Origin of the sequence: Morganella sp. HMSC11D09 (assembly GCF_001807955.1) — a bacterium.
In the GTDB taxonomy this organism is placed as follows: domain Bacteria; phylum Pseudomonadota; class Gammaproteobacteria; order Enterobacterales; family Enterobacteriaceae; genus Morganella; species Morganella morganii.
On record NZ_KV791708.1, the window covers coordinates 1 to 53121 of the forward strand.

Here is a 53121-nt window from a genome sequence, read left to right on the forward strand (position 1 = left end):
CTGATGATGAAAGAGGCGGAGAATGAAAAATAGTCACCGCTGCGAAATATGCAATAAACGGCTTAATGAAAGTGAGCGATTTTATTACGGCTATACCTGTGAAAAATGTGAACGCCACTTCATTACTGAGCATGAAGGAAATAAATTCAAAACCACACTTTCGCTTATCAGGCTCTATTTCAGAAAGGTAATTTACTCAGTGTAGGTGACCAATGAAAAAGTATGACTTAATTCTCGCAGACCCACCCTGGCAATACAGCAACAAATCCTCCAATGGCGCAGCAGATAACCACTACAACACCACCGATTTTTATTCCCTCACCCGCTTACCCATCGAAAAGATAGCCTCTGATAACTCCGTACTCTGCATGTGGTACACGGGTAACTTTGTCCGTGAGGCTTACGAATTGGCTGAAGCATGGGGATTCAAGGTGCGTACCGGCTTCGGGTTCGTGTGGGTGAAGCTGAACAAAAACGCAGGGGATCGGATAGATAAACATCCGCCAGAAGACATGTTCGACTTCATGGACACTCTGAACGCAGAGACGCGCATCAACGGCGGCAACTATACCCGCGCTAATGCAGAGGTATGCCTGATTGCTACCAGAGGTCGGGGACTGGAACGCCGCTCGGCCAGCGTCCGGCAGATAGTGTATTCCTGCCTCGGTGAGCACAGCGAGAAACCGAAGGAAGTACATCACCGGCTGGAAGAGTTATATGGCGATGTCCCGCGCATCGAACTGTTTGCCAGGGAGAAATACGGCGAATGGGATGTGTACGGGGATCAGGTTAACAGTGACATACAACTGAGGTGATTTTATGGCCGATATTATCGATGAAGCCAATGACTTAAACGAACTGCGACTGACTGCCGCGCTTGCCAACCGGCCACCAAAGCCGCAGAGCCTGACCGGCTTCTGTATCTGGTGCCGTGATGAACCAGTTACGCCCGGCAGCGCGTACTGCTCAAAAGAGTGCGGCGACGATGACGCACAGAACAAGCGCAAAAACGGATAGGAGGCACTGATGATGATCCTTGCACTCTATCTGTGGATTGCCGGTTATCTCTTCGCAGAACTGAGCAGAAGCGCAGATACCCGCACCGACATAGCCGCCGTGATGCTTTATTCCACACTCTGGCTGCCGGTCGGCGCGTGTTATCTTTCATCCCTGATCGCCAGCAAAGTGTTAGGCGACGAGTAATTACCCCGCTTTTCCCTCTTCAATCCACCCGTCAACCATATCGGCCCACTGCTGCAACATGTCGCGGCGCTGCTCAGCGTATTCCGCTTTGTTGTACACGGCACGGACGCCTTTTTGTTCGTGGGCCAGACACTTCTCTATCCAGTCGGAATTAAACCCCGCCTCATGCAACAGCGTGCTGGCTGTCCGGCGCAGGTCATGTACCGTCAGCGGTGCAAAATTAATCCCCTTCTCATTTATCCGTTTAACCACACCATCAATCACATTATTCAGTGCCGCGTTCGACAGTGGCTTGTGAATGTCATAGCGCCCCGGGATCAGGTATTCACTACCCATGGCGCAAACCTGAAATCCGGTCATCATATCCAGCGCCTGCCGGGAGAGATAAATCACATGCTCCCGGCGGCGCTTCATCCGTTCTTTCGGGATCACCCACTGAGCACGTTTAAAATCGACTTCTTCCCAGGTGGCTTTGATAAATTCTGTTTTCCGCACCAGAGTTAACAGTACAAATTTAACGGCCAGTTTCAACGTCGGATAACAGCTGTAGTTCTCCAGTTCCCGGAAGAATATGCCGATCTCTTTTGGTGACATAGCACGCTCACGCGGCTCAAAGGTGGCAATAGTGGATGCTTTAATACCTGCTGCCGGGTTACTGATCTCATAGCCTCGGTCAATCGCATAATCAAATACCGCGCCAACAATCTCACGTACCTGTAATGCGGTTGCCCGTCCGCCACGGTCACGGATCTTTTCACACAATGACCGTAACCGCTGGGTACTTATCTCTTCCAGCGTCAGACGACCCAACACCGGCGTTATCTCACGTTCGATTACTGATGCTTTCATTGCCCGTGTCGAATCCGCCAGGCGGGCTTCACGCAGATATCTGACGGTATATTCACCGAATACCGTCGCCCCCTTTCGCTTATCGATACCGTCACGTTTACTTGCAGCCGGTGATATACCTGCATTCAGCTGCTTTTTTGCATCATTCAGTAATTCGCGGGCCTGTGCCAACGTGATACCGTCAGGCCCGTATTTGCCAAACGTCACCGTTTCACGGCGGCCATTAAAACGATAATCATACCTGAATGAAATTGTTCCATTTTTTGTGACAGCGACATACAAACCATCACGGTCAGACACTTTATAAAGCCTGTCCTGCAGCTTCATACTTTTTAATTTTGTATCAGTCAGCACGTCGGTATTCTCTCTTTTAATACCGTCATAATTTTTATTTTTTTGACGGTATCACAGCCGGTTTAGAGTGGTTTTATTTTTTGATACCGTCACATATACCGTCAAAAATACTGGCTCTTGTCAACAATTAAAAACAGTTAAAAACAAAAAAGCCACCAGTAACATACTGATGGCTTTCGGTTTTCTGATAATTACCGATAGTTAAAAATTATTGGTATATCATTCCCACTCAATCGTCGCCGGTGGCTTACCGCTGACGTCGTATACGACACGGGAAATGCCGTCGACTTCATTGATGATGCGGTTGGAGACGCGGCCTAACAGGTCGTATGGCAGATGTGCCCAGTGTGCGGTCATAAAGTCGATGGTTTCGACTGCGCGCAGTGAGACAACCCAGTCGTATTTACGGCCGTCGCCCATGACACCGACAGAACGTACCGGCAGGAAGACAGTGAATGCCTGGCTGACTTTATGGTACAGATCCGCTTTGTGCAGCTCTTCGATAAAGATAGCATCAGCACGGCGCAGGATGTCGCAGTACTCTTTTTTCACTTCACCCAGTACGCGGACACCCAGACCAGGGCCCGGGAACGGATGGCGGTACAGCATATCGTACGGCAGACCCAGCTGCAGACCGATACGGCGGACTTCGTCTTTAAACAGTTCGCGCAGCGGCTCAACCAGTCCCAGCTCCATATCTTCCGGCAGGCCGCCGACGTTATGGTGGGATTTGATCACGTGGGCTTTACCGGTTTCAGAGGCGGCAGATTCAATCACATCCGGATAGATAGTGCCCTGTGCCAGCCATTTGACTTGTTTCTGTTTTGACGCTTCTTCATCAAAAATTTCAATGAATGTATGGCCGATAGCTTTACGTTTGGCTTCCGGATCCGCAATGCCTTTCAGGGCATTCAGGAAACGGTCTTCCGCTTTGGCGTGGATGATATTGAGGTCAAATTTGCCCGCAAACATCTCCATAACCTGCTCTGCTTCGTTCAGGCGCAGTAAGCCGTTATCCACAAATACACAGGTCAGGCGCTTGCCGATAGCACGGTTTAACAGCATGGCAGTCACGGATGAGTCCACGCCGCCGGAGAGTGCCAGGATGACATGGTCATCACCAATCTGCTCACGCAGGCGGATAACGGTGTCTTCAATAATGGCTTCCGGAGTCCACAGAGCTTCACACTGACAGATATCCAGCACGAAACGTTTGAGGATTTCCTGGCCCTGGTGAGTATGGGTCACTTCCGGGTGGAACTGCACGCCGTAGAAACGTTTTTCGTCGTTTGCCATGATCGCAAACGGACAGGTTTCGGTGCTGGCGACAGTCACGAAATCAGACGGGATAGCGGTAACTTTGTCACCGTGGCTCATCCACACATCCAGCAGTGGTTTGCCGTTGTCATCCAGCATATCCTGAATACCACGGAACAGTTCGCAGGTTTCGCGGATTTCAACCTGCGCATAACCGAACTCGCGCTCGTCAGAGGTTTCCACTGCGCCGCCGAGCTGCATAGACATGGTCTGCATGCCGTAGCAGATGCCGAGAACCGGTACACCGGCGCTGAAGACATACTCAGGTGCGCGCGGGCTGTTGTGTTCAGTGGTGCTTTCCGGGCCGCCGGAGAGAATAATACCGTTCGGATTGAAATTACGGATCTGTTCTTCAGTGACATCCCATGCCCACAGTTCACAATAAACGCCGATTTCACGGATACGGCGCGCGATCAGCTGAGTGTACTGCGATCCAAAGTCGAGGATAAGAATGCGGTGCTGATGAATATTCGTTGTCATTAATGTATGTTCCAAGAGCAAACAATTATAGGCTGGCGGTCCGCAGACCGCCGCATGAATCAGAGACCTGAACGGTAGTTTGGTGCTTCTTTGGTGATAGTCACATCATGAACGTGACTTTCCTGAATCCCGGCACCACTGATACGGACAAACTCTGCTTTAGTATTCAGTTCGTGAATAGTTGCACAACCGGTCAGTCCCATGCAAGAGCGCAGGCCGCCCATTTGCTGGTGAACGATGGTTTTCAGCACACCTTTGTAAGCCACACGGCCTTCGATACCTTCCGGCACCAGTTTGTCAGCGGCGTTATCGGTCTGGAAGTAACGGTCAGAAGAACCTTTGGACATCGCACCGAGCGAACCCATACCACGGTAAGATTTGTAAGCACGACCCTGATAGAGTTCCACTTCGCCCGGAGATTCCTCGGTACCGGCGAACATCGAACCGACCATCACACATGCCGCACCGGCTGCCAGCGCTTTCGCGATATCACCGGAGAAACGGATACCACCGTCAGCGATAACCGGAATACCGGTGCCTTCCAGGGCCTCAACAGCATCAGAAATAGCGGTTAACTGTGGTACGCCCACACCAGTTACGATACGGGTGGTACAGATAGAACCGGGGCCGATACCCACTTTCACTGCGCTGACACCGGCTGCCGCCAGGGCTTTCGCACCTTCGGCTGTGGCGACGTTACCACCGATGATTTCGAGATCAGGGTATTTTTCACGGGTTTCACGGATGCGCTGTAACACGCCTTCGGAATGACCGTGAGAGGAGTCGATTAACAGAACGTCCACACCGGCAGCCACCAGCGCATCAACACGCTCTTCGTTACCGGCACCGGCACCAACAGCTGCGCCGACACGCAGACGGCCGTGCTCATCTTTACAGGCGTTTGGTTTGCGCTCTGCTTTCTGGAAATCTTTTACAGTGATCATGCCGAGCAGATGGAAGGAATCATCCACCACCAGCGCTTTTTCCACGCGGCGCTCGTGCATTTTTTTCAGAACCACTTCGCGGGCTTCGCCTTCACGGACGGTCACCAGACGCTCTTTCGGGGTCATAACGGCAGTCACCGGCTGATCCAGGTCAGTCACGAAACGCACGTCACGGCCGGTGATGATACCGACTAATTCGTTATCGGTCGTGACCACCGGATAACCGGCAAAACCGTTCTGTTCAGTCAGGGTCTGGACTTCGCGCAGTGTGGTGCACGGAGTAACAGTCTGCGGATCAGAAACAACGCCGCTTTCGTGTTTTTTCACACGGCGGACTTCATCAGCCTGACGCTCAATGGACATATTTTTGTGAATAAAACCGATGCCACCTTCCTGGGCAAGGGCAATCGCCAGACGGGCTTCCGTTACGGTATCCATCGCCGCCGAGATCATCGGGACGTTCAGACGGATTTTCGCGGTGAGTTGTGTCGATAAATCGGCAGTGTTGGGCAGAACTGTGGAGTGTGCAGGAACTAAGAGAACATCATCAAAGGTTAAAGCTTCTTTTTTAATACGTAACATGTGCAATATCTCACCAGGCAGCAGGATTGAAAGAAGATAAAATATTGCCGCGGCATTATACAGGTGGTAATCGGTTGCGCCTAGCCTTTTTTTCAAAAATTCGTTGCTAATCTGTCAGAAGGCGGTAGTATCGGACAATTAAGTCCTTGTTTTATTATTTGATCTGGCTCACATGTTGCTACCTGAAAATACCGCAATTTTTACTGTTACCCGGTTAAATACGACTGTCCGGCAGTTACTCGAGCTGGAAATGGGCCGGATTTGGATCAGCGCGGAGATCTCCAACTTTTCGCGCCCGTCTTCCGGTCACTGGTATTTTACCCTGAAAGATGAAAAATCCCAGGTGCGGGCAGCCATGTTCCGCGGCAACAACAGCCGTGTGACATTTGCGCCGCAGAACGGGCAGCAGGTGCTGGTACGCGCTGCGATCACGCTGTATGAGCCGCGCGGGGATTACCAACTGATTGTTGAGTCCATGCAACCTGCCGGTGAAGGTCTGCTTCAGCAGCAGTTTGAACTGCTGAAAGAGAAACTGAAAGCCGAAGGACTGTTTGATACCCATCTGAAAAAACCGCTGCCGGTGCCTGCCACCTGTGTGGGCGTGGTGACATCCGCCACCGGGGCCGCCCTTCACGATATTCTGAATATTCTGCGCCGCCGTGACCCGTCACTGCCGGTGATTATCTACCCCGCTCAGGTTCAGGGTGCTGATGCACCGGCACAGATTGTCCGTGCAATTGAAACCGCTAACCGCCGTAATGAATGTGATGTGCTGATTGTCGGGCGCGGCGGCGGTTCACTGGAAGATTTGTGGAGTTTCAATGATGAGCGGGTGGCGCGGGCCATTTTTGCCAGCCGGCTTCCGGTGATCAGTGCCGTCGGTCATGAAACGGATATCACTATCGCCGATTTTGTCGCGGATTTGCGGGCACCAACCCCGTCGGCGGCGGCAGAACTGGTCAGCCGTGACCTGACAGAGCGCCTGCGGCAGATCCAGTCAGTACAACAACGGCTGGAAATGGCGATGGATTATTTTATTGCCAGAAAACAGCGGTTGTTCAGCCAGTTACATCACCGCTTGCAGCAACAGCATCCGCAACTGCGCCTCGCACGGCAGCAACAACTGATTCAGCGCCTGGAACAACGGCTGATTCAGGCCGGACAGCTTATGCTGACTCAAAAGTCCCGTCAGCTGACACAAACAGAACAGCGTCTGATGCGCCGGGATCCGCGCCCGCAACTGCAACAGCAGCAGCGCCATGTTCAGCAGTTGCAGTACCGTCTCTCCTCTGCCATGCGTGAACAGCTCAGTCAGCAACGCGAACGGTTTGCCCGTCTCTGCTCTACACTCGAGGGTGTCAGCCCGCTGGCAACACTCAGCCGGGGCTTCAGTATCAGCCAGACAGACAGCGGTGAAGTGCTGAACAAAACCCGTCAGGTAAAAGTCGGGCAGAAAATCACCACGCTGTTACAGGATGGCAGTGTGGAGAGTGAAATTATCGCCGTGCACAAAAAAGCGGCTGCCCGTAAACGGAAAGCCGCTGAGTAACATCCGATTTTACCGGTGACATTGTCACACATTAAGTGACAGTGTCACTACTCCTGTTGTTCATCCACCATCAGCAGGAACACATAACCGAGCGCCACATCCCACAAATAGTTGAACCGTCCTGACTTACCGCCGTGCCCCGCTTCCATATCGGTATAGAGCAGCAGCAAATTATCATCCGTCTTCAGTTTCCGCAGTTTTGCCACCCATTTTGCCGGTTCCCAGTACTGAACCTGAGAATCATGCAGGCCGCTGGTCACCAGCATATTCGGGTAGGCTTTCGCCTCAATGTTGTCATACGGGCTGTAGGCGCGGATATCCCGGTAAGCGGATTCATTTTCCGGGTTGCCCCACTCGTCATATTCGCCGGTGGTCAGCGGAATGGACGGATCAGACATGGTAGTCAGTGCATCCACAAACGGCACCTGTGTCACGATACCGCGATACAGCTCCGGCGCCTGATTAATCACCGCTCCCATCAGCAATCCGCCTGCACTGCCGCCGGTGGCGTAGATCCGGTTTTCCGCACCATAACGCCGGGTAATCAGTTCGCGTGTCACATCCACAAAATCATTAAAACTGTTGATTTTATGCTGCATCTTTCCGGCATTGTACCAGCGTTTACCCAACTCACCGCCGCCGCGGATATGCGCCTGAGCATAAACAAAACCGCGATCCAGCAGGCTCAGCCGGTTGGCGTCGAAATCCGGATCCATACTGGCACCATACGCCCCGTAGCCTTCAATCAGCAGAGGATTGAATCCCTGCTGATAGTGATCTTTATGCCAGACCAGCGAAACCGGTATCTGCACGCCGTCACGGGCAGTGACCCAAATTCGTTCACTGTGATAATTATCCCGCTGAAAACCGTTTACCTGCGCCTGTTTCAGCAGCGTCCGTTCCCCGCTGACCATATCCAGCTCATACACCGATGCCGGTGTGGTCATCGAGGTATAACCGTAGCGCAGCAGCTGACTGTCCGGCTCCGGGTTCAGCCCGAGCCACGCGCAGTAAGCACCATCATCAAACCCGACTTGTGTTTCTTTCCCGCTCTGCCGGTGAATAATGCGGATCTGCGGCAGCGCGGCGTGCCGTTCCTGTAATACCAGCCAGTCACGGAACAGCGTGAAATCTTCCAGATCGGTATCCGGCTGCGGTGCAATCAGAGTTTGCCACGGATTTTCCGGCGCCTCCGTCTGGTAAAGGCCAAACAGTTCGTTTTCATGGTCAGAGCGGATATAAAACTGACCATCCAGATGATCGACGTGATACTCACGCCCGTCCTGACGCGGCGAGAAACAGACCGGCGGCTGTAATGGATCATTGGCATTGATAAGCTGAACTTCGGAGGTTACCGGGCTGTGACAACCGATAAAAATCCACTCACGGGAGGATGACAGGGATAACCCGGTATAAAAACGGTCATCGTCCTCGCGGTATACCAGTTCATCCTGTGTGGTATCTGTGCCGAAACGGTGGCGATATACCTCGAACGGCAGCAATGTCTGCGGATCCTGACGAACATAAAACAGAACCGAACCATCGGCTGACCAGACCAGATCGTCGGACACTTCTGTCAGCACAGATTCCTGCCAGTGATTATCGGTCAGATCACGGTAAGCCACCTGATATTCACGGCGCCCGACTTTATCCTCGGCAATTGCAATACGGCGGTTATCCGCACTGACCGCCAGAGACACCAGCTCATAATAGGCCAGCCCCTGTGCCCGTTCATTGCCGTCCGCCAGCACTTCCCACTGGCCGCTGTTTATTTTACGCCGCTCATACAGCGGATACTCTTTGCCCGCCTCAAACCGGGTGCGGTAAACATAACCGTTGTAACTGTATGGCGCGGATTCATCCGCCTGCGGCATGCGGGCGACCATCTCCTCATACAGCGCTTCGCGCAGCGGCTCAGCAGCCTGTAATTTCTGCTGTGTATAACGGTTTTCATCCGTCAGATACTGAATCACCTGCGGATCACTGCGGGTATCATCCCGCAGCCAGTAATAGTTATCCGTCCGGGTTTCACCGTGTGCGGTGAACTGTACCGGGTGTTCCGGGGCTTGCGGGATAGTCATTCCGGCTCCTGATAAGATCTTTTTTGTTGTGATGTCATAAAAATTTACTAAATTCTGCTCTCTGTTCCGCGATTCCGCACTATGATAGTAACGTTTTCATTTGTTTTATTGCTTATTCATCACCGGATTTTCACCGGTTCAGGAGGTTACAATGAAACAGTACCGCGTTGCTGTTGTTGTCGGTTCACTGCGTGAGCAGAGTTACAACCGTCAGCTGGCGCATGCTCTGGTCTCTCTTTTCCCTGCACACATTCAGTGTGAATTTGTCAGTATCGGTTCACTGCCGCTCTATAATCAGGACTGTGACGCGCAACCGCCTGCTGAGGTGCTGGCATTCAAACAGCAGATTTCACAGGCTGACGGCGTGATTTTTGTTACGCCGGAGTATAACCGTTCTATTCCCGGTGTGCTGAAAAACGCACTGGATCAGGGCTCCCGTCCGTGGGGACAAAACAGCTGGGACAGCAAACCGGCCGCCGTGATCGGCACCTCCGCCGGGGCGATGGGTACCGCGATGGCACAGCAGCATCTGCGCAATGTGCTGGCATTCCTGAATATGCCGACACTCAATCAGCCGGAGATGTACCTGCAATGGTATGACGGCATGATCGGCGAAAACGGTAAATTCAGTGAAAAAACCGGTGCGTTTGTGCAGAAATGGGCAGATGCCTATGTCCGTTTCCTGGAAGCGCACGGCTGATAAGCCCGCCGGGCAGACTCAGCGGAATGTCAGTTGCTGCCCGGTATTAAAATCGTCCGCATTCAGGGCATTGCGCCCTCTGGCACCGGTACAGTGACAGCCGTACACCCGGGTTTGCGGATCCACTGCCTCCTGTGCGCGGCGCAGTGCTGCCGGTGTTGCCCGGCGCAGATGCAGCCCGCCGACCACCGCCTGCACCGGTGCATTATCTGTCAGGGCACGCGCATGTTGTATCACTGACTCAATGCCTGAATGGCTGCATCCGGTGATAATCACAATCCCCTCCTCCCCGCGCCAGATCAGAAAACTGTCGTCACGCACATAATCTGCCTCACCGTTACTGAGCAGTACCCCGTAACGGCGCACCACGGCCCGCTGCGTGATTTCTCCGGCGAACAGAAAGCGGGATGAGATAGAATACGGTTTTTCCGTCAGCACGAACTGATAGTCACGGCGCAGTGTTTCTTCACAAAATAACGGAGATAACCGCTTGAATTTCAGCGGGTAACTGCCCAGCCACAATGCGGCGCGGCGCGGCTCGAAAATATGCGGGTGTGCAATCACCTTCAGCGCCGACGGCAGATTATGCCGTTCCGTACGGGTTAATCCGCCGAAATGGTCATAATGACCGTGAGACAACACCACCGCATCAATATTTTCCAGTGAAATCCCCAGTGCCTGTGCATTGCGGATATAGGTATTATCCGCGCCCGTATCAAACAGCAGCGAGGTTTCCCCGTCGTCCAGCAACAGGCTGAGACCAGGGTGAGAATCCAGTTTCGGGTCAGTATTCGTATTTTCCAGTAGTGCGGTGATGCGTAACATGGATGATAATCCCTGAAAGATAAATGTATTCTGCCGTTATATATAACACAGTGTTTTCCGCTATAACGTATCTGTATTGTACCGCAGAGTGCAGATTATGATTTAATTCAGGTAATGTTAATAAATCAGCATGACCCGGCTGTAAAATTGTTAAATAATAGCCGGCCGACACAGACTTTCAGGAGTTCCGCATGGGAATTATTACCGCTTTTGCAAAAAGCATCGATAACAGTCAGCTTTTACGCCTTTTGCATCAGCAAATAGAAAAACAGGATGCGCCGGTAGCCTGCCGTGACGATCTGGACGATCAGCTCACCGATATCGCCGCCTATATGCACGATGAACATTATCCCGCCCTGGCAAAACGCCGCAAAAAGGTGAATATGCTGACCGGGTTACTCGCCCTGCCGGTATTACTCTTCTCCCTGCTGCTGTTTTCACAGAAGATTATTGATGCCCTGTCACTGAATATCGACATCAGCTATTTATCCCTGACCCTGCTGGATTACAGCCTGACCTATATCTGGGCAGTGTTTATTTATGCCGCCGTGTTGTTCGGCACCATTTTTTATTTTTATTTCCTGCAAAAACAGACAGAAAAATATGCCGGTCATCTGATTGATGATTTTATAAACCGGATATCACATTAAGCGGGATTGATTAAGGGTACATTAAGCCCCGTTGCCACAATAATTTGCCTGCGTTGTCACAGTAATCGTCAATGCTATACTGCAATCCGCTTTTACAGAGAGCCCGCTTTTACAGAAAGAGAGGAAACGTGCAAATTCTATTAGTCGAAGACGATTTACAATTAGGTAAAGCACTGTGCCGGGGACTGGAACTGGCCGGTTTTCGTGTGTGCTGGCTGCGTTTACTGGCCGATGCCCGTAAGCGGCTGACAGAACAGCATTTTGACCTGATGCTGCTGGATCTGGGGTTACCGGACGGCGACGGGTTTGACTCTCTGGTGGAGTGGCGCAACAGCGGGGAGCAAATCCCGATTATTATTATGACCGCCCGCAATCAGCGTGATCATCTGGTCAATTCCCTCGATTCAGGGGCGGATGATTTTATTTCCAAACCGGTTGAACTGCCGGAATTAATTTCCCGCGTTAAAGCGGTTTCCCGCCGTATTGCCGGTTTTTCCTCACAGTTATGGAAAGTGGATAATATCACCCTTAACCCGATGAACCATCAGGTGACACTGAATGACGAGTTATTACTGCTCTCCGGCAAAGAGTATCAGCTGTTATATGAATTAATGCGTAATACCGGTAATGTGGTGCGCAAACATGAGCTGGAACAGCGTTTATTCGGGCTGGACGATAAGATCGAAAGTAATTCCCTGGAAGTGCATATCCATAATCTGCGCCGCAAAATCGGTAAAGAGAAAGTGATTACTGTCCGCGGAATCGGCTATCTGCTGAAAAAGGACAGCGAATAAGTGAGAATCCGCTCATTCTTTGTTTATACTGTTCTCCTTCAGACCTTCTCAATGCTCCTGCTGTGGGGCGTCTGGATCGCCTGGCTGAAATACGCCTATCTGCCCGGTTTAAGTGAAGATTTTAATGCCCAGCAGATGGTGATTGCCCGTGGTGTCTCTGACACGCTGCGGGAAACCCCCACGGATTCCGCCACCTTCCCGCAGATTGCCCGTGCCCTGGAGAGTATGTACGCCAATGCGATGAAAAGCGGCCTGGAAGAGGAAAATTATGATCCGCTGGTCGCTATTCTGCACAGTACAACGGGTGAAGTGCTGTACAGTAATAAACCGGATGTTCATATTCCGCTGAAACCTGACGGAATCGAGCGTTTCACCGAGGACGGCGAAACCTGGTATCTTGCTTATAATACCGACCCGGATATGCAGCGCACTGCGGTTATCGGGGAATCCGGCACCGACCGCCATATGCTGATCGGCGACCCGGCAACCGGCACCGCCGTTCCGCTGCTGTTTATTCTCGGCACCATGCTCTCATCCACGATTATCACCACCTATCTCAGTCTGCGCCCGCTGCGTGAAACCACCCGCAGTATCGCCACCCGTAACCCCGGCAACCTGACACCCATCAGCATGAAATATCAGTACAATGAAATGCGTCCGGTACTGCATGCCATTAACCAGCTGATGCAGCGGGTGGATGCCGCCAATCTGCGGGAAAAACAGTTTATGGCAGATGCCGCTCATGAACTGCGTACGCCGATTGCCGCCGTACTGGCACAAATTCATCTGCTCAAACAGATTGATGACCCGGCGGAGCGCAACGAAATAACCGCTGATATGGAAATCAGTCTGGATCGCGCGGTATCACTGTCACGGCAGCTGATTGATCTGGCCCGGCTGGAAACGGAAGATTATCCGCTGAAAATGGAAGAGATCGACCTGACCCAGGCGCTGAGTCACACCATTGCCATGCTGGTGCCCTACGCCCTGCGCAAAAATATTGAGTTTTCCTTCGACGGCCCGGAAAGCTGCATTGTTGTCACCGATAAACAGGCGCTGTTCTCCATCATCAACAATATTCTGAATAATGCGGTGAAATACTGCCCGCCGGACAGCCAGGCCGAAGTCTCGCTGGACACCGGCAATCCGGATGAAGTGCAGATTATTATCCGCGACAACGGCAACGGCATCAGTGAGCAGTACCGCCACCGCCTGTTCTCGCGCTTTTTCCGTGTGCCGGGCTGCAGTGAAAACGGCAGCGGTCTCGGCCTGCCATTGCACAGAATCTGGCGGAAAAAATCGGCGGTTATCTCTCCGTCACCGACGGATTGCAGCAGCGCGGTATCGGGTTTGTGATCCACATTCCGGCAAAAAACCGTGAAATTTCCGCTGCTTCCCATGACAGTTCTGAAACATAAGGCTATGCTGAAAAAAGTCAGAACAGGAGGGACAGATGAAACAGGCACTGATTATTATCGACCTTATTAATGACATTACCGGCAAACACGGGCTTTCCAACGCCTGCCATGACCAGACTGCCGCCCGTAATCTGATTGCAGCCACACGGGAAACCGCCCGTCAGGCGCGGCAGCGGGATATTCCCGTGGTATGGGTGCGGGTCGGGTTTGCGGATGACTGGCATGATATCCCCGCCGGATCACCGATGTTTCAGCGGGCAAAAGAGATTGGTGCCCTGAAACTGAGCGGCAGCGGTTGTGACTGGGCAGACGGTACGGATGTGCAGAAAGAGGATGTCTGTTTTGTGAAGAAAGGCGTTAGTGCCTTTGCAGGAAATGATTTGCTGATCTGGCTGCGTAAAGCCGGGATTGAACACCTTGTTCTGGCCGGTGTCAGCACGGTGATGGCAATTCAGAGCACCGCGCGTTATGCCCACGACAGCGGGTTTTATGTCTCGGTAGCGGAGGATTTGTGTGCCGCACCGACAGCGGAGCTGCACCAGATAAGTCTGGAGATGCTCCGCCCGATGGCTGCTATCACCACATCCGCCGCCTGGCTGGCACAATAATCTTTTATCATCCGCGCAGTGATGCTGCGCGGGTCTCTCTGTTTACCACAGCGACAGCAGATAACGCAGCAGTGCGGTCACAATCGCAGCGGCCAGCACAATCACCAGAAACGGCTTTTTATCCCACGTCAGTATTCCCGCAACCGCCACTCCGGCCATTTTCGGCCAGTCTGATAATTCCTGTCCGCTGAAAATCGTCATCGTTACCGCCACAGCAAACAGAATGACAATCGCCCCCGTGGAAAGCAGATTTTTAACGTGTGACGACACCGAGAAACGCCCGCTGAGCAGCGCCCCGGACGCCCGCATGGCATACGTACCGACCGCCAGCAGCGCGATCCCCGTCAGAATGGATAATGTATCCGGCATTACGCTCTCCTCAGGCTGACCACCAGCCCCAGCAGTGATAACAGCACCGGGATCCCCGGCGGTAAAAATGGCGTTGCCGCCAGGGCAATCACCGCTCCCAGCAGAGCAGCGCGGCGTGTTTTCGCCTCACGCAGTGCAGGCAGACACAATGCCAGGATAATCGCCGGGAACATGGCATCCAGCCCCAGCGCTTTGGTATCCACAATAAAGGTACCGAGAAACTCACCGATAATCGTCCCCAGCGGCCAGCACAGAAAAATTCCCAGCCCGCACAGCCAGAATGCGGCTTTCTGTTTGTCCTTCTGTTTTTCCGCCAGACCGAACACCACACTCTCATCATTAAGAATATGGAAGCCCAACAGTTTTTTCGGGCCTTTACCGGCAAGGTCGTGCACCGCAAGGCTGAACGGCACATGACGGGCATTCACCAGCAACCCGGCCAGCGCCGCAGACACCGGACTGCCGCCGGCCGCCACAACGCCGATAAACAGAAACTCTGACGCCCCTGCCAGCACAACCAGGGACAGTGTCAGCGGTACCCAGAGCGGAAAACCGTTGGCATGCGCCAGCGCCCCGTAGGAAACGCCGACAATTAAATCCGCCACACAAACCAGCAAAATATTGCGGATCATGGCATTATCGAGTGGAATAGCGAGTTTCATTGCGATAGACTTATAAATTGAACGATACGTTCATTATGTCGAACGCTTTGAATTACGCAAGTGTTAATTCCGGGTTATTTCCGTTAACCAGCAGAGAGTGTATTTTATGGATTCACCTATCACCCCGCCCCTGCAGATCATGGCTGTCAGGCTGACCGAAGAGCGTCAGCGCCAGGGACGTTCCATCGCTGATGTCGCGCGCAGTGCCGGTATTGCAAAATCCACACTGTCACAGCTGGAATCGGCACAGGGAAACCCGGGAATCGAAACACTGTGGTCGCTCTGTGTGGCACTGAATATCCCGTTTGCCAGTCTGTTTGAAACCCCGAAAAGCCGGGTAACCGTTTTGCGGCGCGGGGAAGGTATTCAGGTCAGTGCCGAGAATGCGTATTACCACGCTTTTCTGCTCTCTTCCGCTTCTGCGGTTAACCGCCGTGACCTGTACACCATCACCGCGCAGCCCGGCAAAGACCGCGTGTCTGAGCCGCATATGGCACAGGTTACCGAACATATCCTGCTGATGACCGGCAGTGCTGTTGTCGGTACCCTTGATGAGCCCGCCACACTTTTGCCCGGCGACTATATTTCCTACCCCGGCGATGTCCCGCATATTTTTAAGGCGCTGGAGCCCGATACCACGGCAGTCATGATTATTGAGCACTGATTTTACGCATTTGGTATTCACAAATACTTACTTATCGCAAATAATGTAAAGTGAAGTTTATCATTTCGGGTATATTCCGCATCCGGTATCAGGCTGCCCTGCATGCTCTGATGCCGCTGTAACGGGCTTACTAAGGAAAAACCATGCTTGATTTTAATCGTCAGAATTTAACTCATATGACAGCCGACGCCCTGAAGAAACAACGGGGCTACCTGTGGATCATCGCCATTCTCCTGCTGGCCGGTGGTGTGGCCTGTCTGATGAACCCGCTGATATCCGGTGTGACTCTCAGCTATATTATCGGGGGGCTTCTCCTGATAAACGGGATCTCCATGTTATTTGTGACACTCAGCAGCCGGCTCTACAGCGGCGGCAGTAAGCTGTTTTCCGTTCTGGTTGCGGTCGCCTATCTCCTTCTGGGTTATGTGTTCCTGACCGAACCGCTCACCGGGATGCTCAGCCTCGCTATTCTGCTCGCCATTCTGTTTATTGCCGGCGGGATCCTGCGTCTGGGTTCTGGTCTGCGTCAGATGTCTCAGGCGCGCGGCTGGCTGAACATTATCATCGGCCTGCTCGATCTGTTTATCGCTTACCTGCTGGTCGGTAACGGCCCGATTGTGTCTGTCACCCTGATTGCGACTCTGGTCGGTATTGAACTGCTGTTCAGCTCTTTTGGTCTGATCGCCGTCGCTTCTGCCCTGAAAAAGAATAATTAACCGCATCCGGTGGCGCGGGCAAATAATTTGCCGCGCCACATCCCCTTTTTTCTGTTTTTTCCGCTTTTCCCGCATCTTTACATACCCTTTCAGTACCCGTGCCTGAAAAATGGTACAGTATTCAATGTGATCCCATTTTTAACATTTTGCTGCTCACTAAGGAGTCTGTAAAAACCACGTCACAGGAGACATTTTTTATGGAGCAACAACTGCGGTTATGGCTGCAACAACAATTTGAACTCAGTAATGACTACGCCTCATGGGCGGCCATTACCGGGGTTATTGTCCTGATTCTGGCTATCGCTGTTATTCTGCATCTTACCCTGCACAAAGGCCTGCTGCCGTATATTGAACGCCGTACCGGCGGCGCTCAGCGCCCGTGGGGAGCATTAATTACCCGCACCCGGCTGTTTAACCGGTTTGCCTTTCTGATTCAGGGGATAGTATTTAATATCCAGGCACTGATCTGGCTGGGACGCGGGTCTGCCGCACAGGAGATCCTCACGACCGGCGCACAGGCCTGGTGCCTGTTGTTCGGCATGCTGCTGCTGTTTTCCGTGATGGACATTCTTCAGAACCTCTCCCGCCATACCCCGTCTCTGAGCCGCCTTCCGCTGCGCGGCGTGATGCAGAGCCTGAAACTGATTATCGCGGTGCTCTTCAGTATCCTGATTATTTCGCTGCTGATAGGAAAATCCCCGCTGATTTTACTGAGCGGACTCGGTGCCATGACCGCCGTGCTGATGCTGGTCTTTAAAGACCCGATCATGGGACTGGTAGCCGGTATTCAGTTATCGGTCAATGATATGCTTAATGTCGGGGACTGGCTGGAGATGCCGAAATACGGCGCGGACGGTGCCGTGACGGATATCGGGCTGACCACGGTCAAAGTGCAGAACTGGGATAATACCATCACCACCATCCCGACTTACGCCCTGATTTCCGATTCCTTCAAAAACTGGCAGGGAATGACGGCATCCGGCGGACGGCGCATCAAACGCAGCATGAACCTGGATACCACCAGCATCCGTTTTCTGACTGATGAAGAGATCAGCCGGCTGCGGCAATCAAACCTGATAGCCGGGTATATCGATGCCAAATTACAGGAAATCGCAGAATACAATGCGCAGGAACCCGGAGATACCCTGCTCAACCAGCGGCGGCTGACCAATATCGGGACATTCCGTGCGTATGCGGAGGCGTACATCAAAGCCAGTCCGCATATTCACAAGAAGATGACGACCATGGTGCGCCAGCTGGCACCAACACCGGACGGGCTGCCGGTGGAAATCTACGCCTTCACCAATGTGACGGCGTGGATAAGCTATGAGCAAATCCAGTCCGATATTTTTGATCACCTGTTTGCGATCCTGCCGCAATTCTGGCTGCGGGTGCATCAGACACCAACGGGCTTTGATATGCGCGGTATTGCCGCGCATTTCGCCCGTGAGTGTGAATCAGAACGCCGAGCCGGGCTGTAACAGAAACTCCGCCTCTTCCGGGGTGGAGTTCCGCCCCAGAATCTCATTGCGGTGCGGGTAGCGGCCGAAGCGGTCAATGATCGCTTTGTGCCGCCGCTCAAAATCCTCAGTGCTCTCATCAAGCCCTTTAAACAACTGTTCCGCCTGCTGATGGATCAGTGCGGATTCTGAATGCATATACGGCATCAGCACAAACTTGCGCTGAACCGGGGGCAGTTGCTGATAATCCGGTGTTTTCACTGCTTCCTGTGCCAGCACCAGCGCCATCGGGTCCTGTGCAAATGACCGCGCGTCACCGCGCCAGAGGTTACGGGAAAACTGATCCAGCACGAGGATCTCCGCCAGACGTCCGCCGATGTGTGCCCGCCAGCTGGAACATTCTCCGGCAGCTGCCTGCTCCCATACCTTAAGAAAACGGCGGCGGATCAGGTCATCAAACTGTGTGTCTTTCTTAAACCATTGTTCCGGTGTGGCTTCATTAAACCAAAAATCCAGAATCTGTTGTGCTTCCATCGTCAGGCTCCTTATCAGTCCGGCCATGAGGATCTCTCCCTTTGCCCGGCGGTCATATCACGGTATGCTGGGAAATCATTATTAGTTTAACGCATATATTGTCAATTATTTATCACAGGCCGATATTCATGGGAAAACTGTCCGCACACACCGCCACATTTTACGGCGTTCTGGCCATTCTGTTCTGGAGTACTATTGTCGGATTAATCAAACGGGTCAGTGAGGATTTCGGGCCTGCTTTCGGTGCGGCACTGATATACACCCTGGGCTCAGTGATGTTACTGCTGGTGACCGGATTTCCGGCCATCCGCCGCTGGCCGCGCCGCTATCTTATCTGGGGCACGCTGTTGTTCGTCAGTTATGAGATCTGCTTTATTCTGGCGCTCGGTTTTTCTCAGAACCGTCAGCAGGCGATTGAACTGGGTATGGTGAATTACCTGTGGCCTTCCCTGACTGTCGGACTGGCTGTACTCATGGGCGGGCAGCGTCTGCGCCTGCCGCTGATAGCCGGTCTGGTGCTGGCGGTGCTCGGTATCAGCCGGGTGATTGGCGGAGAGAACGGGTTATCCCTCAGCTCTGTCGCCGCCAACGTCGCACTTAATCCGCTGAGTTACGGCCTGGCGTTTGCCGGTGCGGTGATCTGGGCCTTCTACAGTAATTTATCACGCAGGCTGGCGGATGGTAATAACGGCATTACCCTGTTTTTTATCATCACCGCCCTGATGCTGTGGGTGGTGACAGCCTTTGACGGCATCACACTGCCCGCTGAATTTTCCGTGTCGACCGTTGGTTTTCTGGTTGCCGCCGCTGCACTGTCCTGTGCCGCAAATGCACTCTGGACCATTGCGGTACTGCGCGGTAATGTTGCCCTGATAGGTACACTCTCTTATTTTACCCCGGTACTTTCCACCGCGTTTTCCGCATTATTACTCAGCACTGCTCTCTCCTTTGCATTCTGGCAGGGGGTGCTGATGGTTACCGGTGGTTCCTTATTATGCTGGCTCGCCACCCGCCGGAAATAACATGAAAATGAACCGGCGGATTTCCGGCGGAATATGCTAAATTAGCGCCATGCTATTATTGGTTGCTTTTCAGGAAATACGATGTCCAAAAAACTTAAACATAAACTGGTTAATTTATTCTTACAGATTTATACGCGCCGCCGTGATTTTTCGCACTCCGTCGCTGCCTTTAAACAGCTGAAGACTATCGACTTCCGGAATATTGTTATTTATTCGACAACGGCACTCGGGGATTTTCTGATGAATACCCCGGCAATTCATGAAGTCAGAAAGCGTTTTCCTGATGCCAGAATTACCGTTGTTTCCGGTAATAAAATTGCACCTTATATCCGCACCGGTATCGGTAAAGACTGGGACGATGTGGTGTGCTGGAACAGCAAAGTCAATACCGTACTGAAACTGGTCAGGGATTTAAAAGCGCACGGAACACCGGATCTGGTTCTGATTATGCACTCACATAACCCGTATGATTATCTGAGCGCAGTCATGACCGGGGCACCGTTTGTTTTCCGCTGTAATCATCCGACAAACCCGTATATGGAGCGCTGGCTGACAAACTCGACCCGCTTTGCACACCGCCATTCAGTACAGGTCCGCCTTGATCTGATCACTCCGCTCGGCTGCCGGTTTACCGAAAAAAGTGTTGAGATGCGGGTACCGTGTGAGGTCACAAAAGTACCGTCACCGGTAAGACGGATTGGTTTTCAGATGGGCGCTTCCAGTGAGGAACGACGCTGGCCGGTTGAGAATTTTGTCACACTCGCACGCACTCTGCTTACCCGGTACCGTGACCTGAATATTGTTCTGGTCGGCGCGCCGAATGAAATTCGCCTGTCCGATGAATTTCTCAGTTTACTTGAGCCGGAATTTCACAACCGGATTGAGCCTCTGATCGGTAAAACCACCGTCGAAGAATTAACACAAATCGTAAATAACCTTGATCTTCTGGTCACAAATGACACCGGAACCATGCATCTGGCATTTGCGTTAAAAGTCCCCAGTGTCAGCATGCATGTCAGCACCTGTCCGCAATTCACCGGCCCTTATCAGGACTATGAATTACATGAAATTATTTCCGGGTTTGCCTCAAAATTACTGCTGGAAGAGGGAGAGCATGAAATGGCCTCAATTTCTGCGGATACAGTAATTGAAGCAACCGTTAAATCATTATCTGCGCGGGGAATATTGCCGGTATCAGAGGAATAACGCTGCGGAATAATCCTGAGTAAAAGCACGGTCTCACACCCGGCCGTAAAATACAGTAGACTGACAGAAAAAGGAGGATCTATGTCAGAGAATATGCAGAAGCCGAAAATGACACAGGAAGAAGAGGACGAAATTGAGTCCCTGACAAAAAGCCTTGTCATGCGGGATAAGATGAAACTGCCGGGAACGTCTTAAATTCCACCGCGATGCAGCCAGAAACCGTTAACCGTAAAACTAAGCCTGCCGGCAGCAGATAAACCGGCAGGCTGAAAAGGGTTATTTTGCCATTTCAATAATTTCTTTTGCTGTTTTACCCTGTAATTTTTCTTTCAGCAATGCCATCATTTTTTCTTCATCGCCACCGCTGGCAAAAGCCACCTGGAAGCTGATTTTAGTAATAGCGCCTTTCAGCTCACGGGATTGCTCCGGGCTCAGATCTTTTTCCATTTTTGCAATGGATTCCTGTGCTGCCTGCTGAGAAGACATATCCAGTGTTGCATCACCACAAGCGGTAAGAGCAAAAGAGAGCGCTATAACTGCCAGTAATTTTTTCATTTTCCACCTCGTTAATAATATCTGCGGTATTTTACATTGCCGGACAGATAAAACCATGTTTATTACAGGCAGAATTAACCGTTTATTTATACAGTTATAACCATGTTTGCCCGCCCTGTGAAAACGGGAAATTTATTTGTTATTGTAAATCAGCTGTTTTTCAATACCGGTGCCGATATAATACCTCCGTCTGAGAAATACACGGAAAAGCTATGTTTAACGAATGCGTTGTTGATGAAATTTTAAACTGGATAGAAAATAATCTTGAGTCTGATCTTTCATTAGAAGCCGTTGCCGGGAAAGCCGGATATTCCAAATGGCATTTTCAGCGTATTTTCAAACAACAGACCGGCTATACCCTGGCAAATTATGTCCGTGCACGGCGTTTATCCTGTGCGGCCATCGCCCTGCGCCTGCTGCCGCTCAACCTGATGCATTTATCCATGAAGTACCGCTTTGATTCACAACAGACATTCTGCCGTGCCTTCAAACAACATTTTGGTATTACCCCGTCAGGATACCGTAAAAAAAGCGGCTGGCAGCCGGGAGGCTTTGTACTGCCGAAACGTTATGCCGGAAAACTGCACTCCTCGGTTGAGATGACGACATTGCCGGAAAAAGTGCTGACCGGGACTTCGAATGTGTATCAGGCTGCATCGGATACCTGGAATATGAACCTGCCAAAGCTGCGCAAATATTACTGGCAGCCTTTTTTACAGCGGCTGACCGCTTTACCGGAGGCGGTTTATGCCATACACGGTGTCAGTAAATCTGCCGGGGACACTTTCTCAATGTATTATGCCACCCTGGCCGAAGCACACTGCCTGAAAAATACGATGCCGCAGGATATTGTTTATACGCCCGGACATGCCCATTACTTAAAAATTATTTTTACCGGTGATTTTTCAGATATTGATTTTCAGGATATTACTTATGATATCTATAATAATATTCTGCCGGAACTGAATATAATCCGCCATCCGGAGCATCCGGATACGGAAGAGTACATATTTCAGGAAAACATCACTGAATTAAACCCGGAAAACCCGAAACTGGCAGTCCGGGTGATTAATTATTACATCCCTGTTATGACTGATGCAGCAGGCTGGTGATCATTATCGGCCGGGACTATGCTGTTGCGGCCATTTTGTTCTGATCCCTGCTGTGCAATAACTCCCTGCATATATTCCAATCGTAGTTTATCTTATCTGCCCGTATATTATTCTGATAGTTGTCTTAAAATAACAAAATCAGGAATTGACTGTTATTTATTCTCTGTTTTTTACACATGAACCGGTTACTATGAAAAGGAGTATCTTCTGATTTGCGGAGGTAACCGATGTCATCATATGCAGAACATATCACCACGGTGCACATTCAGTGCGATGCGGAAGAAGCGCTGCTGCCGACACATCCTTTCGCTGCTGTTTCTGTCGCGGATGCCGCTATTGAGGATGAAGCCGAAGTCACGGCGCATAATGGCCGGATTGAACATCTCAGTAATGCCATCAACTCCACTTACGGTATTTTATATTGCCATCTGTCGTTTAAGCCATTAGCGGTATAGCTGATATCAGGTAATGTACCGGGATTGTTACGTATTTCCCGATTATTCTGATACAGACGATTCCCGAACAGGTCTATGTTGTAACACGCCTATTGTTCAGGAGTTTATGAGATGAAAATGAATATTAAGAGAGTAAGCACAGTGACTTTATCCGCAGTCCTGCTGATTGCTGTAGCCGGTTGTTCAAATATGTCGAAACGTGACCGGAATACTGCTATCGGAGCCGGTGTCGGTGCTGTTGGTGGTGCAATCCTGACCGACGGCAGCGCACTCGGAACCGTCGGCGGTGCGGCAATCGGCGGCCTTATCGGACACCAGGTGAAAAAATAATTTCCGGAGCCGGCATACCGCCGGCTCTTTCATTCTTTCCCGGCTTTATACCGGTAATGCCCGGTGATTTTCCAGCTGAACAGCACATCCTCACTGACCTGTCCGCCGCCGATATTATGCATGACCAGCGGATTTCCGCTGAACAGCGCAGTTTTACCGATCACAATACCGATATGCGGACGACCATTATCCAGCTGCCAGGTCACAATGTCACCAGCCACATAATCCGCCGCGTTTTGTGTGATCGGTTTGGTTTCTCCTTTCCGGCTGAAAAAAACCATCAGATTGGGCACTCTGCGGTGATCAATATTTGTATCCGGCCGTGTCTGTCCCCACAATTTACGGCCCGGGTAGAGAGAAAACGCCGTTTTGATATCTTCATGCACCTCTTTTTGCAGATCGATACCTATTTTCCGGTAACTGCGGATCACCACATCCGAACATACCCCTTTCCGAGGTGAAACATCCCCGCCGGGATAGGCGATTTTTTCATAGGACGGATCATACAACACCAGCCGGTCAAGCTGCTGAGCCGCCTGATTCAGCGTTCCCGCACCGTAACCGGCGGGTATTATGGCGACAGACAACAAAGCAGCACATATTCCGGCAATATAATGACGCATCATTTCCTCCGTAACCGCTCAGAAAATCCCGTCCCTGCCCCAGATGTAACGTAATACCCCGGCAGCATCCCGCGGACTGAGCTGTAATATATTCTGATACAGCGCTGATTTTATTTCACAGGCCAGTATGGCATCCTTTTCCAGGGTTTCGGCTTCCTCTTCATCAAGCAAATCACCATAGGTATGGCGCAGCCGGAGAAAGATACCGGTATATAATGCGTCAGTTTCTGCCTGAGATAAACCCGGCATTGTTTCTTTTGCGGGTAAAAATGTCATGACAGCTCCGTTATCCGGCTCTGCCGGGTAAATGAAGCTGAAACAAAGCAACCCAGAGGGATCTTTATCCATCGCGCTGTTAAACAATGCCTGCCGGTTTTCTGCATATTGCAGTATCATTTCATCCGGCGTTTGCTGCAGCAGTACTTTTCGATCGTCTGTATTACTCATATAAATCATACGGTAAAAATTCCGCAGTTTAATACCGGATAAAAGAGAATTCCGTCCTGATATATTGCTGTGCATTGTTTCTGCCGCAACCGCTTTTGGTGACAGAAAAAAAATAAGAAGAAAAAACAGAAAGAAGGCAGAAAAATACACTGTAATACGTAAACGGGGCATTACAGTAAACAGCAGAAAAACCCCCGGCACCGGAGCAGAATGTCCGGATAAAATGCCGGGCAGCATCTGCGCTGTCATATCAGCAGGTTACCCGGCTCATTCCAGTACCAGCTTATCCGGCCCGTTCAGCCCAGACATTATATTCTCTGACCAGCGCCATGACTTCATTATTGGAATCTTTCATTTCCCGCATATGCGCCTGAAGCTTTTTCAAATCACCGGGAAATTCCCGCTGAATTTCCTGTGTTTTTATCCGCAGGCGCTGCATTTCTTTATTTCGCCTTTCCAGCGCCGCCATCAGCATATCTCTGATTTGATTACACTGCGCAATAGCTTCAAAATCGAATTCTGAATACGCCCGCATATCGTCGTTGTCAGTCATAAAAGCATTACCTTATCTGCAATATACTGAACACCGATTATAGCGTTTTACTGCCGTGATTGTCCCCGTACCTTGCGGCCGGTAAAAATATTACCGTCTCTTTATCCGGCAGAATATTTTCACCGGCAGTCAGATTCACTGGTTACGCATGAGGTGATTAAATTGCCATGGTTCACCGTCTAATCTCTTCATGGATATAGTCACTTTCCCCAATCATATCTCCCGGATAGCGGATAATTTGTACTCTATAAGGATGAGTTACCGGCCATGTCTGTCCGGGGTCACATACCGCAGAGTTTTTGCTGAAAACATAAACATACATCTGTTATCAATCATATGGGTTTGATGACTGGTTTTATTGATAGAGATGAATGTATACCTATGATAAAATTTTACTAATTTAAACCATGGGGAAATACAATATGCCAGACGCAATCAAAATCATAATTGCCGGTCGGAATGTTGGTGGTTTTGGTGGTACGGAAACTGTATTTCGGTCATTCTGCAGGTTACTGGCTGAATCTGAGAAAAATTATCAGGTATCCTTTGTTTTTTTAATGAGGAAGATAATACTGTTAATGACGAATGGATTGGTGAAAATAAATTCATTCGTTTTAATTCATCAATCAAAAACAGAAAGATAAAAAGGATTTCTCTGGCATGCCAGTTCTCATAATTAATAAAAAAAACAAAACCAGATTACATTATAGCGTTTGACTCAATTGGTTGTTATATTTCAAGAGTAGCTCTTCGCCTGTCATTCAGAAAAGCGCATTTATTTTCATGGAATCATTTTTCTGTCGCTGATTCATATAAAGCGAAATATCTTCTTATGGCAGATAAGCATCTGTCAATAAGTAGCGGAATATCACAGCAGTTGTCAAAGATGGGTGTATCTTCAACTGATATTTACACCATATATAACCCGATTGCAATCCAGCAAAAAAACAATAAGTTGTGGTGATAAAAAAATTTCCTGTACCTTGGCCGGGTAATGAGCGGAGGACAGAAAAATATGAATGAATTATTCCGAGCACTATCCGGAGTTAGTAATAACTGGACTCTTCACATCGTTGGTTCTGGTGATGAATCTGAAATAGTAATATTAAAAAAATTAGCTCATGAACTGAAAATCAGTGAAAAAATCATCTGGCACGGATGGCAAAAAAATCCGTGGGATTATGTGGAAAATGAAATAAAAAACGTTTCTGCGCTTATTTTAACGTCTGCCTACGAAGGGTTTCCGATGGTGCTATGCGAGGCAAGCAGTATGGTATTTATATTGTCAGCTCAGACTGCCCGACAGGACCTGGTGATATTATTCAGCCATATAAAAATGGTGAGTTATATTCTATCGGAGACGATAAAAAACTGGCCTGTATACTGCATAAAATTGCAGCCAACGAAACAACAGTAAATCCTGAAACAATAAAAAAATCAATTTCCGTATTCTATGAAAATGAATATATCAATCGGGTATTGGCTATTTTTAAATAAAGTTTTGGTAAACCTGGGTTCCAACCGGAACCCCAGGGTCGTTATTTAAGTGATATAATCATTTAGTTCTGTACCAGCCCATTAATGTAATGTAAGCGTTGACGACTGAAATTAATGAGCCACTGCCTGTATTTCCTGTTGTGCCGGAAAAACTATGGTTATGTGCGCCAATTGCAACAAAATGCGTATGTGCTCCAGCATTCGAAGTTGTTTTGGTATCCCAACCTGAGTTAGAGTTGCCACCTACATCATATCCCCTGTTGGTATTATAATTAAGTAATGTATAGGTATGAGTATGTCCACCAGTATTATTAGTAGTCTTCGTCCCGTAATCAAAACTCGATGTAGTTCCGGAGAAACTATGGCTGTGTGCCGGTAAATGAGCAGCGGTTAATGTAATATTATCACTGCCGCCGCTGGTCAGCACATTACTGCCGCTGCTGTTTGCCAGCCGGATTGTTTTATTTTCACCGATATAAGACCAGGAAGTTCCCGGAAATAAGTCATTCGGGTTTTTATTTTGCGCAAACCAAATAACGACACCGACAGGATAAATCGTATCAATATTTACCGCGTTTTTCAGTGCTACCGTTACAGCATTCTGACTCATGACTGATGTGAATGAATTGCCGGTATTCTGCACGACTGCGGTTTTATCCATCTTTTTATTCAGATCCGCATTCAGTGCATATTCCCCCGCAGGCTGATAATTCCCTTTCGGCTGGTAACGGCCATCACCTTCTGTTTTGGTATAAACATCGGTTTTTAAGGCATAATTCCCAGCCGGGGCATAATTGCCTTTCGGCTGGAAGTGAGTATCCGATTCCGCTTTGGAATAACTGTAACCTTCCGGCAGATAATTACCCGCAGGCTGAAATTTCTGATCCGATTCCCCTTTGCTGTAAGCGCCCACCTCTCCGGCGGTCAGATCGGCTTTCAGTTCTGCCCATGCCGTTCCGGCAACCGGTTCGGTGGTGTTATTTTCAACCTTTGACTGCCAGGTTTTGTTTTTGTGGTACACAACACTGCGGACAGCATACGGTTTACCGGCCTCCTGCCAGACCGGAACCCCGAAGGACTGCATTTCGCCGACTGCTTCCGTGATATCGTGAAACAGGCTGTTCATCTTCTCACGTTCGATATCTTTGGCAGCCGGATCTGTGGCCTGGTCCCGCTCGTAGTCATACCCGTAACCCTGGGTATAGGAAACCGCGCCGTCGGCCCGGACTTCATCAGGAATAGCAGCGCGGTCCCCTTGTGTTGCAAAGGGGACTTTAAATAATTTAGTCATACGTTTTATGCTCCGAAGTTACTGCTCAGGAAGTTTTTCCGGTTTTCACCGTGACCAAAGGCTTTTTTGGTCACAATCCGGTATTTGACGCCGACACCGGACGGGCGCGGCATAAGATCGAAGTTCTCCAGCAGAACGCGCAGGCGTTCATCCGGATTAAAATTAAACACGTAATACAGATAGGTCATATCCAGCGGATCGAGCACAAATACCCTGCTGTCTTTATTGCCGAAAAACCGTTCGAGGAATTCATTAATATTGCTGACAGTCGGGCTTTGCGTCAGATTGAAATAACGCATACGGATAATCAGCCGTTTTTGTTCCTGTGTCAGTGACAGTGTGTAATCACTGTTACGCCGGAAATTCGCCCTGAAATTAGCCTTTTTATTACCAAAACCGGTACCGATTTTTGTTTTATCATGCGGCGGAATATCCACCCCGAGCGGCACATCCAGGATCCGCGCCCAGATACCGAGGCCAAAATCAGTGGCGGTATCGATATTAAACACATCGTTGTACCAGTTCTGCCAGAAGCTGACGGTCGCCCGCTCAAACCAGTCAGATTTATGGCGGGCCAGTGCTTTCAGGTTTTCCGCCTCTTCGTACTGCCATAACAGTGCCCGCAGCAGATCTGAATGAAATGAAAACGACTGGATGGAGTCTGTCATACAAACACCACCTGAACCGCACTGCGGTTAATTTTGGCAACTTCCGTCAGTTTTACCGGATAAATATCCGGTGACCAGTGTGTGCCGTCTGCGGATAATTCAATACGGGTGATAAACAGCCGCGGCTCAGCGGCATTAATACCGGCAGAAATCTCAAACGGTGAAACTTCCCGTCCGGCCACCAGCCCGCCATCCCCCCCGGTATCGCCGTTTGCCCAGGCTTCCACCGCCGCCGGGATAAGCGTTTGTGCATCCAGGGCGGTTTTTTTGACCGTCACACGACAAAACAGCACCACTTCTTTTGCGCGATCGAATTTTACCGTGTAAACCTGCCCGCTGACCGGCTCCGTCACCTCAACCTCCTCACTGCCGTTATAGGCGGCACCGATGGTTTTGGTCCGCAGCAGTGCGGCAGCAATTTCCTGACTCTCCCCGCCCTCGACGCAAACATACACACTGTGCGGTACAAGCGTGATACCGTCCGCTGCCATCGGGGTATTGGTATAATTTTCCCGGTATGCCAGAGAGCGGACACCTTCCAGTTCATACAACGCGGAAGTCATGGCCTCACCGACACTGACCGTATTTTTTGCCAGTGTCAGTTTACGGCGGCGGCGGGACTGTAAATCAGACTCCGCAATCCGGCCGGTAACCGCACCGGTCGGGTTAGTCACCGTCTCCCATCCGAGAACAGAACTGGCCACCGTCATCATCTGCCCGGCCGGACACTCCACGGGACCGGTTTCAACTGCACGCATATCGCCGCTGACAGTCCCGTTTTTACCGATAATCAGCGATTTTGTGGTGAAAAACGTGTCACCGGCCAGTGTTTCTGCCTGTGCCCCTTTCGGAATGATAGTGCCCGGCACACCGCCGAACTGTACCTGCGTCAGAATCGAGCGGGTGGCATCCCGGCGCTCCCCTCCCATCAGTGCCCAGATAGCATCCAGAAACACGCCTCCGGCAAGATCCGGGTTTATCTGATTTGCCAGTTCCGCATTATTACGCACAATGGCATCACGATTCTCTGTTTCCATCGTGATCAGCACCCCCTGCGGGGTTTCCGGCGAAATATCCAGATCCTGACCAAACACCGCCTTAAACTCATTTTCAACGGCTGTGCGCTGCTCAGCAGTATCCGGGATAATCACGCCGGATGAGGTAATATAGTTATATTCAGCCATTTAACCTGATACTCCCGTATTCAGTTTGTAAAACAGCGGTATAGCTCAGATTGTTATCTTTCAGCGTGGCCGTGAATGAAATCACTTCTGTGACCTGCGGGATCTCCCCTATCCGTTCACGGAATGCGGTTTCAAACACCGGCAGATCCGCCTGCCGTCCGAACGTGGTTTTCCAGTACGGAATGCCCTTGTCCTGCTTATGCAGCATTTCGCCGCGCAGTGCTTTGATATACTGAGCACAGCTGTTTTTTACTGCCTGTTCATCGTGGGCGATGGCGAGATTACCGTCTCCCCCGGTGAACAGATCATTATTTTCACTGACATCAAATGTCATCATAGCGGTTCTCCTGAATCCTCATGTCCGCGCTGAATACCGCTGTGTTTGTGGGTTGAACCGATGTCTTTGCCGTTATGTTTCAGGGTGCCGCCCGCCGCATTACTGTCACCATTCACAGCGTGATTACCGTTAATAGTCACATTTCCGGTATAAATGGTTTCCGGTGCATTAACCTCAAACAACGGCGTATCCAATACAGCTTTGTCCCCGTGCAACGATAAACACACAGCACCATCCGCAGACTGCACCACCAGGGCATCCGTATTTTTGCCGTCGATTACCCAGCCTTTGAGTGTATCGGGAAAAAACATGGCATCACTGAATGTGTGCAGACGTGCGGTATTGGGTTCGTCTTCCAGTCCGCCGCGCTGGAAAATCAGGCTGATATCCCGGTCATTGGCTTTCAGCCAGCCGAAATCCCCCGGTTTTACCGGCATACGGATAAAAAAACCGCCGCCGCCGAAACGAAACACCGGAATATTAGCCAGCGCACCGCGCCCGACTTTCTTTCCGGCGGTCGTCACCATCATCACCAGCGGTTTCACCACGGCCCGGTTGCTCGTGTCGTCATAACTGACCACCGTGGCCGGCAGCATATCGTCAATATTCATCAGCAGACTGCGGAACGCAGCCGCAAACTGCCCGGCCAGACTGCCTTCACTGGCCATATCACTGTTAGGTTTATTCATTGCTTTGCCCGTGTCGTCAGGCCCGTTTGCAGGTTGCCGTATAAAAAAAGGCATCCTCATGTGAGGCGATATCGAATTTCAGCTGCTCGATGATGTAATCCCCGTTCAGCGAAGGGTTGAATTTGCTGTTCAGCCGCAGCATACCGCCGAGGCAGGATTCACCGTCGATCAGATATGACACTTCAAGCCCTTTCTCTGTCGCTTTCGGGATCCCGATCATGCCGGTTTTCTGATTCAGAATACGCAGTTTGCCGGACAGCGCTTTATCCCTGTCTTTCACATACAGCACATCGTCATCAATAAAGGCTTTCACATTCCCGGCGTCCTGCAGCCGCTCAATCTGCTTCAGCGCGGGACCGCAAAAATACCAGTTAGCGACATTTTTATCGGTCGCCTGGAAATCCAGTGAAACATGGCAGTCTTTTGCGATTTTTGCAGCGATCTCACTCATTTTTGACATCGCCTGCCCCCCGGAAGTCACAATATCGCGGGTGCCGGCATTGCCGGTTTTGGCTTTCAGCGTCAGTGTCACATCCGGCGGTGACGCAATTTCCGCGCTGACAATATCGCCGGTAAAGATGCGGAATACGCCGGTACTGCGCCGCCCGGCTTCCAGAATGATCCGGTGTGGTGTTTTGCTCTCCGTAAAGGGACTGGTTTCCGTCAGCAGCATGTTGCGGGTTTGTGTATTCAGGCCATCAATGCTGAATGAACAGTCATTCTGTAACGGATTGGCGTATTTCGTGCCCGAAGCATGCATACGCATGCCCTCATACCATTGCAGACGGCCGTTAACCTCGATGGCGCAGCGGATCCTGCGTAAGTCAATCATCATCCCCCCGCCAGACCAGTGTCTGTGTTTTTCCGAACTGTTCCCACCAGGGCAATGCGTCCCCGCCGGTCAGTAACGTAAAATTGCCGCCTGACGTAAGATAGCGGTACGGGATCAGCGGCTGATCCGGCAGCATCCGCATCCCCTGCACAACAATCTCATCATCGCAGCGGATATCACAGCACATCACTCCGTGCGCGGTTTTGATTGTCAGTTCCCATTCCTGTTCATTCAGCGTGACCCGCAGGCGCTGATTCGGCACGGTATTCAGTGGTATAATTTTCATTTGCCCCCCGGTTTACCGGCAGCCCCGCCGGCAAGTTTTACGGCAACAGAACTTTTTTTCGCCGGTGGCGGTGCCGCCGTCTGAGCCTGCACTTTGCCGCTGTTCACTGTGCTGCTCTGTTTTTTCTTCACCACCTTGCGCGGCGGTAGTTCGCCGTATTCCGGTTCAATCACCCGCCACTCGGTAAAGGTCAGCGAGAGGCTGAGACCATCAGCCATTTCCGGATTTTCATCATGGGTAAAAGAGGTGATCAGCATCGGCCCGTAGGCTCTCACCCTGGTCTGAATACACACCAGCTTGTGATAGTCATACGCCTGCTGCATTGCCTTAAACTCATCTTCTGTTTCGCCGGTGAGCATTAAATCCATACTGATAGTTACCGCATTAACCACGACATGATCACTGCGGGTTTCACCGGATTCCACCTGAAACGATGTGGCTTTATGGGTATCAGAGACTGTCAGTTTTACCGGGCTTGCTGAATCAAACAGCGTGGCAAATGAGTTCACATCAAAGATTTTGACTTCTGTTATCATTTCTCCATCCCCGAATTATATTCATGTCCCATATTTTCGATGTGCTGCCGCAGCACCTCAACGATATCCGCCGCAATAGTTTGCGGATCACCGTCTTTGGCAACGATACGGATCTCACCGACAGAGACATTATTTTCATTGCTGACCGCAGACTGATTACTGATCGTTCCGCTGGTCAGGGATGCCATCGGGTTGGCCGCCAGCGTGGTGACATGGCCGGTGATTTGTCCGGCAAGTTTCAGTGTTTCCTCTTCACTGAGAGGCGGGGTTTCCGGGATGCTGTACTCCAGTTTGCCCTTCGTGGTCACGGTACGGTTAACGTTCTGTTCAATCTCTGCCGAATCCCCCATACCGACCCAGCCTTTCACTGTACTCCAGCCCTCTTTGACCAGATCCATCCCTTTACTGATCCAGCCGAGGATCTCTTCAATCTGCTCCCACAGCCATGTGAAGATACCGACAACCGCATCTGACACGGTATCAAAGACCGCTTCAAATTCAGCGCCCCAGGCCATCACCCCCTGAATACTGGCAGTCAGCCAGTCAATAAACTCATTGAGTGCCGTGTTCATGGTGTTGTAAGCCGCGACGACAATATCCGCCACAACGCCAATCACCGACATAATGAAGTCAAACAGAACGACAAATGCCTCCCACACCGTAAGAATGACCGCTTTCAGCCCCGGATAACTGTCGAGTATCCGTCCGATCATCGAGTCGTTACCGTCGATGAAATTCATGATGTCGTCATACACCAGCGCAAAAACCGCCGCCAGCAGAAGGATCCCCGCCACCACCGCCATAACCGGCAGCATGGCGGTCCATGTACTGATCTGTGCCAGTTTCATAGCGTGAACATATTTGCCTGTCACGACGGTGGCCACCGCGATAAAAAAGCCGGTGACAAAATTTTTGTTTTCTTTCGCAAAAACAACGATTTTTTCCAGCCAGTCCAGCGCCTGAGCCAGCGCCGGGATCAGCATACCCATCAGACTGTTTTTCAGGAGACCGGCGGATTGTTCCAGGCTCAGCATGGCATTGTTAAAACTGATGGATTGCTCAATACTCTCGCGGGTGATACCGCCATAGTCTTTCTGTGTTTCCATCATCCGGGATAACTCTTCCCGCCCTTTCATCAGCATCTCAACAGTGCCGTTATCCTCAACACCCAGTCCGCCGAGTGTCTTTTTGGCCTCACTGAATGACATGCCCTGCACTTTATCCGCAGTCTGTAACACCTTTTCCATCGAATCCCCGGCAAAACCGAATGCTTTTGCCATTGCGGATAAATCGGCCTGTGCGGCACTGCGGGTTCCGCCGAGAGCAGCAACCGAGCCGGAAAACGCATCCACATCCTGCGTGGTGATATTGATTTCTCTGCCCAGTTTATCAATGGATTCAATTTCAGCGGCGCGGGCTGTCGCATCACTGATAAGTCCGGTGATTGTCGTTGAAATACCGGCGAAATTGAGGGATTTTTCCGCCAGTGCCGCAACGTTATCAAATGCACTTTGCCAGGCGGCATCCGAATCACGGAGAGCGCTCTGTACTTTTTTCTGGGCACTTATTTCTGCCGCCGCTGCCGCCTCGCCGGTACGCCGGGTTTCAGAGATGCTGTTCTGCAGGTCGTCATAATTCTGCTTCAGCGCCTTAAATACAGCGTCAGATTCCCCACCGGTAAACTGCACCAGCGAGGTCACAATGGCACTCAGTTTCGTACTCATTTCACCGGTCTGTTTTGTCACTTCCCCGGCATTACTCTCAAACTCAATATACTGTCCGCCGCTTACCTGCTCCTGCCACGGCCACATCTCTTTCAGCAGGCTGCCGAACGTCAGCGTGTTTTGCTGCGCCTGTTTTATATCGTCAACGATGTCATCCGTGGAACGCCGGAGATTATCAAGTGCGCCGTTTGTCTGACTGATATCAGATTCAATTAACTGAACAAAGGTTTCCGTCAGAGACATTATCTATCCTTTAAAGCGGCCAGCGCTTCGTTATATCTGTTGGTAATGGCGATTTCCCACAGATCCAGTGCCTCCTCCAGATCTACTGAGGTTTTGAGTTCGCTGAGGGTGGCGAGTTTTTCGCTGATGATGACTGCAAAGAAGCTATCAGCGTTTTTATAACCGACGGGAGTGAACTGCCTGCCCTGCTGAGCAGGGAGGGGAGGAAACCCCGGCTCCCGCCTTTGCCGAAAAAACTGGTGTTGTACTTCAGCATTTCCAGCTCAAGGCGGATCAGCGATTCCCCGTCCGGCACATGGTTATCAATCAGAGCCTGTGTCTTCAGCGGGATCTCTTCACCACTGACCGGCACACACACATAGGCCATCATTTTCAGCATGGCATCTTTACTGACTTCGTAGTCACCGATTTTCGGCGCATTGGACAGCGGATATTTGGCGAGAATTTCCCGCCCGGTAATTGCCGGAAGACGGCTGATAATGAATGTTTTCTCAACACCATCGGCATCTTTTACCGCCACTTCTTTAGGTTTGATCAGCATATTTCTTTCCCGTAAAAAAAGCGGGCTTTCGCCCGCTCAGAATTAACGATTACGTGTAAAATCAAAATCCTGGAATACAAATGTGTACTGTTTGGATTTCAGACGGCCCGCACCGGCGACAGAGCTTCCGCGGCTGCCGTTGGTGATACGGCCGTTACGTGCGGTGGTGGTCGAACCGTTGCCGTAAGAGGCAACCATCGTGATATTATCCCCAGCGGCGCGGCGGCCTCTTTTCGCCGTATTGGCGTCCAGCAGGATAGCCAGGTTCTGATCTTCCTCACTGCCCGCCGGCACGTTAATTGTGACCGTCTGCGGTGCCGGTGCTGACCAGCTCAGCAGGTTACCGTTGATATCGACGCCTGTTTTAACAATCTCGGTCGGCGGGAGATCCAGCGGATCCGCATCATCCGCAAAGGCGGTGATAAGAATACCTGACGGAAAGGTTTTGCTGGCTTTCACCACCAGCGCGAGACCGGTTGCTGATACTTCAATCATATTTTTCTTCCTTACTTACACTAAGTTATGTGAGCCTTCGACTTTACGGACCCAGTCGCCTTTGCCGTAAATCAGCACGTATTTCATGACATACTCCGGCAGACCGTTTTTGCCGGTGTTTTCGGTGATTTTCGCGTCATACCAGTAACCTTTGTCCTGCACATCGTGCCAGGCCAGATCATCACCGGAGGCATCTGCCACTGCGATTTTCTGTACTTCTGTCAGGTTCTTACCGGCCAGAATAGTGCCGTTATCCAGCGCTTTGGTAACTGCACCGGCAATCACCATCAGCGCCTGTGCCTCACCGTCTTTGTTGGCCGGAACACCGCGGGTGGCCAACAGAAGGCTGAACCACTGCTGTGCGATATACGCTTTCAGCCACTGCTCGTTGGCGTGAACACTCATATCCAGCGGATCAGATGCTCCGCCGCACAGGAAGCCGCGCTGATAAAAACGGATTTGCGAGCCGGCCACCGCCGTTTCGCCGTAATAGTTCACGCGCAGCTTGTCGAAGCGATCCGCATCCGCGTCTTTGGTCACCTGTGCCGGGAAGGTCACACCCAGCTGACGGAACATGTAGTTTGTCGCAGCATTCGTCCGGTCATAATCGGTCGCTGCCATCACTGCCATCGGCAGCGCCTGGATAAAGTAACCATTGTCCGTTTTCAGGTTCAGACCAACAGATGCCGTTCCTGCCAGCGCGGAATTTAATTCCTCTGCATTGTCGGCAGACACACTGAGATGCAGCTGATATTTCACATTCTCACCGGCGACATACTGCGCCAGCGGCACAGCCTGCTCCGCCGGTAATTCAGTGAGGAACGTCGCACTGCCGAATGAGTCAGATACCTGCTCTGCCACCATAAAAGCTTCCAGTGGTGTCTGCGCCGGATGCCCTTCTGATGACAGCCCGGAAGAAAGTCCCATGGCATCCGCGAGAACGGAATACGCCACACCGGCGGAGACATGCTCCTGTACACCGCCGTTCAGTTCGAACGCATTCTTTTGTGCATTAAAAGTGAGATAACTGCCCGCGAACTGCGGCTCACTCTCAGCGTTCAGTTTTGCCTGGATCAGCGAGGCAATATCGGCATAGGATTTGGCCGCCGATAAATCCAGATCCTTATAGTTTTTGGTGGTCTGACCGATGGTTACGGACAGTGTGCCGTCGGTGACGGCAGTCAGATCAGCCAGCGCGGCCGCTTTGATACCGAACAGTGCTGGTGTGCGTCCGACCGGCGCGTATGCGGCAATCTGCAGTTCTTTCGGTTTACTGACCGGTGCCGGACTGACATAACTGAAATACTGACGGGCAAACTGAGCTTCCGGTGAATCCGCCCCCAGCAGTTCATCAACCTGCCCCGGCGCAAATTCAAGGACATGACCGGCCGGAATTTTCGGATCAGCAGAGAATAACCGTGCGGTCAGCTTACGCTCAGGCACAGCAGAAGCGCCGATGACCGCAGAGGCGATATCGACATAGCGTGTTTGTTTAATTGGCATAGTAAAACCTTATATGCAGTAAATATCCGGGAACAGCGCTGAAACAACGCCGGTCTCCGGGCGGAGTGTACGGGTAAACGTCACATTGAAATCAAAAGAAGGTGCCTGTCTGTAATGCCCCTGGTCATCAGCCAGATACGGCACCCGGATAGCACCGGCGCGCTGAACGCCGACTCCCTGTTTATTCAGCACACCGGTAAAGGGCAGTGAATTCACAATCATCCTGACTGCGGCCACAATATCACCGGCGGTATGTGTCTGAGATTCAGTAATAAACCCCTGAACCCGGTATTTTTTTTCAGTTATCTGGCTTTCGGTATGATTGGCATTCTGCCCGCGGACGGCATAACTGCGTTTCTGCCATCCTGCCGGTGTCTCACCAACAGGATAAAAGGCAATAAAATCCTCTCCGGAGATATGATTTTCCGGAAAGAAACCCGCCTTAACGCCCATGGTAATACCGTGATTTTTCAGCTCAATAACCAGCTGGTTATAAATAATTAATTCAATGTCTTTATCATTCATTCTTACCTCAGTGCCTGTGAATACTCTCTGCCTCCTGTCCGGCCATAAAAAAGCCCTGCTCACAGGCAGGGCTGAACACACCGTATTTCGGTGCAGTGATATAATGACAGATAAATAATGATTTAATTTCCGTCAGGAAACCGTATATTAATGGTATCCGCCATATACCATAAAACCGGAACCGGCATCATGGATAACGATTACAACAGTAAATCAACACAGGAATTGGCTGATGGTTTAGCGCTGTACCTGAAACAAGGTTATATCAACCCGTTATATTTCAACTGGGATTGTGAAGACGAGGGTGCAGAAGAAGCGGGTTTTTATCTGGATGCGCTTTCTGTACGTGACCCTGATTTATCCTGTGAATTCCGGAAAAAAATAATGGAATCGCCGGTAATCAGTAATGATTATTTTAAATCCCAATGTATGGAATATTTACTGCTGTCATCAGATAAACACCGTGAGTATGTTATTCAGTATTTATCCGGCCATTACGATGTATTACCGGTTTCTGTGCTGCAAAAAGCGATGTTTTTTTTTTATTGTGCAAAGCGTGATCCTGATGACAATGATGTTGTTCCGGATTCATTGATAGTAAAACTCAAATCCCGCTATCATACCGTTAAAGATAACAAAGACGTCATGGCTTATGAACTGACTGAACTGAAAGAAACCGGCGACGACTTTTGCGCGGCATATCCTTCACCGTAAGATGCAATTCGTCATTTTTTACAGATTAGCATGCTGTTTGCGGCCGCACTAATGTGCTCCGGACTGCGGAAAAACATCCCGCCATAACGACAAAAAGGCACTCAGAATCTGAATGCCTTTCAATATGTAATTCGTTATTTTTTACAGATTAGCATGCCGTTTGCGGCCGCACCAATGTGCTCCGGACATCAGGATAGGCTTTATATAAACTATCCATATCCAGTTGCACTGCCAGTGTTTCCAGACAACCAAAAATAAAGCTTTCCGCGCTCTGTACCTGTTTACGGATTTCATCCTCGCGGACTTTATATTTACGCCCGATCGCCCGCTTGCTCATCCCTTTCACGTAATAATCCGTAATATAGTCGCGTTCACGTTCCAGACCGGCCGTCCCCAGCATGGATACACAACGATCGATAACCCGGCCATCCTCATCGCTGCATGAGGGTCTCTGTTTACTGCTGTTCTGAGCAAGTTCCCGGAATCCGGATGAAACACGGGCCCAGCCCATGCCCGCACAGTGACCACCCGCTGCCCAACCGCCCCAGTGCAACAGTATCGTCTGAATGTCTCTGCTCATAATATTCACCTGTATAGTATCCGTATTTATTTCCCGGTATCAGCTACTCTTCAGTGCCCGCTCAGGTCGCCGGGACACTGACAGAAAAAGCCCGCCCGAGAGGAAACTGGATAAATATACAGTATTTTTATGGATGATGTTAATCTGCTCCGGAAATAACAGGGAGATTAGCCTTGTGAATATCCGGAGCAACTATCAGTGAAACACAGAATTAGTGGTTATCTGACGGTGAAATAACCTTCACGCCTTTTATTGCCGTCACATCAATTAGTACCGGTGTATGGTGATGCCCGGTTTCGGCATAAAACATTTCGCCGGTAACAGAGACCTGCTGATTAAGATAATGCTGATTTTTGCTGTAAAAATCGCCTCTTACTATCAACTGAAACTGGTCATTACTGCCCCAGTCCGGACTGTCTTTTATACAGGTCAATGGTGCTTTGGTAAAAAGAACCCAATACGGCTCCGGTTCATCGCCCTCTTCCACGCTTTCATAATTTGGCGGCCCCGGAAATACAACACGTTTCAGTGTACCGGTTAATGTCACCTGCTGCCCGTCCTCGTAGCATATCTGCGCTGACGCCGGATTTTTACTGTCAGCAATATTCCGGAACAGCACAGATGATTTTTTATACCATTCCAGCTGGCATGCTTCTGTATCACAATTCTGTAATCTCAGTTTCCGGTTTTCTCTGACAATTTTTCTAAACTCATCACTGTTTCCGGTGATTTTTTTTGCCTGCAGGTAATCTGCATATAATTCATCATCTGCCTGAGATAATGACGGACTATCGCACACCAGTTTTTCTGTTTTACTCTGTGTTTTACTCTGTGCTTTACTGCAATCAAAGCTGACTGCAAAAGACGCAGATGAAAAGAGCAAACAGGATATAACCACCACTTTTTTCATACCAGACCTTCTGTTTCCCGGTGACAGCTTACAAAGATAAAAACCAGACATCAGCGGCTGTTATCCCTTAACTCTCCGTTATTGTGCCACAGGAGAAATCACATTTAACGCAGGTCAGGTCACAGATAATATCCGTATGATTTATTTTTAAGCATGGATACCTTATCATAATGACTACCTAAAAAAATCAAGCTGCCGATTAGTTTTGGTAAGTAATGATACTTATGTTAAATTGTCTGTACCACCTCAGTTCACGGGAAAGAGACAGCATGTCTGACATAACCAAAATCATCATTGCCGGTCGTAACATCAGCGGTTTTGGAGGCATGGAAACCGTATTCAGTACATTCAGCAGATTACTGACTGAATCCGGGAAAAACTATCAGATATCTTTCGTCTTTTTTAATGAACTGAATAATAGTGTTGACGATACGTGGCTCGGTAATAACCCGTTTACACGCTTCAGTTCATCACTAAAAAACGGGAAGCTGAAGAGAGTTTATTTTGCCTGTCAATTCGCTTCTGTTATTAAAAAAATAAATCCGGATTATGTCATTGCCTTTGATTCTGTTGGTTGTTACATTTCAAGACTGGCTTTGCGCTTCGCATTTAAAAGAATTCCATTGTTCTCGTGGAATCATTTCTCTGTCACCGGCTCATATAAAGCCAAATATATCAGGCTGACGGATAAACACCTGTCTATCAGTAGTGGTATAGCAACTCAGTTATCAGAAATGGGTATCAACCCTGCGGATATTTATACGATCTACAACCCGGTTCCGGAACAATCCGGAACAATCAGCTGTGGCAATGCGATAAATTTTTTATATGTCGGTCGCTTAATGTGCGGAGGACAAAAAAACATGAGGGAGTTGTTCAGCGCATTATCCGGTGTTCATGGTGACTGGAAATTGCATATCGTCGGCTCCGGCGATGACTCCGAAATAAAAAAATTAACTAGCCTGGCTCACGATCTGAAAATAGACGATAAAATCATCTGGCATGGCTGGCAATCAAGCCCGTGGAATTACATAGAACAAGAAATAAAAAATGTCTCTGCGCTTATTTTAACATCCGCATACGAAGGATTGCCGATGGTGCTGTGTGAGGCAAACAGCTATGGTATTTATACTGTCAGTTCAGACTGTCCGACAGGACCTGCAGATATTATTCGTCCGTATGTAAATGGTGAATTATATCCTGTCGGAGATAATAAAAAACTCGCTGACATTCTGAATAAAATCGTTTCCGGGGAAACAGAAATAAATCATACCGTGATAAAAAACTCCATTTCACCGTTTTATGAAGATAAATATCTTGCAAGGGTTTCGGATATATTTAAATGATAACTCTGCATTTTTCAGCCACAAACAGCCGATACACCATCAATAGTTATTTAGTATTCATAAATTCACATGACAATATCACAATATTATTTCACTATCACTGGCACTCGGCCCATTGCTCAGTGGTTTTAGTTTTGAAATCTGAAACAGCGTATTCTTTATAATCCACTGATATGACATAAACAGTTTTATCATCCTGCTCAAAGTAATAACCATTCTTTTTTGTTTTCATCTTCGGACTGGAGATTTTACTGCCGTCAGGCCTGAACGCAGTGAATGCTGAGTTGCTCAATGATACCGTGGAGTGAAATCGGCCTTGCATAGGGCCCATGGCATCACCAACGATCACAGCCTTAGAATAAATACAATTATAAGCAACACCAGAACCGATTGAACCGCCACTGCCAGAAGACCTGCCAGCCAATGATCCGCGCTTACTCCGCCTGTTGCTGCCACTGTTGAGCCGTGCAGAGATTTTTTACTATTAGTTGATATGGATTTATTACTATAATTCTTTGTGCTGTAACTGTTTGCTGTTCCTATCCTGCAAACTTTGTTTGCTGATATACATGAGTTGCCGCAGGGAATTCCTTTCTTGCAATTTTTAGCCAAAGCATCAGACAAGAATAATAAGGGAGATAATGCCACTAAACAGACAACAGTTATTTTCAAATTAGCCATCACACTACTCCAATAATCAGTTTCCCTAATGTTAATCGTCAGGTGGTGCAAAGGAAAGCAAAACGGTGTGAACATTTGAGGTAGGCGGCAACAAGAAAAGCCCGCGATATCAAAGATATCGCGGGCTTTAATATGGTGCCGGCTACCGGAGTCGAACTGGTGACCTACTGATTATAAGTCAGTAGTTTTGTTTTTTAATCAATTAGATACCGCATTAAATCACGCTTTCACGTCCCAACAATTAAAAAGATTGAAAAGGTATAAAGCACATCTTAAACCATTTGTGTCCCAAATATGTCCCACCACTCCTACCCATAGCGATACACTCATCATCATCCAGCGCCCTGAACGCATTTCAGGATAGTCAGGCTCTAACAGGCAAAGATGGCATCCTGTCCCTGCTGACCGAGGTCGCCCTCGCTGCCAAACCCAACCTTTGACTTGAGATTTTCGTGCCATTCAATATCGTGATTTTTTAACTATCTCCCTGTATTGGGGCTTTTATAAAAACAACCATCTCAACGAACATATTCTGCCTTTGATAACATGCTAAATCCTAAAAATTATGAGGTTATAGTCGCTTTAAACCCTATGATTTAAACCAAAACTCACCCTATTTTTCTAATCTTAGCTGAGTGTTCCCTCGGATACGTCCAACAAGTCCCAACTGAGCGTTTTTATATGCCTAGATTATACATTTTGTACAGTTATATTTTATTGTTCAAGTGAAGAAATTATCTGACTTAATAAAAGAATTGAGCACCAATCACAAATTTGGTACGAAGTATATGATGTTCTTGTGAGTGATATTCACTCCAATCAACAACAATAAAACACAATGAAAGGACTTTAGTCAGCATCGCTGATGACATTACGAAAGATATCAGAAATTTCTTATGAAGAGCTTTATTACCGTGTATGTAATCAAAAAAAATTGCGCCACAACAGCTCACCCTATTTAGAAGTGAATTTATATCATTGGTAAGAAAATGTTATTGTTGACAGTGCATATACTGTTCCCGGATTAATATTACCACGCCTAATATAATTTACAGTTAAATTCACTGCGGGCGATAACTCACCCCTATATTGTGATACCTTCCATTGATTGATATTTCCCTTAACTGCGGAATCAGGCCCAAAGTTTAACGCCTCAGAACTCCCATTCTTATACAAACGAAGACCAATACCTTTAGCTGAGGATGTTTCACTCAAGGAAAGTATAGTACTATAATTAGCAGGATTTGTTGTATCCGTCAGTGTCGCAAAAACATCAATATCACTTTGGCAGTATAACTGTAACTTTACGGAACCGCCAAATACCTCAGAGTTCACGTCAGGGAATTGGTTTTTATATACAGCCTGCAAAGGAACAGTATAGTTACGCTGAGATAAATTACAAGTCTTTGAATTAACTTCAATATTAAAACTATTTAAGATAATATCAGAGACGCCACCTAAACTATTAACTCCATTATTCGATGATACAATTGAAAATTCACCAACCTTTATTGGAGGAACCCTTATAATACCTATAGGATATCTATCCATAGCAATAACACCAATCTTTATTGATGCACCAACACGTGGAATTAGATACATATGATCATAATTTGGTACGACATTTATTTTATTATTCCCAGTCATTGGTATTCCGCCAACAAATCCGCCTTCCTGGCTATCAGCAATAGTAAATGTCATCCCCACGTGAGGAATACCAATATCATAAACATCCTGACCATTATATTGCCCCATAACAGGTCTCATGATTCTCGCCTGTTCTCTCATATAATAAGGCCAACAATAGTCAAATAGCACATTCTCACTGTAATAAGTTGAACTACCTATTTGAATTGGATATGTTACAGAATCGATAGGTATATTAATATTTTCAACATTTATATTCGGTGTAAGAATAAAATGTTTAGGTGTTCCATTACAAAAACTGGCAGCATAAGATAGGGGCATATAGAAAACATATACTAAAAATAAACTTATCTTCAATCTCATCATTATCATTACTAACCTCCTTTTTAATCTGGGTCACCTGTTTAGCTATATAGTCCTGCATTGATTATTAATTAATTACTATTTAGTTTTAGAAGTAAACTAAGATAAATCTCATTTTTATCATCACTAATTCATTGAATAGATCATTTTGAATAAAAATAGGCATGTTATAAAAAAGTGATCCGCTATATATTTGATACCATTTTTTCCCATATCAAAACACAAGTCGACAATCAAAAAAACCAACAAAAAGCAGAAAAGCAGATATTGACTCTAAAAATACGCTCAAAATAAGTGATTTTCAAATGAAAAAATATAATTAACATATATTAAACATTTAAAATAAAAGTAGATTTCTATCCGTCACATAACCCACTGGTAAAACATGAGTTTCATCCCCACTCTTTAACTTAACATATTCGACACCATTTTAACAATTACGATCGTTAAAATCGATCGATTGACACCGTATCGATTGCTAAAAACTATCGATTAAGTAATAACCCATCGGAATAAACATTTTGTGCGTTTTTTTAAAAAGACATAACATTTAGTTACAAAGCAAATTAATTTTACTTATTGAAAGATTTTTTAATTAAACAATTCGCCTTTTATGATGAATAATCGTTGCAATGTTTTGTTAACTTTAAACAAAAAGGCTTTTCAGAGGGTTGATTATGCAAAAGTGTTATATCGCTTCAGGTATTATATCTATGCTGTTTTCAGGTTCTGTCATGGCATATGACGGTACTATTAACTTTATTGGTAAAGTTGTTGACCAGACATGTTCGGTTAAGTCAGGAAGCGATAACCTGACCGTAACACTACCAACCGTGTCAAAAACTGCATTAGCAACACCTGCAAAGACGGCCGCCCTGACACCATTTGTAATTGAACTTTCCGGATGCAATCCTGCCGCTGCAGAAGGAGCAAAAAAAGTCAAAGCTTATTTCGAACCTAATGCAACCACTGATGCAACTACTGGCAATCTGAATATTGAACCCGGAGCTGGTAAAGCAACAGGTGTTCAAATTCAGTTACTCAATGCTGATGGTTCAACACCTATCAAATTAGGAAAAGATGTCGCAGCGCAAGGGGTAACTGCAGCCAATATTAGTGCCGCAGATGTTAAATTAACTTATAACACCCAATATTATGCAACAGCAGCCGCAACTCCGGGAGATGTTAAAGCAACAGTAAATTACACAATTTCCTACGAATAATAACAACCCTTAAAATATTACAGGCAGGGATGCCAGCTTATCTTCGGAAGTCAACTATTATGAAAATAACATCTTGCTTATTGTTCGTTTTTTTGGCTATCACCTCATCATCAAATGCCAGTGTTATTATTATGGGAACGCGTGTTATTTATCCCGCACAGCAAAAAAGCATCAATATTCAGCTAAGTAATAATGAAGCGGAACCTTCACTCATCCAATCCTGGATTGATACAGGTGATTCAGAAAGTGCTCCGGATTCTGTTAAAGTTCCATTTATTATTAATCCGCCCGTATTTCGTATAGAGCCAAAATCAGGACAGACATTAAGAATAACCTATACTCAGGAAAAACTACCGAATAATAAAGAGTCTCTATTTTATCTTAATGTATTAGATATACCAGCCAAGCCTAAATTTGATAAAGATACAAAATCAGAAAACAACAATTATCTTCAATTAGCTATTCGAAGTCGCATTAAGTTTTTTTTCCGACCCAGCAATCTTAAATTATCACCTTTAGATGCCTATAAAAAAGTCACCTGGTCATTAGAGCAGGATTCATCTCAAACTTTTATCAAGGCCGAAAATAATACTCCGTATTTCATTACCTATAACAATATAGTTATTACATTGAAGGAGAAAAGATATTCAGTCGAATCTCCGGGGATGGTTGCTCCCTTTACATCAATTAAATTCCCTCTTAAAAATATGTTATTTAATGCAGATAAAGTAACGTGGACAGTTATCAATGATTATGGTGGTTACCAAAAAGGTGAGTCTGTACTGAAGTGAATTCAAAAAGGGAGCGTTTTTGTGAAAAAAAACTTTGCTTACAGGAAAAATAACTGCTTTCCCCTATCGCTATTTTTAGCTTACATCTATTTAATATTCTGGGCGGTACCTTATGATGTTTATGCGTCACAATCCGATGAAGCAGAATTTGATTCCAGCTTTTTACAACATGCTCAGGGAAGACCAATAATTGATGTAAGGCGCTTTAGTTATAATAACCCCATCCCTGCAGGTCAATATTATTCTGATATTTACCTCAACGGAGAAAAAAAAGGCCAAACTAATTTATATTTTTCCGATACTTCTAAATCAGGTTCGGCGACACTTTGTGCCACACCGGAATTTATTTCAACTCTCGATTTAACCGCAGATATATTAAAAGAATATGAAAACAAAAAAATAACTAAAGATAATTGTATTGCTATTAATCAAATAATTCCTTTAGCAAAGACACATTTCAAGTTATCAACTCTTCGTCTTGATGTCGAGATCCCACAGGCTTTAATAGCACAGCGTCCCAGAGGTTACATTTCACCTAACCAGTGGCAATCAGGTGTCCCGGCTGCTTTTGTTAAATATGATGTAAATCATTATCAATACCGTTCTTCAGGCACAGAAAACCGCCAAACGTATTTAGGCTTCAGAACTGGATTTAATTTCGCTGGCTGGGCATTCAGACATCGTGGAAATGAAAGCTGGAGTAATGGTGATGCTTCCGGCTATCGCAGTATTGAAACCAATCTTCAGCACGATATTCCGATGTTACGGGGGCAATTGACGCTTGGCGATTTCACCACCAGCGGACAACTTACAGATAGTATCAGTTTACGGGGTATGCAGTTAGCTTCTGACGACAGAATGCTACCAAGCTCACAGCGGGGTTATGCACCTGTAGTTCAGGGCATTGCAAATAATAATGCCAGAGTTACTGTCTGGCAAAATGGTAATATTATCTATGAAACAACTGTACCCGGCGGCCCTTTCACTATTAATGACCTCTACCCCAGCGGATATGGCGGGGATTTGACCGTCCAGGTAACAGAGTCGAATGGGCAAGTACGCTCCTTCACCGTACCATTTGCGTCTGTCGCACAGCTGGTGCGCCCCGGTTATGCACGCTACCAATTAGCAATAGGTCGCTATCGTTACAGTAATGAAACTATCGATGATGTTATTTTCCAGGGAACACTTCAATATGGGTTATTTAATGACATTACATTAAATAGCGGTTTAACTACGGCGCCGCACTATACTGCCGGATTAATCGGACTTGCATTCAACACCCCCTATGGTGCGATTGCATCTGATATTACCCTTTCAGATGCAAAATTGACTAACTCAGATACCACACATAAAGGATATAGTCTGCATACCAGTTATAATATTAGTGTTCCGGAAACCAGTACAAATATAACTTTAGCTGCTTACCGTTATTCCTCAAAAGATTATTACAGTCTTCGTGATATTATGTGGGCTAATAATACATCTTATATTGATAATACTACTATTAAATATACTAGTTATCGTCCCAGAAATCAGTTTCAGCTATCCATAAATCAAAATATGGGGGAAAACAACGGGAACATTTATCTTGCCGGAACAACATACAGTTACTGGAACCAACTGAAGAACAGTAATGAGTACCAAATTGGATATAGTAATTTCTTTCGTCAGGTAAATTATCAACTCGGTTACTCAAAATCCCAAAACAATAATACAGGTCGTAGTGATGAGAGGGTTTATTTTAATTTTGCTATACCACTTGGTGATGGTCCGCAAACACCATTATTGTCAACAACATTAAACTATAATCAAAATGGAAATAACAGCGCCCAGACAGCCATTAGCGGTACATTGGGCAGTAACAATCAATATTCATACGGAATATCTGCTAATACACAAAAAAATCACTCATCAGGTTATTCTGTAAACGGACGTTATCGTTCCCCGTTTGCAGTCTTGTCATCATCCGCAGGCAATGATAGTAATCATAACCGGCAATTTTCATTTGGTGCCTCAGGTGCAATTGTTATGCACCCATATGGCCTGACTCTAAGTAACGACCTGAGTGATACTTTCACCATTATTCATGCTAATGGTGCTAATGGAGCAGCCATTAACAATGCCCCCGGCAATCGATTAGATTATTGGGGAAACGGAATTATGCCTTATGTCACTCCTTATGCAATCAACCGAATTAGCATTGACCCCAGCGATTTACCTTTGAACGTTGAGTTATCTGCGACCGAACGTGAAGTCATTCCAAGAGCAAACAGTATTACCTTAGTAAATTTTACTACTAACACAGGAACAACGATGCTGTTTGATATCACTACTAATGATGGTTCATTTCCGCCAATGGCATCAGAAGCATTTAACGAAAAAGGTCAATCTGTCGGATATGTTGTACAGGGTGGACGATTATTCACTAAAGGATTGGCAGAAAAAGGAAGACTGGAAATCGTGTGGGGCACAAATAATACTGAAAAATGTACATTCGATTATAAAACACAGATAAAACCATCAAGTTATATACCTGACATCCAACCCGTCACATGCATAAAAAATGATGACACCACTATTTCCACCAATAAAAAACAACCGGGCCTTATGTATTGAATCAACATCATAAGAAATCGACAACCTTACTTACACATGGCTTTTGAACTATTATGACTAATAAAAATATTTATATAAGCGCCCAAGTAGGACATAGAATTCGGGTAATAAGAAAATCTCTCAGTATGTCAGGCAAACAACTGGCTCAGATTGTTGGCATCAGTCAACAACAAATATCTCGTTATGAAACAGGGAAAACCACAATAATGGTAGATACATTAGTTTATATTTCCAGAGCACTTAATGTCCCTGTCAGTGAATTATTACCACAACACTGTGATAATTTAAAAACAATAAGCTAACAGATATTCTTTTAAAAGGTGTTTTAATACAAAAAGATATTAAATCAATCGATAAACAGTGGAAAATATTTATGATTTATACAGCCATGATTAAAGCACCCTATGTCAAATATATTGTTTTTGTTACAGGGTTGATTTCGTCTATTCAGGCATTTCCGATCGAATTTAATACACAGGATGTTGTTCTTGGTCTGGACGGAGGAAGTTATACTCGTCAATATTCAATGGATAATGTTCCTTTCGTTTATGATACCGGAACAACAATAGGATTAAGGGATGCATATAAATTTCCTTATAAATCATCTTGGGCATGTGGAGGTCTTGATGCAAAAATAGACTTGCCTGTTGTGGGTAACATTAACAGTCAAAGTATCTATAAACTGACAGATAATGTTGGCCTGATAATCTGGGCAGGAGATACCAATTTCGGTTCAGCAAAACCTATGAGCGGGAATAACTGGAGTGATGTTTTTCATCAATTTTGTTCCGGCAGCAGTCAGGGTTACTCAGTATATGTTAAACCAGTGATTCTGAAGCGCAGTACCACCGGACAATTCAATATTCCCTTTACGCCAATCGGCAGCATTCGGCTACGGGCAATGAATGGCAGTATTTTTACCGGTAAGACTGAGTTCAGATTCTCTTTGAATCATATGCTTATAAATAATGAAGCCCGTTCATGCACACTTCAGACTTCACCAAATATGGTAGTAACATTGCCAACGATATCAATGGTATCACTACCACATACTGGGAATGAGACATTTGGGGGAGTAGCAGATATCCGGCTTAACTGTGAACCTGGTGTAATAGCCTATGCCACATTAACGGATAATACAAACCCTGCAAACCGGGGAGATTTACTGACTCTGACAAAGGCATCAACAGCAACTGGTATTGGCCTTAAAATATATAAAAATAACGATGTGACTGCGCTAAAATTTGGCCCGGACTCACCGATAAAAAGGAATGAAAATCAGTGGCAATTGTCATCTGTCCCGGAAACGTCACCGACAGTACAGCTTAAAGTCAGATATGTAAATACAGGCAGAAATATAACTCCGGGAACAGTCATCGGTATTGCAACAATCACATTCTCCTATCAATAAAAAGGCAGCCAGTTCACTCTGCTTCTCATTCCACACAGAGCCCTGCGGCATTTCCAAACGAACATCGAGGTGGATGGATTCCGGCAGATCACACAGTTTGCCGTCCTGATAGAAAACACGCTCATCTTCCGGGGTGACGTCTTTCAGTCGCCAGTTCTGGAAATGTTCCGGCAAATGCGCATGCTGACGATGACAGATTAAACTACCGTCACTCTGCACCCTGTCATCGACGAAAACTAGCAAAAAGCCATTATTGTCTTTCATCCTTAGGGCAGTTAGTCTTATGACAAAGATTAGATCAATTCTACTATCTTCCGTTTTAAAAAAGGATAAGTGGCAACTCAATTCACTATTTTTATCCAAAAAATCTCCAGTATATTAATAAAGTATAGCGTCATTTTACCGTTATCTACCAAATGATTCTAACACTACTCGCAGCATCACTTCATATGGATTATTTTGTATACTGCACACTTGCTCTGCAATAGAAATATTTTTATGATTAAATAACATATTAAAAATAACCACAAAATGAAAAATAAGACAAATCTTATTTGTAATTAAGATTGATCTTTTAAAATTATTCAGATAACACAAAGGGTCTTATTAATATTTCTAACTTAATGTCATGTAAGGATATATATGAAATCACTGATCACCACCACCATGCTTAGCTTAGGGATTTTATTCTCCGGTTTCTCAACTGCGGCTGAAGGTGATGAAATTACCAAAGTGTCTTATTCTTGTGAAAAGAATCAGGTAATGGAAGTTATCTATATCAATACAGCAAAAAATAGCTATGCCATCATCAATCAAATGAACGAAATGATCCCGATGAAAATAATGAAAATGGCCTCAGGAGCAAACTATGAAGCTATGAATAAAAATTATACATACAAACTTTATACAAAAGGTAATAAAGCAGATTTAGTTGAAGGAAATGATAAAGCTGTATTAATCGATTGTAATGCAGGTTGATATAGATTTATATCTAAGCAAGGGGGACTGTATCCAGTCCCCACATGACAACCAAAATAATTTTAATAACAAATTAAAAGAATATTGATCAAAAACCGAACTCATTAAACATATCTTTACCAATAACATCATTATTGTGAGATTTGTTCATATCTTTTATTTGATCAATCAACCCCAAACTAGCCCCTACAGGTCCTTTAACACTAAAACCGACACTACTGGAGCGGCTATGGCTACGACTGTTACTCTGAGTTTGACTTCTGCCATTGCAGTTGCTCTGACGAACAGTGGTTATACCATTAGCATGGTGTTCTCTTGCCTCACTTTCTATACAATCCCTGCTTGTCTGGGTATCACTATTTCCGGAGGAATAATTATCACTATTCGTGTGCCATTCGCTATATTGTCCTGTTGGGGCGATGATCCCCGCTAACGTATCATATGTTGAGTACTGATGCGAAAGACCATTACAGGCACTTAATAGCATTGAACAAATGGAGATAAATGTTAATTTAATTAAAGTAGTTATATTCGTCATGTGTTAATTTCTGAAATAGTAACGATATGTAAAAAAGAGCGGATAATTATTCATTTCTGAAATTTTAAATCAAGAAATTCGCCCCTTTTTTTGAGGATGGATTTTACAAATCATTACTAAACAATCAGATACAAGCCATATACTTTTTTATTTACCAGCCAACTTAAACACTTGATGAACTTCGGGCGTAAACTATTTTTGAACCCCACCTCTACTTCATCAGACTTTTTCCTCTACCTTCAGTACATTACACTATGTCTGTACACATTTGGGAAGATCATAACTGGATACCGAAAATGTAAAGTATTTAAAATTTGAGAAGCAAACGTGTGCTTTGATAATTTATTAACCTACTCTTAATAGTAACTACTTTAATTTAATGTACAAAATGTATAAACAAAGCCTGACACAACGCTCTTGTATGAATAAATTATCTATCTTTCATCATTATCTGCCGATACTGCTAACTACCACGACCATAGCATTAGCTGTAGTATTAGAATGGAAATCCAACTCCATCTTGTGGGTAGTAGTTCTGTGCATAAACTAACAGCCGATTCTGGGAGAATGCATGACATTAAAAAACATGGGGATTGCCAATATTACACAATGCATAGAGTCCTTCATGGAGAAGCGCAGACCTCCTGAATATACCGATGATGAATCAGATTTAATGTATAACATTAACGGATGGAACATATTGATCTCAGAATTTAAACATCTTCCGTGGTTTTTAGGAAAAATCAAAAAAGATGTGGTGAAAATCACATACGACTCCAGACACAAACACTGGAATCTGTATTATCAGGCGGAAAAAAGATGGATACCGCACCCTGATAGTCCGGCAACTACCTTTCCAGACGCCATTAGTATAATTGAGGATGATATAAACGGGCTCTTCTTTGACAAATGGCATACTCCGTAAAAATCTCAATAAACCATTACAGAAATCTGATTTTAATTGATAAAATAAATTATTATTAGAAAATTATCACCGGATAAAAATCAATACCATCAGTATATTCAGGGAAAGTAAAACACAATGATTACTAATTTACCTGGTCCTCTTTATGAAAAACAGAAGAAACCCTGTGAGTACCAATGTCGGACGCAGAATTAAGGAAGCAAGAAAATCCCTCAGGATGTCGGGAGGCCAACTGGCTCAGCTCACCGGACTCACTCAACAACAGGTATCGCGCTATGAGTCTGGGAAAACATCAATGACCATAGATACTGTTGTGATGATTGCTCACGCACTTAATGTTTCTTTAAACGGGTTATTATCTGATTACCTTACCTCTCCTGAATATGATAACTGTGCAATTTTGTTAAATTATTGCAACATACGCAAATAGCCGCGCCGGACATCCATCAGCACGGCTTTGTTTTATTCCTCTGTGTCTCCGGCCTGCTCTGCTGCTTCCTTCGCCTCACGCTCTGCCTGCTCACGTTCCATCTGTTCAGCCAGTTCACGCTGTTTAATGTTCCACACAGAGTCCTGCGGCATTTCGACACGCACATCAAGACGGGTTGATTCCGGCAAATCACACAGCTCACCGTCCTGATAGAAAAGGCGCTCACCTTCCGGGGTGACCTCTTTCAGCCGCCAGTTCTGGAAACGTTCCGGCAAATGCGCATGCTGACGGTGACAGGTTTCAATAATCAGACTGCCGTCACTCTGCACCCTATCATCGACATAAACCAGCTCAAGGCCGTTATTATCTTTCGGTACCGAAATACCGCCGTTTACACCCCATGCGCCATCTGAGTTATAACCAAGAATGCCGGTAATATGATATTGGCCGGTGCCGGTACGGCGGACTTCCGCGCCTTCGGATTCGTCGTTGGTTTCATAATGGCCATCAGGGTAAATCTGGACGATTGGCGACGATTTTTTATAATATCCG

General features: G+C 47.3%; 58 protein-coding genes and 2 pseudogenes. 29 read left to right on the forward strand and 31 right to left on the reverse strand.

Going from position 1 to position 53121, the window contains the following annotated elements; all coding sequences use genetic code 11:
• Window positions 1-212: 212 nt before the first annotated feature.
• From HMPREF3119_RS15265 to HMPREF3119_RS19445, 3 genes are read left to right on the forward strand one after another with little or no spacing between them, the layout of a single operon-like run.
• A complete protein-coding gene (locus HMPREF3119_RS15265) occupies window positions 213-815 on the forward strand; it encodes an MT-A70 family methyltransferase (RefSeq protein WP_070580223.1) in 603 nt (200 codons plus the stop codon).
• Between the two features lie 4 nt (window positions 816-819).
• Window positions 820-1017 carry a hypothetical protein gene (locus tag HMPREF3119_RS15270; protein ID WP_070580225.1) on the forward strand — a complete coding sequence of 66 codons (198 nt, stop codon included), beginning with the start codon at window positions 820-822 and terminating at the stop codon, window positions 1015-1017.
• A gap of 9 nt (window positions 1018-1026) precedes the next feature.
• Window positions 1027-1203, forward strand: coding sequence for a hypothetical protein (locus HMPREF3119_RS19445; protein WP_168162292.1), 177 nt, complete (start codon window positions 1027-1029; stop codon window positions 1201-1203).
• Here the strand turns inward: HMPREF3119_RS19445 and HMPREF3119_RS15275 are convergent, their stop codons facing one another.
• The 3 genes from HMPREF3119_RS15275 to guaB form a co-directional block, all read right to left on the reverse strand.
• Window positions 1204-2406 (reverse strand): tyrosine-type recombinase/integrase, encoded by a 1203-nt coding sequence (locus tag HMPREF3119_RS15275; RefSeq protein WP_070580227.1) that lies wholly within the window; start codon window positions 2404-2406, stop codon window positions 1204-1206.
• A 219-nt stretch (window positions 2407-2625) separates the two neighbouring features.
• Window positions 2626-4203 carry a glutamine-hydrolyzing GMP synthase gene (guaA, locus tag HMPREF3119_RS15280; protein ID WP_004237402.1) on the reverse strand — a complete coding sequence of 526 codons (1578 nt, stop codon included), beginning with the start codon at window positions 4201-4203 and terminating at the stop codon, window positions 2626-2628.
• 59 nt (window positions 4204-4262) lie between these two features.
• A complete protein-coding gene (guaB, locus tag HMPREF3119_RS15285) occupies window positions 4263-5729 on the reverse strand; it encodes an IMP dehydrogenase (protein ID WP_004237403.1) in 1467 nt (488 codons plus the stop codon).
• A 172-nt stretch (window positions 5730-5901) separates the two neighbouring features.
• Here guaB and xseA point away from each other — a divergent pair, with 172 nt between their 5' ends.
• Entirely contained in the window at window positions 5902-7278 is a 1377-nt protein-coding gene (gene xseA / locus HMPREF3119_RS15290) for an exodeoxyribonuclease VII large subunit (RefSeq protein WP_036418335.1), read from the forward strand.
• A gap of 47 nt (window positions 7279-7325) precedes the next feature.
• Here xseA and HMPREF3119_RS15295 read toward each other — a convergent pair whose 3' ends face one another.
• Entirely contained in the window at window positions 7326-9359 is a 2034-nt protein-coding gene (locus HMPREF3119_RS15295) for a S9 family peptidase (RefSeq protein ID WP_070580229.1), read from the reverse strand.
• A gap of 151 nt (window positions 9360-9510) precedes the next feature.
• Here HMPREF3119_RS15295 and HMPREF3119_RS15300 point away from each other — a divergent pair, with 151 nt between their 5' ends.
• Window positions 9511-10059 carry an NADPH-dependent FMN reductase gene (locus tag HMPREF3119_RS15300; protein ID WP_024475130.1) on the forward strand — a complete coding sequence of 183 codons (549 nt, stop codon included), beginning with the start codon at window positions 9511-9513 and terminating at the stop codon, window positions 10057-10059.
• An 18-nt stretch (window positions 10060-10077) separates the two neighbouring features.
• Here the strand turns inward: HMPREF3119_RS15300 and HMPREF3119_RS15305 are convergent, their stop codons facing one another.
• Window positions 10078-10884, reverse strand: a complete 807-nt coding sequence (locus tag HMPREF3119_RS15305) for an MBL fold metallo-hydrolase (protein ID WP_036418340.1) — start codon at window positions 10882-10884, stop codon at window positions 10078-10080.
• Between the two features lie 191 nt (window positions 10885-11075).
• On the opposite strand from HMPREF3119_RS15305, the gene HMPREF3119_RS15310 reads away from it, so the two are divergent.
• The 4 genes from HMPREF3119_RS15310 (at window position 11076) to HMPREF3119_RS15325 (ending at window position 14354) form a co-directional block, all read left to right on the forward strand.
• The gene (locus HMPREF3119_RS15310; protein WP_004237409.1) at window positions 11076-11534 is read left to right on the forward strand and encodes a DUF6097 family protein; all 459 of its coding nucleotides are present in this window, start codon (window positions 11076-11078) and stop codon (window positions 11532-11534) included.
• 128 nt (window positions 11535-11662) lie between these two features.
• Window positions 11663-12328, forward strand: a complete 666-nt coding sequence (locus HMPREF3119_RS15315; RefSeq protein ID WP_004239617.1) for a response regulator — start codon at window positions 11663-11665, stop codon at window positions 12326-12328.
• Window positions 12329-13684, forward strand: coding sequence for an ATP-binding protein (locus HMPREF3119_RS15320; RefSeq protein ID WP_246829291.1), 1356 nt, complete (start codon window positions 12329-12331; stop codon window positions 13682-13684).
• A 97-nt stretch (window positions 13685-13781) separates the two neighbouring features.
• The gene (locus tag HMPREF3119_RS15325) at window positions 13782-14354 is read left to right on the forward strand and encodes a cysteine hydrolase family protein (protein WP_004237412.1); all 573 of its coding nucleotides are present in this window, start codon (window positions 13782-13784) and stop codon (window positions 14352-14354) included.
• A 42-nt stretch (window positions 14355-14396) separates the two neighbouring features.
• On the opposite strand, the gene HMPREF3119_RS15330 is transcribed toward HMPREF3119_RS15325, so the two are convergent.
• Together HMPREF3119_RS15330 and HMPREF3119_RS15335 are read right to left on the reverse strand one after the other, a co-directional pair.
• Window positions 14397-14723 carry an AzlD domain-containing protein gene (locus tag HMPREF3119_RS15330; protein ID WP_070580231.1) on the reverse strand — a complete coding sequence of 109 codons (327 nt, stop codon included), beginning with the start codon at window positions 14721-14723 and terminating at the stop codon, window positions 14397-14399.
• Window positions 14723-15385 (reverse strand): AzlC family ABC transporter permease, encoded by a 663-nt coding sequence (locus tag HMPREF3119_RS15335; protein ID WP_004237414.1) that lies wholly within the window; start codon window positions 15383-15385, stop codon window positions 14723-14725. The genes HMPREF3119_RS15330 and HMPREF3119_RS15335 overlap by 1 nt, the downstream gene beginning before the upstream one ends.
• 106 nt (window positions 15386-15491) lie before the next feature.
• Between HMPREF3119_RS15335 and HMPREF3119_RS15340 the strand changes: the two genes are divergently transcribed.
• The 3 genes from HMPREF3119_RS15340 to HMPREF3119_RS15350 all read left to right on the forward strand — a co-directional run bounded on the left by HMPREF3119_RS15340 (window position 15492) and on the right by HMPREF3119_RS15350 (window position 18246).
• Entirely contained in the window at window positions 15492-16049 is a 558-nt protein-coding gene (locus HMPREF3119_RS15340; RefSeq protein ID WP_015422664.1) for a helix-turn-helix domain-containing protein, read from the forward strand.
• Window positions 16050-16192: 143 nt separating this feature from the next.
• The gene (locus HMPREF3119_RS15345; RefSeq protein WP_004237416.1) at window positions 16193-16765 is read left to right on the forward strand and encodes an HdeD family acid-resistance protein; all 573 of its coding nucleotides are present in this window, start codon (window positions 16193-16195) and stop codon (window positions 16763-16765) included.
• Between the two features lie 197 nt (window positions 16766-16962).
• Window positions 16963-18246 (forward strand): mechanosensitive ion channel family protein, encoded by a 1284-nt coding sequence (locus tag HMPREF3119_RS15350; protein WP_004237418.1) that lies wholly within the window; start codon window positions 16963-16965, stop codon window positions 18244-18246.
• On the opposite strand, the gene HMPREF3119_RS15355 is transcribed toward HMPREF3119_RS15350, so the two are convergent.
• Entirely contained in the window at window positions 18223-18759 is a 537-nt protein-coding gene (locus HMPREF3119_RS15355; RefSeq protein WP_070580233.1) for a DUF924 family protein, read from the reverse strand. The two genes, HMPREF3119_RS15350 and HMPREF3119_RS15355, sit on opposite strands and share 24 nt — an antisense overlap.
• Before the next feature lie 128 nt (window positions 18760-18887).
• Here HMPREF3119_RS15355 and yddG point away from each other — a divergent pair, with 128 nt between their 5' ends.
• Together yddG and HMPREF3119_RS15365 are read left to right on the forward strand one after the other, a co-directional pair.
• Window positions 18888-19781: an aromatic amino acid DMT transporter YddG gene (yddG, locus tag HMPREF3119_RS15360; RefSeq protein ID WP_036418352.1), complete on the forward strand. Its 894-nt coding sequence runs from the start codon at window positions 18888-18890 to the stop codon at window positions 19779-19781.
• Window positions 19782-19862: 81 nt separating this feature from the next.
• Window positions 19863-20987: a glycosyltransferase family 9 protein gene (locus HMPREF3119_RS15365; protein ID WP_070580235.1), complete on the forward strand. Its 1125-nt coding sequence runs from the start codon at window positions 19863-19865 to the stop codon at window positions 20985-20987.
• 276 nt (window positions 20988-21263) lie between these two features.
• Here HMPREF3119_RS15365 and HMPREF3119_RS15370 read toward each other — a convergent pair whose 3' ends face one another.
• Window positions 21264-21542, reverse strand: coding sequence for a DUF6694 family lipoprotein (locus HMPREF3119_RS15370; protein WP_004237422.1), 279 nt, complete (start codon window positions 21540-21542; stop codon window positions 21264-21266).
• Between the two features lie 212 nt (window positions 21543-21754).
• Between HMPREF3119_RS15370 and HMPREF3119_RS15375 the strand changes: the two genes are divergently transcribed.
• The 3 genes from HMPREF3119_RS15375 (at window position 21755) to osmB (ending at window position 23439) form a co-directional block, all read left to right on the forward strand.
• Window positions 21755-22654, forward strand: a complete 900-nt coding sequence (locus HMPREF3119_RS15375; RefSeq protein WP_004237424.1) for a helix-turn-helix domain-containing protein — start codon at window positions 21755-21757, stop codon at window positions 22652-22654.
• 227 nt (window positions 22655-22881) lie between these two features.
• Window positions 22882-23109: a hypothetical protein gene (locus HMPREF3119_RS15380; RefSeq protein WP_036418357.1), complete on the forward strand. Its 228-nt coding sequence runs from the start codon at window positions 22882-22884 to the stop codon at window positions 23107-23109.
• A gap of 111 nt (window positions 23110-23220) precedes the next feature.
• Window positions 23221-23439 (forward strand): osmotically-inducible lipoprotein OsmB, encoded by a 219-nt coding sequence (osmB, locus tag HMPREF3119_RS15385; protein ID WP_004237426.1) that lies wholly within the window; start codon window positions 23221-23223, stop codon window positions 23437-23439.
• 29 nt (window positions 23440-23468) lie between these two features.
• On the opposite strand, the gene HMPREF3119_RS15390 is transcribed toward osmB, so the two are convergent.
• The 3 genes from HMPREF3119_RS15390 to HMPREF3119_RS15400 all read right to left on the reverse strand — a co-directional run bounded on the left by HMPREF3119_RS15390 (window position 23469) and on the right by HMPREF3119_RS15400 (window position 25062).
• The gene (locus HMPREF3119_RS15390; RefSeq protein WP_004237427.1) at window positions 23469-24065 is read right to left on the reverse strand and encodes a DUF1287 domain-containing protein; all 597 of its coding nucleotides are present in this window, start codon (window positions 24063-24065) and stop codon (window positions 23469-23471) included.
• A gap of 15 nt (window positions 24066-24080) precedes the next feature.
• Window positions 24081-24338 carry a hypothetical protein gene (locus tag HMPREF3119_RS19885; protein ID WP_225310084.1) on the reverse strand — a complete coding sequence of 86 codons (258 nt, stop codon included), beginning with the start codon at window positions 24336-24338 and terminating at the stop codon, window positions 24081-24083.
• 454 nt (window positions 24339-24792) lie between these two features.
• Entirely contained in the window at window positions 24793-25062 is a 270-nt protein-coding gene (locus tag HMPREF3119_RS15400) for a YidC/Oxa1 family membrane protein insertase (RefSeq protein ID WP_004237430.1), read from the reverse strand.
• A 1015-nt stretch (window positions 25063-26077) separates the two neighbouring features.
• Here HMPREF3119_RS15400 and HMPREF3119_RS19890 point away from each other — a divergent pair.
• A pseudogene (locus HMPREF3119_RS19890) lies at window positions 26078-26275 on the forward strand (glycosyl transferase); the annotation flags it as partial.
• A gap of 41 nt (window positions 26276-26316) precedes the next feature.
• On the forward strand, window positions 26317-26559 hold the full coding sequence (locus HMPREF3119_RS19895; protein ID WP_246829294.1) for a hypothetical protein: 243 nt from the start codon (window positions 26317-26319) through the stop codon (window positions 26557-26559).
• 58 nt (window positions 26560-26617) lie between these two features.
• Here the strand turns inward: HMPREF3119_RS19895 and HMPREF3119_RS15410 are convergent, their stop codons facing one another.
• From HMPREF3119_RS15410 to HMPREF3119_RS15470, 13 genes are all read right to left on the reverse strand, one after another.
• The gene (locus HMPREF3119_RS15410) at window positions 26618-27850 is read right to left on the reverse strand and encodes a phage baseplate protein (protein ID WP_070580237.1); all 1233 of its coding nucleotides are present in this window, start codon (window positions 27848-27850) and stop codon (window positions 26618-26620) included.
• 5 nt (window positions 27851-27855) lie between these two features.
• A complete protein-coding gene (locus HMPREF3119_RS15415; protein ID WP_004239637.1) occupies window positions 27856-28518 on the reverse strand; it encodes a DUF2612 domain-containing protein in 663 nt (220 codons plus the stop codon).
• Entirely contained in the window at window positions 28515-29702 is a 1188-nt protein-coding gene (locus tag HMPREF3119_RS15420) for a baseplate J/gp47 family protein (RefSeq protein WP_036414619.1), read from the reverse strand. The genes HMPREF3119_RS15415 and HMPREF3119_RS15420 overlap by 4 nt, the downstream gene beginning before the upstream one ends.
• Entirely contained in the window at window positions 29695-30039 is a 345-nt protein-coding gene (locus HMPREF3119_RS15425) for a contractile injection system sheath initiator (RefSeq protein ID WP_070580239.1), read from the reverse strand. Before HMPREF3119_RS15425 ends, HMPREF3119_RS15420 begins: the two co-directional genes overlap by 8 nt.
• On the reverse strand, window positions 30036-30728 hold the full coding sequence (locus tag HMPREF3119_RS15430; RefSeq protein WP_004237442.1) for a Gp138 family membrane-puncturing spike protein: 693 nt from the start codon (window positions 30726-30728) through the stop codon (window positions 30036-30038). The genes HMPREF3119_RS15425 and HMPREF3119_RS15430 overlap by 4 nt, the downstream gene beginning before the upstream one ends.
• A gap of 16 nt (window positions 30729-30744) precedes the next feature.
• Window positions 30745-31560: a baseplate hub protein gene (locus HMPREF3119_RS15435; RefSeq protein WP_046024355.1), complete on the reverse strand. Its 816-nt coding sequence runs from the start codon at window positions 31558-31560 to the stop codon at window positions 30745-30747.
• Window positions 31553-31846 (reverse strand): phage baseplate plug family protein, encoded by a 294-nt coding sequence (locus HMPREF3119_RS15440; RefSeq protein WP_004237445.1) that lies wholly within the window; start codon window positions 31844-31846, stop codon window positions 31553-31555. Before HMPREF3119_RS15440 ends, HMPREF3119_RS15435 begins: the two co-directional genes overlap by 8 nt.
• Window positions 31843-32382: a phage baseplate protein gene (locus HMPREF3119_RS15445; protein ID WP_004237446.1), complete on the reverse strand. Its 540-nt coding sequence runs from the start codon at window positions 32380-32382 to the stop codon at window positions 31843-31845. The genes HMPREF3119_RS15440 and HMPREF3119_RS15445 overlap by 4 nt, the downstream gene beginning before the upstream one ends.
• Complete coding sequence (locus HMPREF3119_RS15450; protein WP_070580241.1) at window positions 32379-34349, reverse strand: phage tail tape measure protein; 1971 nt, start codon at window positions 34347-34349, stop codon at window positions 32379-32381. The genes HMPREF3119_RS15445 and HMPREF3119_RS15450 overlap by 4 nt, the downstream gene beginning before the upstream one ends.
• A gap of 82 nt (window positions 34350-34431) precedes the next feature.
• Complete coding sequence (locus tag HMPREF3119_RS15455; RefSeq protein WP_036418370.1) at window positions 34432-34890, reverse strand: hypothetical protein; 459 nt, start codon at window positions 34888-34890, stop codon at window positions 34432-34434.
• Window positions 34891-34932: 42 nt separating this feature from the next.
• Window positions 34933-35385: a phage tail fiber protein gene (locus tag HMPREF3119_RS15460; protein WP_004237449.1), complete on the reverse strand. Its 453-nt coding sequence runs from the start codon at window positions 35383-35385 to the stop codon at window positions 34933-34935.
• Window positions 35386-35400: 15 nt separating this feature from the next.
• Window positions 35401-36888 carry a DUF3383 domain-containing protein gene (locus HMPREF3119_RS15465; protein WP_070580243.1) on the reverse strand — a complete coding sequence of 496 codons (1488 nt, stop codon included), beginning with the start codon at window positions 36886-36888 and terminating at the stop codon, window positions 35401-35403.
• A 9-nt stretch (window positions 36889-36897) separates the two neighbouring features.
• Complete coding sequence (locus HMPREF3119_RS15470) at window positions 36898-37413, reverse strand: phage gateway protein (RefSeq protein ID WP_070580244.1); 516 nt, start codon at window positions 37411-37413, stop codon at window positions 36898-36900.
• A gap of 189 nt (window positions 37414-37602) precedes the next feature.
• Here HMPREF3119_RS15470 and HMPREF3119_RS15475 point away from each other — a divergent pair, with 189 nt between their 5' ends.
• Window positions 37603-38127, forward strand: coding sequence for a hypothetical protein (locus HMPREF3119_RS15475; RefSeq protein WP_246829292.1), 525 nt, complete (start codon window positions 37603-37605; stop codon window positions 38125-38127).
• 148 nt (window positions 38128-38275) lie between these two features.
• Here the strand turns inward: HMPREF3119_RS15475 and HMPREF3119_RS15480 are convergent, their stop codons facing one another.
• Both HMPREF3119_RS15480 and HMPREF3119_RS15485 read right to left on the reverse strand, forming a co-directional pair.
• The gene (locus HMPREF3119_RS15480) at window positions 38276-38707 is read right to left on the reverse strand and encodes an antiterminator Q family protein (protein ID WP_015422659.1); all 432 of its coding nucleotides are present in this window, start codon (window positions 38705-38707) and stop codon (window positions 38276-38278) included.
• 211 nt (window positions 38708-38918) lie between these two features.
• A complete protein-coding gene (locus tag HMPREF3119_RS15485) occupies window positions 38919-39617 on the reverse strand; it encodes a DUF4431 domain-containing protein (RefSeq protein ID WP_070580248.1) in 699 nt (232 codons plus the stop codon).
• A gap of 269 nt (window positions 39618-39886) precedes the next feature.
• On the opposite strand from HMPREF3119_RS15485, the gene HMPREF3119_RS15490 reads away from it, so the two are divergent.
• Window positions 39887-40963, forward strand: a complete 1077-nt coding sequence (locus HMPREF3119_RS15490; protein WP_004237456.1) for a glycosyltransferase — start codon at window positions 39887-39889, stop codon at window positions 40961-40963.
• 345 nt (window positions 40964-41308) lie between these two features.
• Here HMPREF3119_RS15490 and HMPREF3119_RS19900 read toward each other — a convergent pair whose 3' ends face one another.
• Together HMPREF3119_RS19900 and HMPREF3119_RS15500 are read right to left on the reverse strand one after the other, a co-directional pair.
• A complete protein-coding gene (locus HMPREF3119_RS19900; RefSeq protein WP_246829293.1) occupies window positions 41309-41644 on the reverse strand; it encodes a hypothetical protein in 336 nt (111 codons plus the stop codon).
• A gap of 975 nt (window positions 41645-42619) precedes the next feature.
• Entirely contained in the window at window positions 42620-43663 is a 1044-nt protein-coding gene (locus HMPREF3119_RS15500; RefSeq protein ID WP_070580250.1) for a fimbrial protein, read from the reverse strand.
• Between the two features lie 668 nt (window positions 43664-44331).
• Between HMPREF3119_RS15500 and HMPREF3119_RS15505 the strand changes: the two genes are divergently transcribed.
• The 6 genes from HMPREF3119_RS15505 (at window position 44332) to HMPREF3119_RS15525 (ending at window position 50676) form a co-directional block, all read left to right on the forward strand.
• The gene (locus HMPREF3119_RS15505) at window positions 44332-44877 is read left to right on the forward strand and encodes a fimbrial protein (protein ID WP_070580252.1); all 546 of its coding nucleotides are present in this window, start codon (window positions 44332-44334) and stop codon (window positions 44875-44877) included.
• 59 nt (window positions 44878-44936) lie between these two features.
• Window positions 44937-45668 carry a fimbrial biogenesis chaperone gene (locus HMPREF3119_RS15510; protein WP_172455767.1) on the forward strand — a complete coding sequence of 244 codons (732 nt, stop codon included), beginning with the start codon at window positions 44937-44939 and terminating at the stop codon, window positions 45666-45668.
• Window positions 45669-45752: 84 nt separating this feature from the next.
• Window positions 45753-48287 carry a fimbria/pilus outer membrane usher protein gene (locus HMPREF3119_RS15515; RefSeq protein WP_070580262.1) on the forward strand — a complete coding sequence of 845 codons (2535 nt, stop codon included), beginning with the start codon at window positions 45753-45755 and terminating at the stop codon, window positions 48285-48287.
• A 53-nt stretch (window positions 48288-48340) separates the two neighbouring features.
• Window positions 48341-48589, forward strand: coding sequence for a helix-turn-helix domain-containing protein (locus HMPREF3119_RS18920; RefSeq protein ID WP_083297291.1), 249 nt, complete (start codon window positions 48341-48343; stop codon window positions 48587-48589).
• Window positions 48590-48660: 71 nt separating this feature from the next.
• Window positions 48661-49698: a fimbrial protein gene (locus HMPREF3119_RS18925; RefSeq protein ID WP_083297292.1), complete on the forward strand. Its 1038-nt coding sequence runs from the start codon at window positions 48661-48663 to the stop codon at window positions 49696-49698.
• A 642-nt stretch (window positions 49699-50340) separates the two neighbouring features.
• Window positions 50341-50676: a c-type lysozyme inhibitor gene (locus tag HMPREF3119_RS15525; protein ID WP_070580258.1), complete on the forward strand. Its 336-nt coding sequence runs from the start codon at window positions 50341-50343 to the stop codon at window positions 50674-50676.
• Between the two features lie 88 nt (window positions 50677-50764).
• Here HMPREF3119_RS15525 and HMPREF3119_RS18935 read toward each other — a convergent pair whose 3' ends face one another.
• Window positions 50765-51214: a hypothetical protein gene (locus tag HMPREF3119_RS18935; protein WP_083297293.1), complete on the reverse strand. Its 450-nt coding sequence runs from the start codon at window positions 51212-51214 to the stop codon at window positions 50765-50767.
• A 571-nt stretch (window positions 51215-51785) separates the two neighbouring features.
• Between HMPREF3119_RS18935 and HMPREF3119_RS15530 the strand changes: the two genes are divergently transcribed.
• Together HMPREF3119_RS15530 and HMPREF3119_RS18940 are read left to right on the forward strand one after the other, a co-directional pair.
• Window positions 51786-52139 carry a DUF3024 domain-containing protein gene (locus tag HMPREF3119_RS15530; protein WP_070580260.1) on the forward strand — a complete coding sequence of 118 codons (354 nt, stop codon included), beginning with the start codon at window positions 51786-51788 and terminating at the stop codon, window positions 52137-52139.
• 166 nt (window positions 52140-52305) lie between these two features.
• A complete protein-coding gene (locus tag HMPREF3119_RS18940; protein WP_162894878.1) occupies window positions 52306-52569 on the forward strand; it encodes a helix-turn-helix domain-containing protein in 264 nt (87 codons plus the stop codon).
• 32 nt (window positions 52570-52601) lie between these two features.
• Here the strand turns inward: HMPREF3119_RS18940 and HMPREF3119_RS15535 are convergent.
• Window positions 52602-53121, reverse strand: a pseudogene (locus HMPREF3119_RS15535) (hypothetical protein); the annotation flags it as partial.

Bases quoted from the DNA above. Each gene is read 5' to 3' on its own strand.
- HMPREF3119_RS15265 (WP_070580223.1), top strand. From the start codon at position 213: ATGAAAAAGTATGACTTAATTCTCGCAGACCCACCCTGGCAATACAGC.
- HMPREF3119_RS15270 (WP_070580225.1), top strand. From the start codon at position 820: ATGGCCGATATTATCGATGAAGCCAATGACTTAAACGAACTGCGACTG.
- HMPREF3119_RS19445 (WP_168162292.1), top strand. From the start codon at position 1,027: ATGATGATCCTTGCACTCTATCTGTGGATTGCCGGTTATCTCTTCGCA.
- guaA (WP_004237402.1), bottom strand. From the start codon at position 4,203: ATGACAACGAATATTCATCAGCACCGCATTCTTATCCTCGACTTTGGA.
- guaB (WP_004237403.1), bottom strand. From the start codon at position 5,729: ATGTTACGTATTAAAAAAGAAGCTTTAACCTTTGATGATGTTCTCTTA.
- xseA (WP_036418335.1), top strand. From the start codon at position 5,902: ATGTTGCTACCTGAAAATACCGCAATTTTTACTGTTACCCGGTTAAAT.
- HMPREF3119_RS15295 (WP_070580229.1), bottom strand. From the start codon at position 9,359: ATGACTATCCCGCAAGCCCCGGAACACCCGGTACAGTTCACCGCACAC.
- HMPREF3119_RS15300 (WP_024475130.1), top strand. From the start codon at position 9,511: ATGAAACAGTACCGCGTTGCTGTTGTTGTCGGTTCACTGCGTGAGCAG.
- HMPREF3119_RS15305 (WP_036418340.1), bottom strand. From the start codon at position 10,884: ATGTTACGCATCACCGCACTACTGGAAAATACGAATACTGACCCGAAA.
- HMPREF3119_RS15310 (WP_004237409.1), top strand. From the start codon at position 11,076: ATGGGAATTATTACCGCTTTTGCAAAAAGCATCGATAACAGTCAGCTT.
- HMPREF3119_RS15325 (WP_004237412.1), top strand. From the start codon at position 13,782: ATGAAACAGGCACTGATTATTATCGACCTTATTAATGACATTACCGGC.
- HMPREF3119_RS15330 (WP_070580231.1), bottom strand. From the start codon at position 14,723: ATGCCGGATACATTATCCATTCTGACGGGGATCGCGCTGCTGGCGGTC.
- HMPREF3119_RS15335 (WP_004237414.1), bottom strand. From the start codon at position 15,385: ATGAAACTCGCTATTCCACTCGATAATGCCATGATCCGCAATATTTTG.
- HMPREF3119_RS15340 (WP_015422664.1), top strand. From the start codon at position 15,492: ATGGATTCACCTATCACCCCGCCCCTGCAGATCATGGCTGTCAGGCTG.
- HMPREF3119_RS15345 (WP_004237416.1), top strand. From the start codon at position 16,193: ATGCTTGATTTTAATCGTCAGAATTTAACTCATATGACAGCCGACGCC.
- HMPREF3119_RS15350 (WP_004237418.1), top strand. From the start codon at position 16,963: ATGGAGCAACAACTGCGGTTATGGCTGCAACAACAATTTGAACTCAGT.
- HMPREF3119_RS15355 (WP_070580233.1), bottom strand. From the start codon at position 18,759: ATGGAAGCACAACAGATTCTGGATTTTTGGTTTAATGAAGCCACACCG.
- yddG (WP_036418352.1), top strand. From the start codon at position 18,888: ATGGGAAAACTGTCCGCACACACCGCCACATTTTACGGCGTTCTGGCC.
- HMPREF3119_RS15365 (WP_070580235.1), top strand. From the start codon at position 19,863: ATGTCCAAAAAACTTAAACATAAACTGGTTAATTTATTCTTACAGATT.
- HMPREF3119_RS15370 (WP_004237422.1), bottom strand. From the start codon at position 21,542: ATGAAAAAATTACTGGCAGTTATAGCGCTCTCTTTTGCTCTTACCGCT.
- HMPREF3119_RS15375 (WP_004237424.1), top strand. From the start codon at position 21,755: ATGTTTAACGAATGCGTTGTTGATGAAATTTTAAACTGGATAGAAAAT.
- HMPREF3119_RS15380 (WP_036418357.1), top strand. From the start codon at position 22,882: ATGTCATCATATGCAGAACATATCACCACGGTGCACATTCAGTGCGAT.
- osmB (WP_004237426.1), top strand. From the start codon at position 23,221: ATGAAAATGAATATTAAGAGAGTAAGCACAGTGACTTTATCCGCAGTC.
- HMPREF3119_RS15390 (WP_004237427.1), bottom strand. From the start codon at position 24,065: ATGATGCGTCATTATATTGCCGGAATATGTGCTGCTTTGTTGTCTGTC.
- HMPREF3119_RS19885 (WP_225310084.1), bottom strand. From the start codon at position 24,338: ATGACATTTTTACCCGCAAAAGAAACAATGCCGGGTTTATCTCAGGCA.
- HMPREF3119_RS15400 (WP_004237430.1), bottom strand. From the start codon at position 25,062: ATGACTGACAACGACGATATGCGGGCGTATTCAGAATTCGATTTTGAA.
- HMPREF3119_RS19895 (WP_246829294.1), top strand. From the start codon at position 26,317: ATGCGAGGCAAGCAGTATGGTATTTATATTGTCAGCTCAGACTGCCCG.
- HMPREF3119_RS15410 (WP_070580237.1), bottom strand. From the start codon at position 27,850: ATGACTAAATTATTTAAAGTCCCCTTTGCAACACAAGGGGACCGCGCT.
- HMPREF3119_RS15415 (WP_004239637.1), bottom strand. From the start codon at position 28,518: ATGACAGACTCCATCCAGTCGTTTTCATTTCATTCAGATCTGCTGCGG.
- HMPREF3119_RS15420 (WP_036414619.1), bottom strand. From the start codon at position 29,702: ATGGCTGAATATAACTATATTACCTCATCCGGCGTGATTATCCCGGAT.
- HMPREF3119_RS15425 (WP_070580239.1), bottom strand. From the start codon at position 30,039: ATGATGACATTTGATGTCAGTGAAAATAATGATCTGTTCACCGGGGGA.
- HMPREF3119_RS15430 (WP_004237442.1), bottom strand. From the start codon at position 30,728: ATGAATAAACCTAACAGTGATATGGCCAGTGAAGGCAGTCTGGCCGGG.
- HMPREF3119_RS15435 (WP_046024355.1), bottom strand. From the start codon at position 31,560: ATGATTGACTTACGCAGGATCCGCTGCGCCATCGAGGTTAACGGCCGT.
- HMPREF3119_RS15440 (WP_004237445.1), bottom strand. From the start codon at position 31,846: ATGAAAATTATACCACTGAATACCGTGCCGAATCAGCGCCTGCGGGTC.
- HMPREF3119_RS15445 (WP_004237446.1), bottom strand. From the start codon at position 32,382: ATGATAACAGAAGTCAAAATCTTTGATGTGAACTCATTTGCCACGCTG.
- HMPREF3119_RS15450 (WP_070580241.1), bottom strand. From the start codon at position 34,349: ATGTCTCTGACGGAAACCTTTGTTCAGTTAATTGAATCTGATATCAGT.
- HMPREF3119_RS15455 (WP_036418370.1), bottom strand. From the start codon at position 34,890: ATGCTGATCAAACCTAAAGAAGTGGCGGTAAAAGATGCCGATGGTGTT.
- HMPREF3119_RS15460 (WP_004237449.1), bottom strand. From the start codon at position 35,385: ATGATTGAAGTATCAGCAACCGGTCTCGCGCTGGTGGTGAAAGCCAGC.
- HMPREF3119_RS15465 (WP_070580243.1), bottom strand. From the start codon at position 36,888: ATGCCAATTAAACAAACACGCTATGTCGATATCGCCTCTGCGGTCATC.
- HMPREF3119_RS15470 (WP_070580244.1), bottom strand. From the start codon at position 37,413: ATGAATGATAAAGACATTGAATTAATTATTTATAACCAGCTGGTTATT.
- HMPREF3119_RS15475 (WP_246829292.1), top strand. From the start codon at position 37,603: ATGGATAACGATTACAACAGTAAATCAACACAGGAATTGGCTGATGGT.
- HMPREF3119_RS15480 (WP_015422659.1), bottom strand. From the start codon at position 38,707: ATGAGCAGAGACATTCAGACGATACTGTTGCACTGGGGCGGTTGGGCA.
- HMPREF3119_RS15485 (WP_070580248.1), bottom strand. From the start codon at position 39,617: ATGAAAAAAGTGGTGGTTATATCCTGTTTGCTCTTTTCATCTGCGTCT.
- HMPREF3119_RS15490 (WP_004237456.1), top strand. From the start codon at position 39,887: ATGTCTGACATAACCAAAATCATCATTGCCGGTCGTAACATCAGCGGT.
- HMPREF3119_RS19900 (WP_246829293.1), bottom strand. From the start codon at position 41,644: ATGGCTAATTTGAAAATAACTGTTGTCTGTTTAGTGGCATTATCTCCC.
- HMPREF3119_RS15500 (WP_070580250.1), bottom strand. From the start codon at position 43,663: ATGATAATGATGAGATTGAAGATAAGTTTATTTTTAGTATATGTTTTC.
- HMPREF3119_RS15505 (WP_070580252.1), top strand. From the start codon at position 44,332: ATGCAAAAGTGTTATATCGCTTCAGGTATTATATCTATGCTGTTTTCA.
- HMPREF3119_RS15510 (WP_172455767.1), top strand. From the start codon at position 44,937: ATGAAAATAACATCTTGCTTATTGTTCGTTTTTTTGGCTATCACCTCA.
- HMPREF3119_RS18920 (WP_083297291.1), top strand. From the start codon at position 48,341: ATGACTAATAAAAATATTTATATAAGCGCCCAAGTAGGACATAGAATT.
- HMPREF3119_RS18925 (WP_083297292.1), top strand. From the start codon at position 48,661: ATGATTTATACAGCCATGATTAAAGCACCCTATGTCAAATATATTGTT.
- HMPREF3119_RS15525 (WP_070580258.1), top strand. From the start codon at position 50,341: ATGAAATCACTGATCACCACCACCATGCTTAGCTTAGGGATTTTATTC.
- HMPREF3119_RS18935 (WP_083297293.1), bottom strand. From the start codon at position 51,214: ATGACGAATATAACTACTTTAATTAAATTAACATTTATCTCCATTTGT.
- HMPREF3119_RS15530 (WP_070580260.1), top strand. From the start codon at position 51,786: ATGACATTAAAAAACATGGGGATTGCCAATATTACACAATGCATAGAG.